Here is a 57,671-nt window from a genome sequence, read left to right on the forward strand (position 1 = left end):
TGAGTTTGATGATTTCTTTGAAAAAGGCTTGTATGTTGATATTGTCAGTGGAGAACCACTGTTTACAAGTCTTGATAAATATCAATCTGGATGTGGCTGGCCGGCCTTTACACAACCAATTGACAAAAAAGTGGTCAAAGAAAAACGAGATAAGTCTCTTTTTATGGAGCGTACAGAAGTTCGTTCTAGTAATGCTGACAGCCACTTGGGTCACGTTTTTACTGATGGACCTTTAGATAAAGGGGGCTTACGTTACTGTATCAATTCTGCAGCTTTGCGTTTTATCCCCTTTGACCAATTAGAATCAGAAGGATACGGAGATTATATAAAATATTTTTCATAATTCCGCTGATTAAATAAAAAAGTTACTGACAGAAACTCAAAACAACGAAAAGTATTTTGTCAGTAACTTTTTATAAGCAAAAGAAAAATTCTGATGTTTGACATCAGAATTTTTGTTATTTTATATTTTATTCAACTGAGAAGAGATATGGATAGACAGGTTGTTTTCCATCATGGATTTCAACTTCAATCTCAGGATATTTTTTCTCAAGTTCTTTCGCAATTTTTTCAGCGTTGGCTTTTTTGCCTTCTTCACCAATATAAATTGCTACAATCTCACTATCTTCATCAATCATTTGATCGAAGACAGCAAAGATAGCATCATTCATTTTTCTAGTTGACACAACAATTTTGTTATTCAACATTCCAAGTGTATCTTTTTTATGAATTTCAATGCCATCGACATTTGTATCACGGATTGCTGTTGTAACCGAACCAGATTGAACATCTGAAAGGGCACTGGTCATGGCCACTTTATTTTCTTCAATTGAACGTGTTGGGTCAAAACTCAACAATGCTGTAAATCCTTGAGGGACTGTTGCAGATTCAATCACTTCAACAGGAATTTCAGCAACTTCGGCAGCAGATTTTGCGGCCATGAAGATGTTTTTATTATTTGGTAAAATGATTACTTTTTCTGCATTAACAGCTTCAATGGCAGTCAAGATATCTTCGGTTGATGGATTCATTGTTTGACCACCTGAAACAACGTGATTAACACCCATTTCACGGAAAATATCAGCCAAACCTTCACCAGCAGCGATAGCAATCAAGCCCCAGTCTTTTTTAGAAGTAGAAGTTGAAACATTTGTTGATTTCGCTTCTTTTTCAGCCACGCCTTCGTTTTGGAGACGCATGTTATCGACTTTGACTTTTACAAGACGTCCGTATTTAAGGCCTTCTTGCATAACTAAACCAGGATCTTCTGTATGAACGTGGACTTTAACGACTTCCTCATCATCAACAACAAGAAGTGAATTCCCAATTCCTGCAAGATAAGTTTGGAAGTTATCATGGTCATAACTTTCACGGGAAGTTGGACCTTTGCCTAATTCAACCATGATTTCTGTACAGTAACCATATTTAATATCTGCTGTTGAAGCGTTGGCGACACTTTCGTGTTCAACATTGACCATTCGGTCCATTGCCCCAAGTTCGGCAACAGGTGTTTCTGGTACGAATTCACCATTAAGAGCCATCAAAAAGCCTTCGTAAATATAAACGAGACCTTGACCACCAGAGTCAACAACCCCAACTTCTTTAAGAACAGGAAGCATATCAGGAGTCATTGCTAATGCTTTTTTGGCTCCTTCAAGTGCTGCTTCCATAATTTCCACAGCATCATCAGTTTCGTCAGTTTTACGTTTTGCTAATTCAGCAGCACCACGAGAAACGGTTAAAATTGTACCTTCAACAGGTTTCATAACGGCTTTGTAGGCCACTTCTACCCCGTTTTGAAGAGCAGCTGCAAGATGAATTCCGTCAATTTCTTCATAATCTTTAACATATTGAGCAAATCCACGGAAAAGTTGGCTTAAAATAACACCAGAATTCCCGCGAGCCCCCATAAGAAGTCCTTTTGAAAGAATTTGAGCAACTTCACCAACAGTTTCAGCTGGTTTAGAAGCGACATCTTTGGCACCGTTAGTAATGGTCATGCCCATGTTTGTTCCCGTGTCTCCATCTGGAACAGGGAAAACATTAAGCGAGTTAACGTATTCGGCTTGTTCATTCAAGCGGCTTGCCGCTGCTTGAACCATTTCTTGAAATTTACTTGAATTGATATTTGACACTAATCCTCAACCACCTTCACATTTTGTACATAGACGTTTACGCTACTGGCTGTGATGCCAAGTTGATTTTCGAGATTGAAGCGAACACGTTCTTGAATATTTTTTGCAACTTCGCTGATTTTTACACCATAAGAAATGACAACATAAACATCAATAGAAGTTTCATTGTCAGCCGTTGTAACGACAACTCCTTTAGAGTAATTTTCTTGACGCAAAACGCTGCGTACATTATCTTTAACAGCAGATTTGCTGGTCATACCGACAACGCCAAAAATTTCAGTTGTAGAAGCACCTACAACTGTTGCAATGACTTCGGTAGCAATATCGACATTCCCATGTTGGTTGTTGATAATAACACTCATTTTCATAGCTGTACCGTCGTCAATATATTTACAAAACTTGTAAATAAATAAAAATTGACTGACAAACGGCACTTTCCTCCATATTATTTAAATATCATTACTCATTTTATCATACTTTTATAAAATAAAACAGCTCTTATGAACTGCTTTTTGAAATTTATCATTTGTCAGCGCTGACAGAATTTAGTAGTGACGATTTTATTTAATGATAAAGCTGTCAGTAAATAAAAAAACCCCATCAGATGACAGGATATTTTTGTGTTTTGCAAAAAACAAAAATTATACGCGTTCTACGCCTGCTGGCAATTTCTTCAAAGCTTTAGCTGAAGCCCAGACAGTTTTGAGTTCACCGTTTTCAAGAATTGTAACTTTTTGAAGATTTGGTTTAACTACACGTTTAGTTTGATTCATCGCGTGTGAACGGTTGTTACTTGAAACAGTCTTACGACCAGTAAAATAACATTCTTTAGACATGATATTTACCTCCAATTAGATTTTTATGTGCTTAAAAACAACATACTTGTTGATTATAACATTTTTCAAATAAAAAAATCAAGCTTTTGTCCATTTTTTGCTGTTTTTTTTCGGGCTTTCTGATAAAATGAGGTTATGGAAAATTTAATCGAAGAACTCACTGCTAAAAATAAAGAATACATTCATTCGGTAACGAAACAGTTGATTTTGGTTGGAAAATCAGATGAAGAAGTAAAAGAAATTTTGAATGATATTCTTCCACAGATTATTGAAGGTCAAAAATCAGGAATTATTGCTCGTAAGTTATTGGGTGCACCGACTGAATTTGTTTCTCAATATCAACCTAAAGTCGCTGACAGACCTGTCAGTGAAAAAAATGAAAATCCAGTTTTGATGTGGCTTGATAGTAGCTTACTCTTTTTAGGATTTATTTCTCTTTTAAATGGAGTAACCGCACTTATTACTTCTAAAGCACCAGTTTATGGATTGATTACAACAATTCTTTCAGCTGCAGTTGCTGGACTTGTGATGTACATGATGTATCGTTACTTTTACCGTCCTAAAGCTGACAACAGCCGTAGAAGTTGGAACTGGAAAGGTTTTGCAGCAACGACTCTTTCAGTACTCCTTTGGATTGCAGTAACGATTTTCTCTGGACTTCTACCACCTTCAATCAATTTACAACTTCCTGCAGTAGCCTTGGTTATTGTTGGGGCTGTGGCTTTCGGAGTACGTTGGCTCTTGAAACGTCAATTTAACATCCAATCAGCTTTGGTAGCTCAACCAAGAAGATAAGATATGCCAGTCTCTATTTATTTAGAGACTTTTCTTATTTAATAGGTAAAATCTTGTCATTATTGTTTAATAAAAGACCTAGAAATGCTTATTTATCAACCTTTTAAGCGCGAAATAGCCATAGAAGGTTGTGTATTGAGAAAGTTTTTGTGTTATAATGTATATTGATTAATTATGATTATGGAGGTCCTTTCATGAAAGGGATTATTTTAGCGGGAGGGTCTGGAACACGACTTTACCCACTGACACGTGCTGCGTCAAAACAACTGATGCCTATCTATGATAAACCAATGATTTATTATCCATTGTCAACTTTGATGTTGGCTGGAATTAAAGATATTTTGATTATTTCGACACCCACAGATACGCCACGTTTTAAAGAGCTCTTGCAAGATGGTTCAGAATTTGGTATCAATCTTCAATATGCTGTTCAACCTTCACCAGATGGATTGGCTCAAGCCTTTATTATTGGAGAAGACTTTATCGGTGACGATTCAGTTGCGCTGATTTTGGGAGATAACATTTATCACGGTCCTGGAATGTCTAAAATGCTTCAAAATGCAGCTGCAAAAGAAAAAGGTGCCACTGTTTTTGGATATCATGTTCCAGACCCAGAACGTTTTGGTGTTGTTGAGTTTGATAAAAATATGAATGCTGTTTCTATTGAAGAAAAACCAGAAGAACCTAAATCAAATTACGCGGTTACTGGTTTATATTTCTATGATAACGATGTCATTGAAATTGCCAAAAATATTGAACCTTCACCTCGTGGTGAACTTGAAATTACTGATGTGAATAAAGCTTATCTTGAACGGGGCGATTTGTCAGTTGAATTGATGGGACGTGGTTTTGCTTGGTTGGATACAGGAACACACGAATCTCTTCTTGAAGCTGCACAATATATTGAAACAGTTCAACGGATGCAAAATATGCAAGTGGCAAACTTGGAAGAAATTGCTTATCGCATGGGATATATCACAGAAGAGGATGTTTTTGAATTGGCACAGCCACTCAAGAAAAATGAGTATGGTCAATACTTACTTCGTTTGATTGGGAAAGACTAAAAAGTCATTATTAAAGTAAAGTTGTCAAAGTATAAGAGGACAATCAATGCTAAAAAATATTTGGGAATGGTTTTTATGGTTTACTGGTGTGACTGATGCAGGTTGGTCGGCGTGGTGGGGCGGATTTTTCAGCTGTCTGCCACTTTTTGGTGTTTTCGCTGTTGTTTGGCGAAGACTAAAATGCCATGCACCAGGCTGTCATCGGATTGGACTTCATCGTACGGCTGATGGACTTTATGTTCTTTGTCGAAAACATCATCCAGATGTACCTAATAACTTAACGCTCGAACACATTCAAAAATCACACATAAATGCAAAAGCAAAAAAGATGAGTGACGAATGAAGTTAGTATTGTTCTTTAACAAACTTTGAAAATAATGATTAGAAAGAAAAAAATGACTGATAAATTTTTTGAAAAAACATTGGCTGCACGTGAAATCAGCCAAATTCCAGGAATGTTAGAATTTGATATTCCGGTTCACGGTGATAACCGTGGTTGGTTTAAAGAAAATTTCCAAAAAGAAAAAATGATGCCCCTTGGCTTTCCGGAAAGTTTCTTTGCAGAAGAAAAATTACAAAATAATGTAAGTTTCTCTCGTAAAAATGTTTTGCGTGGACTTCATGCCGAACCTTGGGATAAGTATATTTCTGTTGCTGATGGTGGCTCTGTTTTGGGCGCATGGGTTGATTTACGTGAAGGCGAAAATTTTGGTCATGTTTACCAAACAGTCATTGATGCAAGTAAAGGAATTTTTGTTCCACGCGGCGTGGCTAACGGGTTTCAAGTTTTATCTGATACAGTTTCTTATAGCTATTTAGTTAATGATTACTGGGCACTTGAACTTAAACCTAAGTATGCTTTTGTGAATTATGCTGACCCAACTTTGGGAATCAAGTGGGAAGATGTTGAAAATGCTGAAGTTTCTGAAGCTGATAAAAATCACCCACTCTTGAAAGATGTAAAAGCTTTAAAGGCTGCTGAACTCTAATGTTTGCTTTACATTTACGAACTAAAAAACGTTTAGAATTTTGGCAAGTTGAAAAAAATACTGACAGGCCGAAATGGGCTGAGCAGGCATTTACTGACGGAGGCTTTTCTTGGAATGATAAATCGCTGTCAGTAAAAAATGTTGGTGGTTTGCTTAAAATGACTGTTCCTATTGGTGACTATTTAGTCTTCAATGGAAAATATTTAAAAGCTGTGCCAAAAGCAAAATTTGTCAGAGAATATCGAGTAGATTAATTTTCAAGATTTGCTAATATATTATCAAAAAGGAAATAACATGACTGAATTTAAAAATATCGTTGTGACAGGTGGAGCGGGATTTATTGGCTCAAACTTTGTACACTATGTTTATAACAATCATCCAGATGTGCATATCACAGTGTTGGATAAATTAACTTATGCAGGGAATGTCAACAACATTAATATGTTGTTTGACAGCGGACGTGTCGAACTTGTGGTGGGTGACATTGCAGACCCTGAAATTGTTGATCAAGTGGCTTCTAAAGCGGATGCAATTGTTCACTATGCGGCTGAATCTCATAATGATAATTCACTTAAGTCTCAAGATGAATTTATCCAAACTAACTTTATTGGAACTTATACTTTGATTCAAGCGGCTCGTAAATACGATTTACGTTTCCACCATGTTTCTACTGACGAAGTTTATGGTGATTTGCCTTATCGTGAAGATTTGCCAGGTCATGGCGAAGGTGAAGGTGAAAAATTTACTGACAAAACACCTTACAATCCATCAAGCCCTTACTCTTCAACAAAAGCGGCTTCTGATTTGATTGTTCGCGCTTGGGTGCGTTCATTTGGACTTAAAGCAACGATTTCAAATTGTTCAAATAACTATGGACCTTTCCAACACATCGAAAAATTTATTCCTCGTCAAATTACTAACATTCTTTCAGGAATTAAACCAAAACTTTATGGTGATGGTAAAAACGTGCGTGACTGGATTCATACAGAAGACCATTCATCAGGTGTTTGGGCAATTTTGACTAAAGGTCAGATGGGTGAAACTTACCTCATCGGTGCTGATGGCGAAAAAAATAACAAAGAAGTGCTTGAAGATATCTTGACTCGTATGGGCAAAGATAAGGACGATTATGACCGTGTAACTGACCGTGCTGGCCATGACCTTCGTTATGCGATTGACAATAGCAAATTGCGTACAGAACTTGGTTGGACTCCAAAACATACTGACTTTGAATCTGGTTTGCAAGCAACAATCGACTGGTATCGTGAAAACGAAAACTGGTGGAAAGCCGAAAAAGATGCTGTTGAAGCAAAATATGCTGAAACACAAAAAGTAATTAAAAATTGAAAAAAATAAGTTTATTCATTATATTAGCAATAGTGGGATTTGTACTGTTTTTCTTGAATCCGGTAATTGCGTTAATATTAGTGATTTTAGGATTACTTGTCTTACGCAAGTTTTGATATAAGTAGGAGTGCTTGTGGAGAGAAATAAAAGAAAACATTTATTGAAAAGATTCTTTGGCTATAAAGTACCCGCATGGTTTTTGATAATTCTTTTTTTGGGCTTTACTCTATTTTATTTTTTAGGTCGGAGCCATGCTCTACGGTCTGAGGATAAAAAAGTTTTTTCGATGGTGAAATATATCAAAGAAGTCAATGAACAAGTTTTTCTTAATGTTGGGATTCAAGAAGTCGAGACACAAACAAATAATACAAAAATTCCATGGACGAATATTGGGGTCCCATTAACTGAAAAAAAGGCATTGATTATCTTAAATTATGATGCGAAGTTGGGAATAAAAAACGCTGTAAAAATAGAGTCTACAGGAGTAAAAAGCTATCATATCGAAATACCTAAGTATGAAATAATTGGGATATCCTTAGACGCGAAAAAACCTTATGAGCTTTATGATTCTACGGGAGAATTATTGAGTTCATCAACTGCTGATATTGATACGGGGAAGCTCGTAACACAATCTTTAACAGATTCTAAACAAAAGAAGTATCTGAAGCAATATGGTTCTCAGATAGAGAACTCAGCCAAAAGTTATTATAAATCCTTGTTCAAGTCTATAGATTCAAAAATAAAATTAACTTTTACATTTGACCGTTAGATTGTAAAACTTTGGCAAAAATAAAATGATACTAGTAAAAGGAAGAAATAATGATTTTAATAACAGGTGGAAATGGTCAGCTTGGAACAGAGTTGCGTCATTTACTTGACGAACGTGGCATGGTTTACACCGCTACAGATGCCAAAGAACTTGATATCACTGATAAAGTTGCGGTTGATACATTCTTTGACAAAAACAAACCTGAACTTGTTTATCACTGCGCAGCTTATACAGCTGTTGATAAAGCCGAAGATGAAGGTCGCGAGCTTGATGAAAAAATCAATGTCGATGGGACTAAAAATGTAGCCGAAGCGGCAGCACGTGTCGGGGCGACACTCGTTTATATTTCAACAGACTATGTTTTTGGTGGGACTTTGCCAATTGGTCAAGAATGGCCAGTTGATGCACCAAAAGCGCCTGAATCTGAATATGGACGGACAAAACACCTTGGTGAAGAAGCTGTTGTTGCCTCTGGTGTAAAACATTATATCGTTCGTACTGCTTGGGTTTTTGGGTCTTATGGGCCAAACTTTGTCTTTACAATGCAAAATTTGGCGACTCGTTTTCCTGAATTGACCGTTGTTAATGACCAACATGGTCGTCCAACATGGACACGTACGCTTGCTGAATTTATGGTTTATTTAGTTAATGAAAAAGCTGACTTTGGTTTTTATCATTTAACAAATGATGCTGCACCTGGCGAAGACGTGACTTGGTTTGATTTTGCCAAAGAAATTTTGAAAGATACAGATGTGCTTGTTAAGCCTGTAGATTCTAGTAAATTCCCAGCAAAAGCCAAACGTCCATTTAATTCAACAATGAGTCTTGAAAAAGCAAAAGCGACAGGTTTTGTCATTCCTACATGGCAAGATGCTTTAGCAAGTATGCTTGAAAAAGGCGATTTACGTGAAAATAAAGATGGGCTAAAAGGCGAGATTAGTAAAAAATAATGACTTTGTCATTAAATATAAAGTAATTGAAAATTCTGTCAGCGACCTGCAAAAGCTCGTCAGTACTGACAGAATTCTCATTTTGAGAGGCTGAAATACTCACTAAATAAATTTTAGTGAGTAAAAGGAACAACATGAAAAAACACGTTTTTATCATTGGTAGCCGTGGCTTACCAGCGAAATATGGAGGGTTTGAGACATTTGTTGAAGAACTCGTCAAACATCAAAATAATAAAAATATAAAATATCATGTAGCTTGTCAAAGTGAGAATTCAGACATGGCACTACCTGGTGAACATTTTGATTATCTTGGAGCAGACTGTTTTGTTATTAAGGTACCCAAAATTGGACCAGCTCGCGTGATTGCTTATGATATTTTAGCTATTAATGCGGCGCTTAAATATTGTAAAAAAGAAAAAATTGAAGCACCGATTTTTTATATTCTTGGAAATACGGCAGGTGGTTTTATTGGATATTATGCCAATAAAATTCACAAACTTGGCGGGAAATTGTTCGTTAACCCTGACGGATTAGAGTGGAAAAGAACAAAATGGGCGGCCCCAGTGCGTTCTTATCTGAAATTTGCTGAGAAAAAAATGGTGCGTTATGCGGATTTGATTATTTCGGATAACACAGGAATTAAAGAATATCTCACTAGCGAATACGGGCAAGTTAAGTCTGAAGTAATTGCTTATGGGACAGAAAAATTCAAGTCAGATTTGACAGAATCGGAAACTCTGGTAAAATATAGAGTTAATGATTATTATCTGATTGTTGGGCGTTTTGTGCCAGAAAATAATTATGAAACTTTGATCAAAGCTTTCATGCAAAGCAAAACGACGCGTGACCTTGTGATTATTACAAATCATGAAGGAAATGCCTACTTTGAAGAATTACGTGAAAAAACACAATTTGATAAAGATTCCCGTATTAAATTTGTCGGAACGGTCTATGACCAAAATGAATTAAGATATATACGTGAACAAGCATTTGCTTATTTACACGGTCATGAAGTTGGGGGGACAAACCCTGGATTGCTTGAAGCCATGTGGTCAACAGCTGTCAATGTTGTTTTGGGAGTGAATTTTAACCGAACAACAGCGGGTGATTCTGTCATTTATTTTGATAAAGAAAATTTACTGACCACTCTGTCGGAAGTTGAAAATTTGACAGGAGATGAACGACAAAGATTACAAAACAAAGCTCATGAAATCATCGAAGAAAAATATACATGGGAACACATTTGTGACCAATACGAGGAACTTTTCTTTCCTAATTCTACCGATAAGACTGAGTCTGAAACGAAAATGGAGAACCTAGCCAGAGGCGGAGATGAGAGTTAATATATTAATGTCAACCTACAACGGCGAAAAGTTCGTCGCTGAGCAGATTGAAAGTATTCAAAAACAAACATATACTGATTGGAATTTAATAATTCGTGATGACGGTTCAAAAGATGGAACTTGCGAAATTATTGAAAACTTTATTAATAATGACAGCCGAATCAAACTGATTCGAGCGGAAAATGTTGGGGTCATTAAATCTTTTCATGAACTCGTAATAAATAATAATGATGCTGATTTCTATTTTTTTGCTGACCAAGATGATTATTGGTTGCCAGAAAAACTGACAATAATGTTAGAAGAAGCTAAGAAGCACGATAATACAATTCCAGTCATGTATTACACAGATTTGAAAGTGACGGATAAAGATTTAAATGTCACATCAGAATCAATGATTCGTAGTCAATCTGACCATGCCAATACAAGCCTTGTCCAAGAACTGACAGAAAATACGGTCACCGGTGGTGCGAGTATGATTAATCATGAACTTGCAAAGCTTTGGCAAACAACGAATGATATTATCATGCACGATTGGTATTTAGCAATTGTTGCCACTGCTTTAGGTGAGCTGGTTTACATTGATCAGCCGACACACCTTTATCGTCAGCATGATTCTAATGTTTTGGGAGCAAGGACGCTTTCAAAACGGATAAAAAAATGGTTACATCCTAACCAATGGTTTGAAAAATATTGGTGGCTTATTACAGCCAGTCAAAAACAAGCTCAAAAATTACTGACAGAAAACCTGTCAGTAATTTCAGAAACTGATAAAGCGCTGGTGTGCGCCTATGTTAATATTTTAAAACAACCAAAAGCAAAGCGCCGTCAAATTCTTAAACAGTATGATTTACGTAAAAATAAATATTATCATACAAGAATCTTTCGCACGCTTATCATCACAAAATTTGCATACAAAGGAAAAAATAAATGAATTTCTTCAGCCGTAGAAATCAAATTCTACTTAAAGAACTTGTGAAAACTGATTTTAAACTAAGATATCAAGGTTCTGTTATTGGATACTTGTGGTCAGTTTTGAAACCGATTTTACTTTTTGTAATTATGTATTTGGTTTTTGTACGTTTTATGAGATTTGGAGCGGATACTCCTCACTTTGCGGTCGCGCTTCTCTTGGGGATCACTGTTTGGAATTTCTTTGGTGAAGCGACAAATGTTGGGATGTTATCTATTGTTAGTAGAGTCGATTTGTTAAGAAAAGTTAACTTTTCGAAACCTGTCATTATCTTCTCAGTGGTTATAAACGCTTTGATTAATCTTATTATTTCTCTTATTGTTGTTTTGGGATTTGCAATTATCAATGGTGTTTCTTTTAGTTGGAATGTCATTTTTGTTATTCCATTACTGATTGAGTTGATTTTATTTACCACAGGTCTATCCTTTATTCTATCAACCCTATTCGTGTATTTTCGTGATTTAGGCCCAATTTGGGAAGTGATTATGCAAGCTGGTTTCTATGGAACTCCAATCATCTATCCAGTTACACAAATTTCTACGCATCATCTATTTGTTGCAAAAATTCTCATGCTTAATCCAATGGCTCAAATCATACAAGATTTACGTTATATCTTAACTTTTAGTAATAATACGAATCCAACGCTTTGGCAACTTTGGGATCATTCTTGGATTATTATCCTCCCATATCTTATACCAGTTTTCGTTTTCGTTTTTGGCTATTGGTTTTTCATGAAGCATGCAAATAAGTTTGCTGAAATTATTTAATAAGGAGTTAAAAAAATGTCTGAAATTGCAGTAAAAATAGATCATGTCAGTAAGTATTTTCGACTCCCAACTGAAAGTTCAACAAGTCTTCGCACAACGATAATCAATCGACTTCGTGGGGTTAAGGGTTATAAAGAACAACATGTATTAAAAGACATAAATTTTGAAGTAGAAAAAGGAGATTTCTTTGGTATTGTGGGACGGAATGGTTCTGGGAAATCAACGCTTTTAAAGATTATTTCACAAATTTACACACCAGAAAAAGGACAGGTGACTGTTAATGGAAAACTTGTCAGTTTTATTGAACTTGGTGTTGGTTTTAATCCAGAACTTACAGGCCGTGAAAATGTATTCCTTAATGGTGCTATGCTAGGTTTTTCCCCAGAAGAGATAGGGGAGATGTATGATGAAATTGTTGAGTTTGCCGAACTCAGTGAATTCATGAATCAAAAATTAAAAAATTATTCCAGTGGGATGCAAGTTCGACTGGCATTTTCAGTTGCCATCAAAGCCAAAGGTGATATCTTGGTCCTTGATGAGGTTCTGGCTGTTGGAGATGAAGCTTTCCAACGTAAATGTAATGAATTCTTTGTTGAAACTAAAAAAGATAAAGCAAAAACAGTTATTTTAGTAACACATGATATGAGTGCTGTTCAACGTTACTGTAATAAAGCCGTGTATATTTCTGATGGTTTTGCAGCTGAAAATACCGACGTACAACACGTAACAAATCTTTATTCTGCTGATAATTTAAAAGTGACACAGCATACTGAACATGACTCTTTAGCTGATAGAGTTTGGATAACGAGTGATTCTGAAACTTTATTAACAAAAGCAACAGATAAACTTTCTTTCACTGTACACTTTGAAGCGAATACCGAGGAAACTAAATTAGAAGAAAAACTCTATTTATCATATTTTCTTTACGATGCTACAAGAGGTGGAGCAGCTTATGAATCGCCAGCACAGGAAGTCAAAATTGGGGAAAGTCTATCCGCAGAAATACCTATGGCAAATTTTCATAATACAGAATTCCAACTTGGTGCAACACTACGTAAAGACCCATCAGATTGGGAAAATGATAATCCACTGTCACAAACAGAAGTGATAACCGCGACACAACCAGGAGATGATATTCGATTTATCTATCGTAATCCAGAAGATAAAGAAGCAGCTAGTCTACTGAAAACACTATAAAATAATAAAAGGAAAGGAGGTAAAGGGAGTGCCAAACAATTTTGAACGAGTGAAATATATCTTAACCAAAAATCCAAAGTTATTGATTAAAGTTCCAGGAAAAATTGGACGAAAGTTTCACAAACACTTTCATCCGATTGAAAGCTTGAAACTGCAAATAAATAAAAACAAACGCAAAAGAACTCGTCTATTAAATAACTATGAAAATCCTAAACGAGCACTTATTTATGTAGTCTATGAAAATCAGCCTCACTTACAATCTTATAAATTATTATTTTTAGAAGCACTTGCAAAGCTTTCTGATAAGGTTTTGATTGTTTTAAACAGTACTTTACCTGATAACGACATTAAAAATTTGGGAAAATACGGTCAGGTAATCAATAGAGAAAATATAGGCTATGATACGGCTGCATTTCGTCATGGCATCTTATTGTTAAAAAAAGAACTGAAGAACTTTGATGAACTACTTTTAGTAAACGACACAAATGTAGGTCCAATGACCGATTTATCCGCAGTTTTTAAAAAAATGTCAGCAAAAAAATTAGATTTTTGGGGAATATCGTATGGTGAAAAACAAGAAGATTTCACAGGCTTTAATCCCTATGGTGTAATTCTTGAACATCTTCAATCTTATTTTTTGGTAATTGAAAAAAACATGTTCCAAACTCCTGAATTTTTACAGTATTGGGAAAATTTATCTGACACAGATTCTCGGAATAAAGCAATTGGAAAACATGAAACAGTTTTCACTAGATATTTTTCAGATTTAGGCTTTATTCATGGTGCAGTTGCTGGAAATAATGAAGACTCTGCGATGTATATTCACCCGCTAACAATGCTTAAAGAGTTTGATGTTCCTCTTGTTAAGTATACAGCATTTTCAAATGATACAGATGACAAGTTTGCGTGGCAAGGATTAGAGCGAAAAACAGAAGTTCCTGATTTAATTAATTACATTAAGAATGAAACAAAGTTTCCAAATGAAATACTCGAAGAGGTAATTGACACCATTCAATGCACGCCTCATCCTGAACATATTTTAATAATAGATGGTGTTGAAAATCAAATTCCACAATGTACAAGATATCGAGTAACCAACAAAGCGGAGCAATTGCGAAGTTTTGGCTATGATGTTTGGACAGTGAATGCAAGCGACTTTCAAATGGGCTATGCGGAATACGCGAGTCAGATTATCATTTACCGTACTCCCTATAATGAACAATTTGAACAATTGATTAAGTTAGCGCATCAATATAATAAACCTATCTTCTATGACATTGATGATTTGGTCTACGACACAGTTTATACGAATCAACTTGAGTACACAAAAAACTTGAGTCCCCAAGAAAAAATGGCCTATGATCTAGGAGTAAGAAGCTATGGTAGATTGATGAATTTATGTGATGCTTTTATTACCTCAACAACTGATTTGAAAAAAGAGCTATCAAAATTAGGAAAACCGGTATACCTTAATCGAAATTTGGCAAGTCAAGAGCTCATTTCAATCAGTGAAAAAGCTGTAAAAAAGACTGTGAAAGATGATAAAAAAATAAAAATTGGATATTTTTCAGGCTCAATTACGCATAATGAAAACTTTGATTTGATTATGCCAGCGATTTTGCGTATTTTAAAAGAATTTCCGCAAACAGAGTTACATTTAGTTGGGCATCTGACAATACCTGATGAAATGAAAAATTACAAAAAACAACTTGTCATTCATGATTTTGTAGATTGGACTTCTTTGCCCTCTTTACTCGCAAGAATGGATATTAATCTTGCTCCATTAATCGATAGTGTTTTTAATAAAGCAAAATCTGAAATTAAATGGTTAGAAGCAGCTCTAGTTGGTGTTCCGACAATAGCGAGTGATATAGGAAGTTTTTCGGAATCTATAATGAATGACCAGACAGGAATTCTGGCAGCGGATGAGAGCTGGTATGAACAGTTAAAAGATTTAGTTAACAATAAAACTAAATTGAAAAATTTAGGTGATAATGCTAGAAGCAAAGTGATTACTGCCTATGAGACAATAAAACACAAGGATGAATTTATAGAGGTAATTAATGGCTAAGCTACAACGAATTAAAATTACTACCCTTTTTGTCAGTTTTTCATTATTTTTTGGCTTAATGGCTGCTATAATTATGCCAGTTGCATCTGTACCAGATGAAACTTATCATTTTAATATCAGTTTCAATAGTTTTTTGAGCAATGAAGCAATGGAAAAAAATTTGGCTAATACTCCATCTAAGCAGAAACTCTTAGAAGCAGAAGACTTATTTGCGATTCGTGACACCTCTCTTTCAGGTAAAGCAGATGATTTATTTAAACTTAGCTTTACACGTAAAGTGGAAGTTTTAGAGCATTCAGATTTTCGAATTAATTTTAGTAAAGAAAGTTTATTGCATCTTCCTCAAGCAATAGGAGTATTACTTGGATATTTGATTTATCCAAGTTATGGGGTAATGTTCTTTCTAGGAAGAATCTTCAACTTACTTTTTTATACAGCAATGATTTATATTGCAATAAAAAAAGCTGCATTTGGGAAGCTTCCAATGAGCGTTGTTGCTCTTTTTCCAATTAGCATCCAACAAGCAGCTTCACTCTCTTATGATACAACTCTTTTTGCGACAGTCTTTCTTGTGTTTTCATTAATGACCAATATTTGGGTTGGGAAATATAAAATTTCTTGGAGATGGGGAATTTACTTTCCTTTAATTTTATTAGGGATTTATCTAACAAAAAAATCTGCCTTAATATTGTTAGCTTTAATTTTGACCTTACCTACAACTTTCTTTGAAAATGAAAAAATTAGGACCCTGAGCCATCGTTTTTGGAATTTTTGGAATAAATATAAATGGTTGGTTTTGCTTGTATTAGTTTTAGGAAGTTTTGCAGTATTCCGTTTTCTTTTTCAATCTCATGGAGGCTTTCTGAGGTGGGCACACATCATGTTTAATACCTATTTTGCAACATGGATAAATACCAACTTAGATCCTATTGTTATATCAGGTATGGTGGGAGCCTTTAGCGCTTTCAGCTATCGATTACCAGAATGGCTGATCATTTTAACGTTTATAATTTTATCATGGCTGATGCTAAGTGATAAAAAAATTAAGTTGGATAATCGAGTAATATTTATTTCAAGCTGTATTTTTATTTTTAATATACTTCTTACTGGGACAATGATGTACCTGGGCTGGACGGGTGGGAAAGGAAATGTGAGTATTGGTGAGCAAGGCCGTTATTATACGCCGTTCTTAATTTTCTTACTCCCACTTTTCATGAAAATTTCTGAGAAAGTAAAAGTTGAAATAACTAGTTCATATCGAAAAATATTGGCTTTTGGGTTATGTTTTATGAATTTATCCCTATTTATTATATTAACGATAGTATTCTGGTTTTCAAAAGGTTAATTTATGAAAAATATATTATTTGTTTCTCCAACAGGTACGCTTGATAATGGAGCCGAAATTTCAATCTTTGAGTTACAAAAGGAGCTTAAATCACAGGGGTATAATATTATAAATGTTACCCAGAATTCGGGAGATAAACCCTATATTGAAGCATTCGAGAATGCTGGTATTAAAAATTATATGTTAAATGCGGTGAAATGGTGGTGGGAAGATGCACCAGGGCCTATACAAGGTACCGAACGGGAACTTTATCACTATTATCGTGAGCATCTTAACCGTATTCAAAAAATTGTTGAAGATGAAAAAGTTGATTTAATCGTTACAAATTCAGTAAACATGTTTCAAGGAGCATTAGTCGCAGCAATAAAAAATATTCCACATTTTTGGATTATTCATGAGTTTCCTGAGGGCGAATTTTCATATTATTTAGATAAACTAGATTTTATAAATGAATATTCAACTGAAATTTTTGTTGTTCAGGGACGCTTACTAGAAAAGCTACAGAAGTTAATACCGACTCGTGAAATTCATAGTTTTTATCCATTTACTCAAATTTCAGATGAAAAATTACGAGCAGGAGATAAGATTCGTCTTATTTCAGTGGGAAGATTAACAGAACGAAAGAATCAATTGGAATTAATTGAAGCATACCACAGATTGAATAATCCAGAAGTTGAATTATTGTTAATTGGAAATTTTGATAAAGATTATAAAGAAAAAGTTATTAGTTTTATTAAAAAAAATAAAATAAAAAATGTCACACTTGCTGGACCGAAAGATAAACCATGGTCAGTAGTCACAGACAAAGATATTTTTATCGGCCCATCAAAAATGGAAACCTTCGGTTTGGTTTATGTGGAGGCTTTATTACATGGGATTCCAAGCATCGTCTCAAGTAATCCGGGCCATCAGTCAGCTCATGATATTTTTGGGTTTGGGCAATTTTACGAGACTGGAAACGTGGATCAACTCACAAATTTAATTTCTGACCATTTACGAGATTTTGATATAGAAAAACAAAAGTCTTTATCTGTGCTTAAAGAACTTAGAGGTATTTATTCAGTTGAAAACGCTTATCAAGAAGTTATTAAGTTTTTAGAGTTAGATTTTGAATTAAATACAAAAAGTATTAGGCACTTAGAAAAAATACTGACCACTAATGATAATAATTCTGAGAGTTTGATAGCACGAGTGAAGCATAGAGTTAAAGATGCACTCATCAAAATGAGGATATTACGATGAATCTGACAATTTGTCTGGTAGCATATAGTAAAAAATTTACTGAGACAGTTAGTTATAAAAGATTAACTGATATGAAAGTTTCGATTAAAAAATCTCTAAATATCATTATCTTTGATAATGGACAGGTTGATTTTTCAAGTGAAAAAATTCCAAATGATTTTTCTTCCATTCTATATTATTATAATCCAGATAATACTGAACGTGGAACTCGAATAGCTTATCAATATGCGCTAATGGAAACAAAAGATGAGTGGTTTATGCTGCTGGATGATGATACAATGATTACTGAAGAATACATTGGTAAGGTAATTAAAGAATTAACTCATCCTACGATTGATGCAATTTGTCCACAAATTTTTGATCAAGAAATCCAAATATCACCCACATCTAGCGAAACAATCAAAAACTTAAAGCATCCAAAAAATTCTGGTATCTATAATGAAGATATTACGGGTATTTCTAGTGGCCTTGTTTTATCAAGATACTTTATGTTGAAAATAGGAGGATTTACTAAAGAATTCCCTCTTGATTATTTAGACCATTGGATTTTTTGGCAGCTCAGAAAACATCATCAAGTGATTAAAGTGATGGATGAAAAAATTTGTCATCAGCTATCAGTACAACGTTTGGAAGAATTGTCAAAATCAAGATTTGTTAAAATTTTTACAGCAGAATACTACTACTATAAAAGTTATCAACCTGAGCATCTCTACTCAATTAGAAAGAAATATGTTAGAATGATAGTTAAAGGTTGGCTTAAAAGGGATACTTTTCCTGGAAAAGCACTCACAAAAATAATACTAGGAAAGAAATAAAATGGTAGAACCGAAAATATTATTAATTATACCAGCTTATAATGAATCCGAGGGAATTGCGCAAGTTGTTCAAAAGGTCGAGCAATATCGCAGAAAATCAAAATATATAATTGATTATATTGTTATCAATGATGGTTCTACGGACAATGAAGAAGAGGTGCTTAGAAAAAATAAAATTAATCATATCGAATTAATTCAAAATCTAGGTATCGGAGGAGCAGTACAAACAGGTTATAAATACGCATTGGAAAAAGGATATGATGTTGCTATTCAGTATGATGGGGATGGACAACATGATATTGAAAGTCTTCCATGTTTAATTGAACCACTTTTGAATGGAGAGACCGATTTTACAGTGGGTTCGCGTTTCCTCGAGGATAGCAACTCAGAATTTCAATCATCAACTACGAGACAAATAGGAATTAGAATTTTATCAGCTTTAATATACATGACTTCAAAAATTAGAATAAAGGACGTTACGAGTGGATATCGAGCCGCTAATAAAAAAGTTATTTCACAATTCGTTGGCCGTTATCCAAGCCAATATCCGGAACCTGAAAGTTACATGCATTTGTTTGCAAAGAATATCCGTGTGAAAGAAGTTGGGGTACGGATGTTTGAAAGAGAAACAGGAACATCAAGTATCAATTTGTTCAAAGGAATGAGCTATATGATAAGTGTCTCTCTCGCTATTCTTTTTTCTGCAATTATGGGAGGGAAGAAATCATGATGCCATTACCATTAAGAATTTTAGCCATTATACTGGCCCTTCTTTTTTTCATCTATACCATCCGACTTATTCGTAAAAATCTTGCTGAAGTTCGTCACATGCTTAAATGGTTTATTCTTGCACTGGTAATATTATTTGGTGCAATTTTTTCAGAGTTTGCAGCAAAAATTGCTTACGCATTAGGTGTAAAAACGTTAACTTCTTTTGCATTGTTTGTTTTAGTTGGTATGCTTGTTGTTATTTCAATCCGTTACCAAATTTCTCTGATTGCAGCTGAAAAACAAATTAAAACGTTGATACAAGAAGTTTCGCTATTACGCAAAGATATGAAAGATGCTGATTTAGATAGTAAAGAAAGCCAAAAGCAAAAAGAAAATCACGTAACTAAAAATTTGGAGTAAAATAATCAAGTGAGTAAAATTTTAACAGTAACAATACCTTCGTATAATACAGAAATATATATTGATGAGTGTTTGCCATATCTAATTGATGAGCGAATTATTTCAGATATTGAAATTTTGATCGTTAGTGATGGGTCAAAAGATAACACTGTATCTGTTGCACAAAAATGGGCAGATAAGTATCCCGACTCTATTCGTGTAATTGATAAAGAAAACGGTGGTCATGGGTCAACTATTAATCGTGGTATTTTGGAAGCAACGGGTAAATATTTCAAGGTTGTTGATGGAGATGACTGGGTTGTTACTGAAAATTTTGTCAAACTTGTTGACTTTCTCAGAGAGGCCGAAGTTGATATCGTTAATAATCCTTATTTAGAGCATGACGAAGTGACTGGTGATGAAGCCCTCATGATGGAACTCAACATTCCAGTAAATGATATTAAACAGCATGACGAAATCATTGAACAGATTAAAATTCCACCGATGCATACTATCACTTATCGTACTTCAATTTTGAAAGAAAATAGTATACAAATTGATGAAAATATGTTTTATGTTGATGTTGAGTATATCTGTTATCCATTGCCATTTGTGAAAAAATCAGTTTATTTGGATTACCCAGTATATATCTACCGTACAAACTCAGGGACACAATCTATGGCAATTGGTAATATGGTGAAAAATAGAGACATGCACTTAAAAATGACAAAGCATGTTTGGGAATTTATAAAAAATCTTCCTGAGGATACCTCTGAGCCCGTAAAAAAAGTTTTGATTCAACGCTTTTCAGAATTAATTATTGCACAATATGTCATTAATTTATCCATTACACACAAAGTAGATAGAAAAAAAGAAACAAAAAATTTCACAGAGTATTTAATATCAGAACAAATTTTGGAAGTTCCAGAGATTCTAAAGCTGTCTAAGAGCTTGATAAAGTTTAATGGAAAGAACATTGTTTTAGCAGTAAAGATAAGAAATGTTTTACAAAACAATAAAATCTGGAGAAAAGTAGAACGTCATTTATTAAATAATATTAAGAAAATGAGGAAATAAATGGTTACTGTAAACATTTTACTTTCTACCTTCAATGGAGAAAGATATCTATCTGAGCAGATTGATAGTATTATTAATCAAACTTACTCTAACTGGAAGTTATTAATAAGAGATGATGGCTCGACAGATAATACGATATCTATAATTAATGATTATCTGGGTAAAGATAACCGGATAGAGTTTATAAATCCATTACAAGTTGAAAACGTAGGTGTACATAAGTCTTTTAAATACTTAGCATCATATCAGAAAGCGGACTATTATTTTTTTTGTGATCAGGATGACTATTGGATGCCACAAAAAATAGAGAAAATGATAGGGAATGTTGGCGAGTTTGATTCTAATATTCCTCAGCTGTGGTATTCGGACTTTTCCTCAACAGATGAGAATTTGAAAGTAATTCGACAAAAGCTTAGAAATCCTAATGGGAACTTTATAAATCCACCACTTAAAGATGCTCTGGTTTGTAATGTTGTAACAGGATGTACAGCAATGATTAATAATGCTTTAAAAGAATTATGGCTTACTGACAAAGAAATTGTAGGTTATCATGATACTTTTTGTGGATTGCTCGCAGTTACCTTTGGTAAAGTACATTTTTTAGATGAGGTACTAATTCTTTATCGGCAACATAGTAATAATGTAGCTGGAATAGTTTCAAAAAAGGTTAAAGGAGTTCTGACCACATTTTGGAATTTAAACCATACCAGTACGCAACGAGCAACAACCATTTTGAAAGAATATGATCAATTATTAACAGACTCCCAACGAAGAACTTTAAGTGATTTTGTGGGACTCTCTACAAATAATGTATTTTCTAGATTAAAAGCAGTGATAAATTATCAATACTTGTATTCTTTAGGGGATTGGAAGTATACGTTATTTATGAGAATATTATTGATAATTCGAATAGGGGAGTAAAATCAAAGTGAATATAAGTATCGTTATGACAACTTATAATGGTCAAGAGCATATAATTGAACAGATGGAGTCAATAAAAAATCAAACGCGAACTCCGGATGAAGTATTAATTTTTGACGATCAATCTTCTGATAATACTGTAAGTATCATACGGAATTATATTGAAGAAAATAATCTAGAAAATTGGGTTATAAAAATTAACACAGTAAACAAAGGTTGGGCTCAAAACTTTTTTGATGGAATGCGTGAAGCAACTGGTGATATTATTTTTTTATCTGACCAAGATGATATCTGGACAAAAAATAAAATTAGTGATATGTCAAAGGTGATGAATGATTTTCCAGAAATAGATGTATTATCAGGTAATTGGTTATCAAAATTAGAAGGAAAAGTAGGAATTTTATCTAGGTTATATTATTTTGTTGAAAAAATTAAAATGACAAATAATGGAAAACTAGTGAAACAAAAATTTCGGGACGATGAAGCATATGATAGACCGGGTTGGACCTATTGTTACCGCAACACCTTCTTTCATGGAATAGAAAAATATTATGATGGTTCTTCACATGATGGTTTTTTATGTAGGTATTCAGTTTTCAAAGGATCATTCTATAAGTTAAATGTTTTAACTGGTTATTTTAGACGACATGTGAAATCAACAACTAGTTATGATACTCAAATTAAATTAGATAATGTACAGAAGGAAATAAGCTTAAGTGACTCTAAAATAATAATTATTCAATCACTTGTTAACTTTCTTGAAAACACAGAGGGAGATCAAACTATAATTAATAGCTTGAAAACAAGAATGATTTATTTTGAAAAGAGAAAAGATTACATTCGAAAGAAAAGTATATATTTATTTATAAAAATTTCACTTAAGTATTATCGTTATTCAAATTTGGTATTTAAAATAAAAGATTTCATGTATTTAATTAGGAAGTAATGAGTGTTATGAAAGAAATATTAACAAAAGAAATGCGTCAAATACAACTTGAAATACTACGATTAATAGATAAAACTTGTAGGGAGAACAATATAGAATATTCTCTTGGAGGTGGATCGTTATTAGGGGCAATCAGGCACAAAGGATTTATTCCGTGGGATGATGATATAGATGTAATGTTACGTCGGGATGAATATGAGAGATTGATTGATGTTTTGAGAGTGGTTGATAATGATTCACAATATAAGTTATGGCATTATTCTAATCGTCCCACCTATCAGCCATATGCTAAGTTGTATGACAATCGAACTATTTTAGGGAAGAGCTTAGATCATATGTGGATGGGAATAGGGGTTCATGTTGATATTTTCCCAATGGATGTTCTTCCTTCGGACGAACTAGAGCGAATAAACTTTATGAAAAAAATGCAAAGCAAAGCTGAAGATTTGGTTTCAACAGGGTTTCCAGCATTTGTGAGTGGTTCAAAATGGCAATATGCTTTTGCTCGTTTTTTTCTGCGCGCCCCTCGTTTTTTGAGATATCATGGTAAAAATAAGGAGATTGCCTTAGAATATGATAATATGAGTCAAAAATATTGTCATAGTAAGGCGGATGAAATAGGCTTTTTGGCAAGTAGATATTTTGATAAAGAACATTTTCCTAAAGTATTATTTGACGAATTTGAAGATACCGTTTTTGAAAATTTAAATCCTAGAAAAATAAAAAATCATTCTCGGTATTTAGAACAAATATTTGGAGATTTTATGCAGCTCCCTCCTGAAAACAAAAGGGTAACACACGATTTTTATACGTGGTATTGGAAAGAAGATTAAAAATGAATATTGGATTAATATTTGCAGGTGGTACAGGCTCACGAATGAACTCCAAAGATAAGCCTAAACAGTTTTTGGAAGTTCATGGAAAACCAATTATCATACATACAATTGATTTATTTGAAGAAACAGAGGAAGTTGATGCAATAGTTGTTGTGATACTGTCAGATTATTTAGACTACATGAAAGACTTGGTTAAAAAGTTCAACTTAAAAAAGGTAAAAGCAGTAGTACCCGGTGGAGAAACAGGGCAACTCTCAATATTTAATGGTCTTGAAGCAGCAGAAAAAATAGCAGAAAATGAACAATCTGTTGTTTTGATACATGATGGAGTACGCCCATTAATTAACAGTAAAGTTATTCGTGATAATATTGAATGTGTTAAGAAAAATGGTTCAGCTATAACAACAGCACCAGCAAAAGAGACAATTGTACTTGTTAATGGTTCTCAGGAAGTTTCAGAAGTTGTGGATCGAACACGTTCTTTTACTGCCAAGGCACCCCAAAGTTTTAATCTTTCAGATATATTAAAAGTTGAACGTGATGCAATTTCGAAAGGCATTACTGATGCAATTGATTCAAGCACACTTATGGGAATGTATAATAAAACATTGCATATTGTAGAAGGCCCATACGAAAATATAAAAATTACAACACCAGATGATTTTTATATGTTCAAGGCGCTTTGTGATGCACGTGAAATAGGTCAGATTTATGGAGTATAATAATGATTACATTTGAAAATAAAATTGTTCAAGAAGATTTAAAAAAAATTGTAAGTTCTTCTTATATCAACTTTGAAAAATTACGTGGAAAAACTGTATTGATTACTGGTGTTTCTGGAATGCTGGCAACTTACTTAGCCTATGCTATTTATTATTTAGATGTTCATGAAAATTTTCAGACAAAAATTGTTGGAACTGCCCGAAATATGGAAAAAGCAAATGCTAAGTTTCAAAGCTTGTCAAAAGAATATTTTGAACTTATTCATCATGATGTTACTCAATCCTTTAATTATGAAAAAAATATCGATTATATTATTCATGCGGCAAGTAATGCTAGTCCGAAATTTATTTCAACCGATCCTGTAGGGATTATCAAAGCTAATACTTTGGGAACGATGAATTTGTTGGAGTTGGCAAGAACAAAAGGAATTCAAAATTTTCTTTTTTTATCAACTCGTGAAATTTATGGAAAATCAATTAAAAATCAATTAACAGAACAAGATTATGGAGGGTTTGATATTCTTTCTCCAAGAGCCTGTTATCCAGAAAGTAAAAGAATGGCAGAGACGTTATTAGAAAGCTATTCTGTACAATATAAGATTCCATATACTATAGCTCGAATTGCACATTCTTATGGTCCAGGCATGGAAATAAATAATGATGGACGTATCATGAGTGATTTGATTTCAAATGTTGTTAATAACGAAAATATCGTTCTTAAATCCGAAGGAACTGCTGAGCGAGCTTTTTGTTATATTTCAGATGCAGCTACAGCACTACTAACTATCTTGTTAAATGGTGACTCTGGACAAGCCTATAATGTGGCAAATGAAGATGAGCCCATTCAAATAAGAAATCTAGCACAGAAATTAGTAACATTGTCGCCTGAAAAAAATCTAAAAGTCAAGTTTGATATCCCTACTTCTCAGAATACAGCCTATAGTACTGACGGTAGGACAGTAATGGATATGTCCAAAATTGAAAAATTGGGTTGGAACAGAGTAGTTTCTCTTGATTCAGGTTTAAAAAAGACAATAGAAAGTTTTGAATAATGAAAACAGCAGTATTGATGGCAACATATAATGGGGAAAAATTGATTGAAAAGCAATTAGATTCTATAAAAAATCAAGTGCTTGCTCCTGATTATGTTATCATACGTGATGATGGTTCCACTGATGGAACGGTTCAATTTATTAAAGATTATATAGAAAATAATAACTTAGTTGGATGGAATATCATTAGAAATCAAAAAAACTTGGGATGGCGCTTAAATTTTCGCCAACTGTTGATTGATTCGCAAAATACTGATGCAGATGTCATTTTTTTATCAGATCAGGATGATGTTTGGGATCTAGAAAAAAATAAAAGACAGCTAGATGTGCTATCTAATCATCAAGAAATTGAAGTGTTAAGTGCTGATACTGAAATTAACGTGAGTGCTAGTGCAGTGACAGTTCCAACAAATTTTATCTTTAAGGATAATGAACAAGAACTTTCAAAATTTCCAATTGAATATTTTTATAAAGCTGGTTTTCGTCAAGGAATGACTTTGGCGATAAAAAAAGAATTTATCAGTAAATTTTTGAAATATTGGAAAGAAGATTATAATCTACTCCCTCATGATGCACTTATTGAGTGTTTAGCTGGGCTTTTAGGAGTGGGTTATAACCTGAATGAATGTGTTGCAGTTCATAACCGGCATGAAACCAATGCAAGCGGTAAGGCATTTGTAACTCTAAAATCATCAAGAAAACTTCATATTCAAGAACTCTATGCAAAGTATCAGGGATATTATGAGATAGTTTATAAAGTTTTGGAAGACAATAATTCTTCTTTGGCCAAATTAGAAAAAGAATATTATGAATTCACAAAAAGAAGAATAGAAAATGCACAATCTGGAAGTATTTGGAAGGTGATAGTACAGCAATTCAAAGATTGGAAAAATTATGAACATCGTTCAAGCCAAATCAGAGATATAATATTTGGATTTAAGAAAGAAAGAAAATGAGAGAAAATAAAAAAATTAATTTTGTTATGCCAGCAAATTATAACCATGCAGTTGGAGGATTTAAGATAGTTTACCAATACGCAAATTGGTTGGTAGAACAAGGGTTTGACGTTTCAATAAGTTACAGTTACTCTCCAAGTGAAGGTAAAACTTACTCTTTTCTAAAACGTATGATAGATTTGCACATCTATAAATTTTCTAAAAGAGAAACAAAAGTAACTTGGTTTTCTTTGAAACCAGAGATTAAATCTTATTATAATTGTATTGTACCTAAAGATTTTCCTGATTCGGATATTATATTTGCAACTGGCGCTAAAACTGCTCCTCTTGTCCATAAACTTCCTAAAGAAAAAGGGAAAAAATTTTATTTTATTCAAAATTATGAAGCTGAAGGTTTTGGAAATAAAAAAGAATTTATTCAAAATACTTATAATTTAGGGTTAACAAATATTGTTATCTCTAAAGAATTACGGCAAAAAGTACTAGAATCGGGAGCTCCAGAGCCAAAATATCTTCCTAATTTTTATAATCATGATGAATTTTTCCTCGAGAAACCTATAGAAAATCGAAAAAATGTTGTTTGTCTTTTAAATCATACACAAAAAACAAAACGTACAAAATTCGGGTTAGAAATTTTGAGAGAAGTAAAACAAAGTATTCCTGATCTTGAAGTTCATCTATTTGGTGCATATGATCCTACTGAAGAATTAGAAGATTGGATTCACTTTACTAAAAATGCTTCTTCAGAACAGCTTCGAAAGGAAATTTATGGTTCTTCCAAAATATATCTTCTTCCGAGCGTTTTAGAAGGATGGGTTTTAACGGGCATGGAAGCTATGGCCTCCGGAGCAGCGGTAGTAGCAAGTCGTATAGGGGGAATAGTAGATTATGCTAATGATAATAATAGCATTCTAATTGAGCCAGATAACAAAAAGGAATTTGTTAATGAGGTTACCAAATTACTTAAAAACGATGGACAACGTATTGCGGTAGCAACTAAAGGAAATGAGGATGTGAAGCAGTATGTGATAGACAAGTCTGGAGAGCAGCTAATAAAAATAATAAATAGTGAAATTTAGAGGATAATTTGATGAAGTTAATAAAAAATATGATGTATAATACAGTTTATCAAGTTTTGATACTAATTTTACCTTTGATAACAGCGCCTTATGTTTCAAGAACGTTGGGAACTACAGGGGTAGGTATCTATTCGTCTACAGCAGCGTGGTTGGGGTATTTTGTACTTGCTGGTGGGTTAGGTATTACATTGTATGGCAATCGTGAGATAGCTTACCATCAAAAAGATAAAGAAGCAAGAAGCCGTATATTTTATGAACTACTGAGCTTGAAATTTATAACTGTAGGTATTGCACTGATTGCATATTTAATTTTTATTTTCTTTCAGAATAAATGGGAACTTTATTTTTTACTTCAAGGAATCACTTTGGTAGCAGTTGCATTTGATGTCTCTTGGTTTTTCATGGGTCTTGAAAATTTCAAAGTGATAGTAGTTCGTAATACAATTATCAGATTACTCTTAACCATTGCTATCTTTGTTTTTGTTAAAACGCCAAATGATTTATGGCTTTATATTCTACTACTTGCTCTCTCAACGTTAATAGGTAATATGACTGTATGGCCATTTTTGCGAAAAGAGATAATGAGAATTCCAATTCATTCGCTCAATATTTTTCAACATCTACGTCCAGTGACAATGTTGTTGCTTCCGCAAGTATCTATTACAATCTATACATCACTTAATAAAAATTTACTCCAAATATTTTCAGGACTTGATAGCGTAGCATACTTTACGCAGACCTATATGATAATAATATTGGGGGCAACGCTTGTTTCAAGTTTTAACTCTGCATTTTTACCTCATTTATCAGGATTATTTTCATCCGGCGAGAGTGAAAAAGTAAAACCGCTTATTTTAAAATCGATAGATTTAGGAAATTGTATTTCTATCTTATGTATTTCTGGAATTATAGGTGTTAGTCAAACCTTTGCTGTATTTTATTTTGGCAAAACCTTTGCTCCGGTAGGTTCTTTGCTTGCTGTTGGTTCATTAACTATATTTTTCTTGGCACTAACAAATGCATTAAGTACACAGTATTTGTTGGCGGCAAAAAAAATGCATGAATATATGATGTCAACAGTTGTAGGACTTATTGTAAATGTACTCTTTAATCTTACTTTGATTCCTGTTTTAGGAACAATGGGTGCGATAATAGCAACAATATTAACAGAAGTCAGCGTAGCAACATATATTTTATGGAAGCTAAAGAATTTGTTTACACTTAAGGAAGTTTTCCACGGTCTTTGGAAGTATATTATTGGTGGAGCTTTAGTTTTTGTATTTTTAGATTTTGTTAATAATAATTTTCCAATTAGCATATTAAATTATTTAATTCAAACGATTGTCGCAGTATTAATTTATATAATAACCTTATATCTATTACGTGCACCAGCCAATTCGTTAGTTAGTCCTTATATTAAAAAAATAATGAAAAGATAAGTTGTCTCAAATAGTGAAAGCCATTATGATAAAAAAAATAAATACAAAATTATTGATTTTATTCTGTACTTTTATATTAGCGTTTTTAGTAACAGAAAATAAAGTCACTGCCAATACTTTGCCACCAGATCAAACAAGTGTTGAATTACAGGTTACCAACAACGGGATACCTGTAATTCATACTTCTTATAGCGCGATGAATATTGATCGTGCCTATCAAGAAATAAAAAGTGGGAACATTAGTTTGAAAGCTAGAAATTCTGCTGCATGGATTTTAGCTATTCAAAATACAAATAGTATAACTCGTGATGGTGTTATTACTTTGAGTAATGGTCAAAAAATTGGTCAAGGTATTACTCATACGGATGAGGAAATGAACTCAATAATTTCTGGGTTGATTAATGTCGATAATTTGTCATTGATTAGTGAAATAAACCAGTCTAATACAACGGTTCCATTCCTAAATCCAGAGCATGTTATTTATAAGTTCACCAATAGTAAGGGGTTGGCTAAAGCAAATATTGAACAAGGTTATACATTGATTCTTGATAATAATAATAATTTCATTAAACTTACAAAAATACAAAATTCTTCAGAAAAAGTAGCGATAGACCTTGTAAATATAGATAACAAAATAAAGTTTGCGGCAGATAATAAGCTAAGTACTCTAGCCACAAACTTTGGGCAATATGTTGTAGGTACTAATCAAAAATTTAGTTTCAATCTCTCTATCAATAAAGATATGTGGCAACAATCAGGAAATATCAATCTGGTTTTACCTCCAAAATCAAATCTTTCTTTTGATTCAATAGAAGTTTTAAAAAATATTGATGCAACAGCAATAGTAACGAATCCTACTTTAAATGATACTTTAGTGTTTAATTCTTCTGAACCAGTGATAGCAGCAAATATTGCATTAAATCCAACACAGAGTGATATACTATTGCGGGTTACAGTACATGTGAACCTTGAGGGAAATAATGTAAGTACAAATAAGCCAATTCATACATCGCTGCAAGCGATTTCTGTAAATAAGGATGGTAGTTCAAGTATAGCTTCAACTCCTAATTTAATCATAGCGGGTATAAATTTTGCAATGACTAAAAAAAATAGTATGGAGTTTGCCCAAGGTGGAAAATTTATATTAGGTAAATCAACTGGCAGTACTTATGAGGTTTATGGGAAAAATAATAAATGGAATAAGTTTGATGATTTATCAAATGTACAAACTTCAGATTCTTTAATTTTAGAAGGTGGGGATCGCTATGTGTTAGGAAGTGAGAAACCTCAAAAAATTCCTTTAGATGTTTCTAAATTTAACTTCAGTGAAAAAAATAGTAGAAAAATCAACAAAAGTTTAATTCAAATTCTGGGTTTGGCACAAGGAAATGATTATTTTCTTTACAGAGTTGACAATCATAGTTCATCAGATCTTGATAAGATTTTTAAATTTTCTATTTTTAGTCGAAGTTATTTTTCACATAATAACTCTTTAATGACTGACAATTCTCTAAACAATCCTACCGAACCTTTAGTTGGAATTGTAGGACAGATTCCTGATTATGTTGCAGGAGCGAATGAGTATAATAATATATCTTTAGATAGTAGTAAGGATGATCTAAATAAGAATAAGCTTTCTATTTTTGGTGGAATTGGGGTTATTGTAGTCTTAGTCCTATTGACTTCTATTTTGATTGTAAAGCAAAGATGGTTGTGAGAAGTAAAAGATGAAGAAAAGAACGGAAAAAAAAATAACCTCTCCTTCAATTGGTGAGAGAAAAAATAATTTACACAAAATTTATCTTATTGTTAGTGTTGTACTTGGAATGATTCTTGCAATTGGAATGCCTTTATTTAACGAACCAGATGGTCAATATCACTATGTAGTGAGCTCGTATATGTCTGGTTTATCGAACGATATATCTGTATATAACGAAAAAGAAATTGGTACAGGGATAGATCAGCAGGTTGTTTCATACCAACAAGGCAATTATTTTAATACTTATTATCTAACCAAGATTGAAGAAATGCCAATGAGTAAGCAACCGCGTGCGGGCATTATCCCAAATATAAAATCCTATAATTTTTGGGGGCACATCATCCCAGCACTCGGAATATGGATTGGACATAAAATTTATCCTTCTATTGGTGTTATGGTAGTGACAGCAAGGATCATTTCGGTATTTATTAGTTCTATATTAATGTTTTTAATTATTAAATTTTCTAAAAAGGGGAAATTGGTCTTTGCTACTCTGGCATTATCTCCAGTTGTGCTAAACTCATTTGCAAGTTTGTCTTATGATTCACTTAGCTTTATATTAGTAGCGTGGTTTATGGCTATTGTGATCAATAGTTTAGTTGAGCAACGGATGAGGTGGTGGCGTTGGGGAGAGCTAGCACTAGCATCAGGTGCCATTTATTTTGGAGCTAAAACTAACTTTAAAGTGTTACTCCTTTTAATACCTTTATTAGTAGTAATATATATTTTTCCAAAATCTTATAAGAGAATTTCATTAGGATTTAATAATATTTGGAAAAATAAAAAGTGGAGATTGTTATTCTCAGTGGGATTGTTAGCTATAATTGCAAGTGTAGCGGCTTATCTATTGATTTTACATAGTGGGCTTCTTTATAGCGCATACAGATTTATAATTAATTATGTTGTTAATTTGAGAGATTATTTGTCGGTGAGCTCTGTATTTTATAATTTATTAGGCTCTCCATATCCTAATATTAACTATACTCCTGCATGGGTAAGTATGATTTGGTTTATAGTATTGTTTGTTGCCTTACTTAGTGAAGATAAATTTATAAGAGGTAAGCTTATCCCAGTGATAAGTGGAATAATTTTTTTATTAGGTATAGTAGCAGTTTATTATTCTTTCATGACGTATACTCCAACAGGATCACCAGTTAGTAATGCCACATTAGTAGGGCAGATGCAAGGTTTGCAAGGAAGATACTTTACCCCTACTTTATTTTTATTATTATTTGTGACTTGTCATGAAAAGTTTAAAATCAAAATTAATGGACAAAAAGGGGTGTTATTATTTGTGATGAGTACCGCAATCATCACAAATGTTTTATTGCTATTTTCTACATTATTTGGTATATATTATTTATAATTCAAAGAAGAATATCATATATCAAATTTGATAAAATATATAATAAAATATAGAAATTAGGAGAAAAAATGAAATTTAACAAAAAAAATTATGATTATCTTATTGTTGGAGCCGGTCCTTATGGGTCGATATTTGCCCATGAAGCTGCAAAGCATGGTAAAAAATCATTAATTATTGAACGTCGTTCTCACATTGGTGGAAATATGTATACTCATAAGGAACATGGAATCAATGTTCATGATTATGGTGCACACATTTTCCACACTGATAATAAAATGGTTTGGGATTACGTCAATCAATTTACAGAGTTTAATAATTATATTAATCAAGTGGTTGCGAATTATAAAGGGGAACTTTATAATCTTCCTTTTAATATGAATACTTTTTATCAAATGTGGGGAGTAAAAACTCCAGAAGAAGCAGCTGCCAAGATTGAGGAACAAAAATCAAAAGCAGGAGTGTCAGGAATTCCTAAAAACCTTGAAGAACAAGCAATTAGTTTGATTGGGACTGATATTTATCATAAACTTATTAAAGGATACACAGAGAAGCAGTGGGGGCGTAAAGCTACCGAATTACCCTCATTCATCATCCGTCGTCTTCCAGTTCGCTACACTTTCGATAATAATTACTTCAATCATCGTTATCAAGGCGTTCCAGTTGATGGCTATACCGCTATTTTTGATAAAATGCTTGATTCTGACCTTATTGATGTTCAAACAGGAGTGGATTTTTTCAGTGATAAAGAAGTATTTTTAGAGGAATTTCCAAAAATTGTTTATACGGGAATGATTGATCAGTTTTTTGATTATTCTTTTGGAGAACTTGAATATCGCTCTGTACGATTCGAAACAAAAACTGTAAAATCTGACAATATTCAAGGAAATGCTGTCATCAATTATACTGATGCCGAAACCCCTTATACTCGTGTGATGGAATGGCGACATTTTGATAAAAAAGCTGACGAGGGATATACAATCGTAACAAAAGAGTTTCCTCAAAATTGGGATCGCACAAAAGAAGCCTATTATCCAGTTAATGATGAAAAAAATTCTAAGCTTTTCAGAAAATATAAAGAAGAGACAAAAAAACACCCAAATGTTATTTTTGGTGGGCGTTTAGGCAATTATCAATATTATGATATGGATCAGGTATTTGGAGTAGCTTTAAAATCAGTTGAGAAAGAATTTAAAGATTTAGATGAAAATTGAATCTTAAACAATGAATAAAAAAAACTCGGTGGAGTATTCCCACCGAGTTTTTTTTATTCATTGTTTAAGTATATTTCTATTTTGGGATAATTTTCGTTTCAAGTGCCTCCATGCGAAGAAATTTTCCAACTGTACCAGCGGTTTCACCGTTAGATTCCCAATTTTGCCACCCAATTCCTTGAACATGAGCACGATAAGTAATGTTAAAGTATTTTGCAATCTCTCCACTTAATTTCAATTTGACTGCTTCATCACGTAATTGCTGATTTGTTGTACCAGAGATATCAAAATTATTTACCCAGTTTTGCCACCCAATTCCTTGGACTTGGCTTTGATAACTTATTCCACCAGAAATATCAGAAGGAATATCTGTAACCTCAGCTTTAATAGCTTCTATTCTCAGCGATTTTCCAGTTGTACCAGCCATTGCTCCATTTTTCACAGGCGGTTGCCAACCAATATTTTGTATGTGAGTACTATATTTAATTGTTGGAGTGGTCAGATAAGGAAAGGAAGTAGACCCTGAAGATGATGGAGCAGGGTTTCCCTTTTTAACAAGTTGAATTTGTACTGCTTCTATTCGATAGCTCATTGCTGTTGTTCCAGAAACTTGCCAATTTTTCGTCCAAGCCATCCATCCAATATTTTGGGCATGCGTTCGATAGTATACATCAAATTCTTGTGAAATAGGTCCAGTTAGTTGTAAACGAATAGCTTCCATTCGTTTGAATTGCCCTACAGTTCCAGCAATTTGACCATCAGTTGCAGTCAGGTTTTGCCAACCTGTTCCTTCAATAAACGCTTGGTATTGTATATGACTTCCGTTCATTTTTGGAGGGAGGTTTATTAGAGAAGCTTTTATGGATTCTGATCTAAGATTTTGTCCGGTTGTCCCAGAGGTTTCGCCATTATATGAGAGGCTTTCCCAGCCAATTCCTTGAACTTGTGTTTGGTAGGAGATAGAAGGGCTAGTATTTGGAATCCATTTTGCATAAAGTGTCATATTTGAGTTAACGATACTTGAAAAATTATACGATTGAGTAAGTAGTGAATTGCTGTACCAACCTGAGAAGTTATATCCTGCTTTAGTTGGATTAGCAGGTTGTATAATTTTATTACCAGCGATTATATTCTGACTGTTAATATTATTTCCGCCATTTGTATTAAATTTTATAGTATATGTTATAGGCTTAGAACTGTCTACGAAAAAATTACTATAATCAATTGAAGTATCAACAGCATTTTTTTTGAGATTAGATGTTCCTTGATAATACATTTGGCTTGTGTATTGCCAAGCTCCATATTGTGTGTTTTTCAAATCGCTAGAAGATGGCTTACCATAAAGATATTGAGCAGCCCAGAGATTTTTGGGTCCTCCTAGGGTGTTATAATTCATTTGACAAGTAGCTGTATTTGTGCCGATCCATGAAGCAGAGGTATAAAATTTTGTATTATTATAGCCATTTGTTTTGAGGCGGTTAGCAAATTGGACTCCAGCGGTTGCCCAGTCAACGGTTAATGGGTTGGGGCCAATGACCTTTCCTGAGCCATCTGTATAGGGTTGCTCACAGTCCATGATCATCACGGTATTGCTAGATAGTCCAAAAGATTTAGCAACATTTGCAAAGTAGGCTGCTTCTTGTATGGCTAAGGAATTTGCTGCACTCTGAGAATTTGCGCCTGTTAATCGGGCATAGTGGTAGACTGCAATACTCAAACCAGCGTTTTGTGCCATTTTTATTTGTGTCTTTGCAGCAGGATTTGTGTAAGTGGTTCCCTCCGTTAGTTTGACAACAATGGTTTTGACACCAGAAGATTTGAGTGAATTGAAGTCAGCTTGAGTCATCCAATCCTGATAGCTAGCAATATCAACGGCATCTTTACGCGGTAAGGAAAGGTCATCAGATTTGAGATCAGAAGGAACACTCGCCGCTGGGACGGCAGCAAATGAGCGGGCTTTGATATTAGGAGTCTCAGAATTGGTAGAATTTGGTGCATTGCCACTTTCTTTGGCGACTTGTAGATTTTGTTCTTGTTTAATGTAATAACCCATCGGGAGATTATCAGAGCTAATATTTTCTTCGGCTAATACTGGTTTAGTGAGTAGTAATCCCGAAAAGAGAACTACGGTAATAATAAGATTTTTCTTAAGTTTCATTTCTAGTATTGTAGCTTTCTATTGAATTTGTAATAGCTGTCCATATATTTATTGCACAGCTATCTAATTTGGCGTTTATTAAGATTTACAAGAAATAATTAAGCACTTAATATAAATGTTTTGTTTTTGTTTAAAATGTAACTTCAAACAGTTTTCTTTACTATATATAATATATGTTACCATACTTCAGGAAAAATCATGAAATAATAAGGTAATGATTGACTGAATTTAGGGCTTTTTCCTATTCAAACTATCTCCTACTGTTGAAATGCTTGGGGAATAGTGGTAGAATAGTAAAAATAAAAAATTGGCGATGGCCATAGAAATATAGCTATATACTTTATATAGCGCGATAATGGAGGAATATTTTCGATGTCAAACTGGGAAACTAAGTTTTTGAAAAAAGGATTTACTTTTGATGATGTATTGCTGATTCCAGCGGAGTCTCATGTTTTACCTAATGAGGTGAGTATGAAGACAAAGTTGGCTAAAAATTTGACTTTGAATATTCCGATTATCTCTGCCGCTATGGATACCGTAACTGACTCAAAAATGGCTATTTCAATGGCCCGTCAAGGTGGACTTGGTGTGGTTCACAAAAATATGTCTGTTGAGGAACAAGCTGAAGAAATCCATAAGGTAAAACGTTCAGAATCTGGTGTTATTACAGACCCATTTTTCTTGACTCCAAATCATAAAATTGAAGAAGCTGAAAACTTGATGGCGACTTACCGTATTTCTGGTGTACCAATTGTTGATACGCTTGAAAATCGTAAATTGGTAGGGATTATTACTAACCGTGATTTGCGTTTTATTACGGATTATAATCAACAAATCAAAAATATGATGACTTCTGAAAATCTAATCACAGCTCCAGTTGGAACAACTTTAGATACAGCGGCTCGTATTTTGCAAGAGCATAAAATCGAAAAATTACCTTTGGTTGATGAAGAGGGTAAATTGGCTGGTTTGATTACAATTAAAGATATTGAACGTGTGATTGAATTCCCGAATGCGGCTAAAGATGAGCAAGGACGTTTGCTTGTTGCTGGAGCAGTTGGTGTATCTTCTGATACCTTTGACCGTGCGGAAGCTTTGTTTGCTGCAGGGGCTGATGCAATTGTTATTGATACGGCTCATGGACATTCAGCTGGTGTTTTACGTAAAATCCGTGAAATCCGTAATCATTTTCCAGACCGTACTTTGATTGCTGGTAATATTGCTACTGGTGAAGGTGCTCGTGCTTTGTTTGAAGCTGGTGTTGATGTGGTTAAGGTTGGGATTGGTCCTGGTTCTATCTGTACAACTCGTGTGGTTGCTGGGGTAGGTGTTCCTCAAATTACAGCAATCTATGATGCAGCTAATGTGGCGCGTGAATTTGGAAAAACAATTATCGCTGATGGTGGGATTAAATATTCTGGTGATATTGTTAAGGCACTTGCTGCTGGTGGAGATGCAGTGATGCTTGGTTCAATGCTCGCAGGGACTGATGAATCTCCTGGTGAATTTGAAATCTTCCAAGGTCGTAAGTTTAAAACTTACCGTGGAATGGGTAGCTTGGCAGCAATGAAAAAAGGGTCTAAAGACCGTTATTTCCAAGGGGCTGTTAATGAAGCAAATAAACTTGTTCCAGAAGGAATCGAAGGACGTGTGGCTTATAAAGGAACAGCGACAGATATCGTTTTCCAAATGCTTGGAGGTTTGAAAGCAGGGATGGGATACACTGGAGCGGCTGATATTACAGCTTTGCATGATTCAGCACAATTTATCGAAATGTCTGGTGCTGGTTTGAAAGAATCACATCCACATGATGTGCAAATTACTAAAGAAGCACCTAACTATTCTGTGCAATAAAAAGTTACTGACAAAAAAATATAAGAGAGAATTACTTATCTGAGCTTTCTGTCAGTAAATCCTTTATATGATAATTAAAACATCACTATTTTTCAGTGGTGTTTTTAGTTTTACTAATATAATTTTATAAAATAAAAATAATAAGGTAGAATTGAAATAAAGTAAAGCCCAAATAGAATTCAATGATTTGATATAATAGTGTCATGGATTTATCGAAATGAAAATGAAAAGAGAGAAGTAAAATGGCCGAATTACCTGAGATTGCGAAACTAACAAATCAAATGGAGGAGACACTCAAAGGCAAAGAAATTGGTGAATTAGTATTACTTCAGGAAAAATGTACGAATGTTTCACTTGAAGAATTATGTCAGAGAATAATTGGAGGAAAGATACAAACAGTCAAAAACAAGGGGAAATGGATGATCACATCTCTTGATAATGGCGAAAGTTTGCTCTTATCTCTGGGAATGGGAGCTGATGTGCTTTATTTTGAAAATGAAGTGGATTTACCTGAAAAGTATCAGATAAAAGTGAATTTTACTGACGAAACTGGTTATACTATCCGATTTTGGTGGTTTGGAAAATTTTTGATTTGTAAAACAAAAGATTTGAGTCAGGAGTCTGCGACTAAAGACATTGCGATTGACCCTTGGGATAATGCTTTCACTCTTGATTATTTTAAAAAGTTGCTTGCTGGAAAGCGAACTCAGGTCAAGTCTTTTTTACTTAATCAGAAAAATATTTCTGGCATTGGAAATATGTATATTCATGATATTTTGTTTAAAGCGGGGCTGCACCCTCAAAAGAAAATTTCAGATTTGAAAAATAGCGAAATAGAGAGTCTTTACAAAAGTATTTTAGAAATCTTGAATTTTTCAAAATCAAAAGGTTCTTTTGCTTATGAATCAGATTTTTTTGGGCAGAAGGGCGGCTATAATGATTTTATCATTGGCTATAAAGAGGACGAGAATTGTCCAATTTGTGGAAATGAAATTGTTACAGTGAAAACAGGAAGTACTAAAAGTTATCTTTGTTTGACGTGTCAGCCTTTATGAAAATATGATTTGGAGCCGTATTTTCGGCTTTTTTCAATGAAAAAATTTACTGACAGACTGGTCAGTAAACTAGTTACTGACGGGTCGTTCTGTCAGTAAATTTAAATCGAAAAAAGGCTAAAAATGCTGATGAAATGTGGTATAATAGGCAATATGATTGAAAATGAAAATACGATGGAAGATTTGTACTGTATTGGTTGTGGTGCAAAAATTCAAACTGAGGATAAGAATGCACTTGGCTTTTTGCCTGCGGGTGCTTTGAAGAAAAAAATAGCTGAACGCGACCAAATGGAAGCTGTTCAGGCTGGAGATGAAGGAAGCGAAGCTTTTGTCAAAAATGAGGATTTATACTGTCAGCGTTGTTTCCGCTTGCGTCATTATAATGAAATTGCACCGACAAGTTTGACTGATGCAGATTTTTTGCGTTTACTTAAAGAAATTGGTCAACATAATGCTTTGATTGTTAATGTGGTTGATATTTTTGATTTTAATGGGTCTTTGATTCCTAACCTTCATAAATTGACGGGTGGAAATGATTTATTAATGGTCGCAAACAAACGTGATGTCTTGCCAAAATCTTTAAAAGTTGGGAAAATGACGGCTTGGTTGAGAGAACAAGCGGCTTCTCGTGGTTTGAAACCTAAGGATATCCTCGTCACTTCAGCGCAAAACAAGGATGATGTGGCTGAATTGATGGAAGCCATCGAGCATTATCGTCGTGGGCGTGATGTCTATGTGGTTGGGGTGACCAATGTTGGTAAATCAACTTTGATTAATGCGATTATTAAATCAGCTTCAGGTTCTGAGGATGTGATTACAACTTCACGTTTCCCTGGGACAACCCTTGATAAGATTGAAATCCCGCTTGATGAAGACTCGGCACTGATTGACACACCGGGGATTATTCATCGAGGGCAAATGGCTCATTATTTGGAACCAGAGGATTTGAAATATGTATCACCACGTAAAGAAATTAAGCCGAAAACCTATCAACTCAATCCTGAACAAACTTTGTTCTTTGGTGGTTTGGCACGTTTTGACTTTATAAGTGGTGAGCGTCAAGGAATGACGGCTTATTTTGACAATGAAATCAATGTTCATCGGACGAAACTTGAAGGTGCGACTGAATTTTATGAAAAGCATAAAGGTGAGTTTTTGGCTCCTGCTTTGGTTGGTGCCAAATTGGTTCGTCGCGAGTTTAAAATTACTGACAAGTCAGATATTGTCTTTTCTGGTCTTGGTTGGGTCCGTGTACCACAAAAAGCGGTCGTTGCAGCTTGGGTGCCAGAGGGTGTTGATGTGGTTGTGCGTAAGGCTTTGATTGGGTAAAAAATTATCTGTCTAAGAAGAAAAGGTTGGAAGTCTGATGAAAATTGCAGTAATTCAAGCCAGTACTCAAATTGCCCGAAATGAAGTTTTATTCGAGGAAACAAAGCGAGCTGTAAAGCATATGAATGCAGAAGTTCTTAATTTTGGTGTAAGTGAAAATGAAGAAAATTTTTCTTATGTTCAAATTGCGCTTTGTGTGGGGATACTGCTTAATTCAGGTGCGGTTGATTTCGTTGTGACTGGCTGTTCGTCGGGAAATGGGATGAACATTGCAGCCAACGCTTTACCTAATGTGATTTCTGGCTATTTACCAACTCCTACAGATGCTTACCTTTTTGGACGAATCAATCAGGGAAATTGTGCTTCTTTGCCACTTGGGCTGAATTTTGGTTGGGCTGGCGAGCTGAATTTGAGATTTACTTTAGAAAAACTTTTTGAAGAACCTTTAAATGCTGGCTATCCCAAAGAAGCTGCCGAACGTAAAAAAGCGGATGCTCTGAAATTAAAAGAAATTAAGAAATTAGCGCAAACAGACATGATAAAAGTGCTGATAGGTCTGTCAGCAGAATTTATTCGACCGATTTTAGAGAAAAGTGATTTGATGGATTATACTTTCAAAAATGGAACAAATCTTGAATTGATAGAATTTCTAAAAAGTCATAAAAATGACTGACAGAATTTCTGTCAGTAAAATTTTGGAGAATCAAAATGGAAGATAGAAGTCAGGATATTGGTTTTACGCGTGGTAATCAATGGTTTCGATACCGGGCAGCTGGAATTATTATTAAAGATGGTGCTGTATTAATGGTTGGTAATGACCATAATGACTACTATTATTCGGTTGGTGGTGCTGTGCAATTGGGCGAAACAGCAGAAGAAGCTTGTCTGAGGGAGATTCGGGAAGAAACGGGATTAAATCTCGAAATTGAACGTTTAGCTTTTATCCATGAAAATTTTTTTGTGGGGCATGAAAATGATTTCTTGAATGATGTGACTTGTCACGAATTGAGTTTTTATTTTCTGATGAAACCACTGACAGAAAATCCGTCAGTAAATTCAAAGAGTCTTGGGACAGACGGTAGCAAAGAATTTTTGAAATGGATTCCGATTGCTGATTACAGAAATTACAAGGCTTTTCCAAGCTTCTTTGCTGACGAGCTTGCAAATCTGTCAGTGAATTCTCAAGTCAAAAGAATTGTGACAAATGAATAAATACAAAAATAGAGTTTAGTTTTATAATACTTTTAGTCTAAACTCAGCTGACAAAAATAAAAAAGGAAAATTTTACTAAAAATTTGATAGATTTAGAAGAAAAACAAGAAAGAGTTCTCCTTGCAGGAGTGGAAACAGCTGAAAATTTTCAGGCTTTTGAGTCATCAATGGTTGAACTGGCTGAATTGACAAAAACGGCTGGCGGATTGGTCATTGACCAATTTACTCAAAAAAGAGAACGTCCAGATAGTCGGACAATGATTGGTTCTGGAAAATTGGAACAAATGCGTTGGGCGATTGAAGTGGGCGAAATTGATACGGTTATTTTTAATGACCGTCTATCCCCAAGACAAAATGTCAATTTGGAAGAAGCTTTGGGCGTCAAAGTCATTGATAGAATGCAATTGATTTTGGATATTTTTGCCATGCGGGCTCGCTCACATGAAGGAATGCTTCAAGTGGAAGAAGCCCAGCTCAATTATCTTTTGCCGCGTTTGGTCGGGCAAGGAATTATGCTCAGCCGTCAAGGTGGGGGAATTGGTTCTAAAGGACCAGGTGAAACCAAGCTTGAAACAGATCGACGTTATATTCGCACTCGAATTGAAAATATTGATAAAGCCCTCAAAAAAGTTGAAAAAACAAGGGAAAATATTCGCCAAAAACGCTCGAAATCAGGAATTTTTCGGATTGGTTTAATTGGTTACACTAATGCCGGAAAATCCAGCATTATGAATGCTTTAGTTGGTCTTGATAAAGAACAATATGAGCAAAATGAACTTTTTGCGACATTGGACGCCACAACAAAAGCCGTTCAATTGGTTGAAGATTTTACGGTGTCACTGACAGATACTGTCGGTTTTATCCAAAATCTGCCAACAGAGCTGATTAAAGCTTTTAAATCAACCTTAGAAGAATCTGCCAATGTTGATTTACTGATTCATGTCATTGATGCCAGTAATCCTCATCATGAAATTCATGAACAAACGGTCTTGAAAATCATGGAAGATTTGAAGCTGACAAATATTCCTGTGCTGAATGTTTATAATAAAATGGATATTGCCCCAAGTGACTTCTTGCCAACTTTGTCGCCAAGTTTACAACTCTCAATTAAATCTGAGAATGGCGTTCAATGGTTAAAGACAGCAATTTTAGAGAAATTGCATGAGCTTTTTGAAGCTTTTGAGTTAGAACTCCCTTATGAAAAAGCTTATCAGTTGCCTGAATTAAGAAAGAGTGCCTTGGTTCAATCGGTGGTTGAGGGCGAAAATGCTTATCAGATTAAGGGATTGATTGCGCCTGAGTTGAGTTGGAAATTGAATGAGTTTTAGAAATGACCAATATGAATAATTTGCTAAAGATTTGGTTGTCAGACTTAAAATATTTATTAATTTTTCAAAATCAAAAATAAAACAGAGAATCTAAGGCATGACGCTTGAATTCTCTGCTATGGTTTTCTTTATTTGGCAACAGAAGTATTTGTTGAGGGGCCGCCTGTTTGTTGAGGTGCGCCATTAGCTTCGTCTTTTTGGACTTGGGCAAGTTGAGCGGAACTCATGTCAGATCGGTCAACTGTGGGACCTTTGCCGACACCATTGCCAGTTTTTGGTCCGCCGTAGTCACCTGCTGCTGTCTTTGTTTTTGCAATAGTAGCTGTGGCAGTAGTTGCCGTTGTTGTTGGACTAGTGTTTGTGCTAGGGGTTGCGGCATTTACTGCTGCTGCGCCTCCAGCTCCTAAAAGTGTTAGTGCTGTAGCGCCAGCTGCGATAGTTGCTGTAATAGACATAATCGTTACCTCATTCTCAATCTTATTTCATCAAAGGAACGTCTTCGTTTGATGATAATATCAGTTTACTTTGTTTCTCTTAATGAGAAATGAAGTAAAACACATCTTGCGCTTAAAGTGATTAAAAATAGAAAAATTAGTTAAAAAATAGAAATGGAAAAAAATAAATAATGGAATTAAACGGAAAACAAAAACGATACTTACGAGCTTTGGCAGTCAATATTAAACCAATTGTTCAAATTGGGAAAAGTGGCTTGTCTAATGAAATTTTGACCAGCATTCGTACGGCTTGTGATGCACGTGAGTTGATTAAAGTCAGCATTTTGCAAAACTCAGATGAAGTCGCAACTGATGTAGCAGAAGCAATAGAAGAAATGGGACTTGATGTGGTCCAAATCATTGGTCGAAATCTCATTGTTTTCAAAGTTTCTGACCGTAAAGAAAATCGCAAGATTTCGGTTGAAGTAAAAAATATTGTGAAATAAATTTTAAAAAATAAAAAACTATTAATGGTTACATTCAAAAAATAATCAAAGAGTAAAAAATAATAGGTGAACGAATGGCAATAGATTTATTGACTCCTTTTACAAAGGTAGAATTAAAAACTAAAGAAGACGAGAAACGACGTGCAATCGGGCTTTTTTGGGGGAATTTTAATCCTGTTCATGTTGGTCATTTGACAATTGCTGACCAAGTGCGCCAAGAACTTAATTTGGAAAAAGTTGTCTTTTTGCCAGAACATAATACTGATGGACACGTTGCGGCCATGCTGACCGCAGCTATTGAAGATTGTCCTGGTTTAGAAGTAGATGCTTGTCGTCTGAAAGCTAAAGATGGCGCTGATATCTATCAAACGGTGCTTGAGCTTCATGAAGAAAATCCAGATTGTGATTTTTATTTTATTATCGGTGGAGACATGATTTCTGGTTTAGCTCATTGGGCGCATATTGATGAGTTATTAGAATTAGTTCAATTCGTTGGGATTCGCAGACCCCGCTATCGGGCAGGCACTTCTTATCCGATTATGTGGGTGGACGTTCCAATGATGGATATTTCCGGAAATTTGATTCGGGAACAATTGCATCGTGGAATTAAACCACATTTTCTTTTGGCACCGAAGGTTTTAGATTATATCTTGAAAGAAGGCTTATATGTTTGACTTTTATCCAGAAGTGAATTTATCAAGAGAAGATTTGCTAGCGAAAATTGCTGGCGCAGTCAAAGAATCACGTTTTAAACATATGCTAGGTGTGGAAAAAGCAGCGATTGCTTTAGCCGAAAAATATGGGGTTGACCCACATAAAGCAAGTTTGGCTGGACTTTTGCATGATTATTGCAAAGAGGTAGACGATGAGATTTTTCTGGCTTTAATTGACAAATATAATTTGGATGCTGATTTGAAAAATTGGGATAATAATATTTGGCATGGGAAAGTCGGCATTTATAAAATGCGTGAAGATTTTGGGCTTGAAGACGAAGAAATTCTGCGTGCTATTGAGATTCACACGGTCGGAGATAAAGAAATGTCTGGTCTTGCTAAGGTATTGTATGTGGCAGATTACATTGAAGAAGGTCGAACATTCCCAGGAGTCATTGAAGCCCGGGCAGTCGCTGCTCAAGATTTAAATCAGGCGGTTGCTTTTGAAACGATGCGTTTGGTTGAGTATTTGGCAGAACGTCGTTTGACAATTTATCCCCAAACTTTTGAAGCTTATAATGCTTTTATTGCTTATTTGTCTTGATAAATAGTTACTGATAGGCTTGTCAGTAAAAATAGAGGAAAAGTTCATGATTAGAAAAGTTGAGATGAGAGATGTTTCAGACATCACAAGACTTGCTGGCGTACTTGGTTATCCAATTTCTGAATCAATTGTAAAGAATAATATGAGTCGTATTTTGAACGATGAAAAACAGGAATTTCTTGTTTTTGATAATGGAAATCAAGTGGTGGGCTTTATTGAAGCTGAAACTTATGATGCGGTTTATAGCAAGGAAATCATGTTCAATGTTCTAGGATTGGTCGTTGATGCTCAAGAGCAAGGACACGGGATTGGTGCACAATTGCTTAGTGCTTTAGAAGAAAATGCCAAAGCGAGAGGGATTAATGTTATCCGACTTAACTCAGGAGTGCAAAGGCATGAGGCTCATCAATTTTATGAACACCAAGGATATACGAGTAATCATTCTCAGAAGCGTTTTTTAAAAGTTCTCGAAAAATAAAGGATATAACAAGCAACTTTTGGTTGCTGTGACATTTTATGTTAAAATAAGTGGGTCTAGTTTTTACAGCTGATAAGATTTGATTGTAAATGACTCAGAAAAATGAATAAAAATCTTAAAAAAGATTTTAATAATAAAGAGAGACAAATAGTCTCGGAGGAAAGAATTGGATTCAAAAAAATTACTTGAAGTGGTTGTAAAAGCAGCCGATGATAAAAAAGCACTTGATATTGTAGCCTTGGATATGTCTGATGTGACATTTGTCGCAGATTATTTTGTGATTATGGAAGCAATGAATAGTCGTCAGTTAGATGCCATTGCTGATAATATTGCACAAGCGGCTGAACTTGCCGGTGCAAAAGCAGCAGGTCACATCGAAGGTGACGCAAAAACAGGCTGGGTTTTGATTGACCTTGGGGACATCGTGGTCAGTGTCTTTGGACATGATGAACGTGGACACTTTAATTTAGAAAAACTCTGGTCAGATGCACCAATGGTTGATATTTCTGGATTTATAGCTGAATAATTAATGGCTTTGTCGGTTTTACTGACAGAGCTCTTATTTATTTTTTATCCACTGACAGTCAGGCAAAAAGGACTGTCTCTAATTCAAGAAAGGGCTGAAATGGCATTTTACGAAGATTTTTCAAGAGTCTATGATCAGGTCATGGACCAAGAACTTTATGAGCAATGGCTTGATTTTACAAAAAGACATCTACCAAAAGAAACAAAATCAGTTTTTGAGTTAGCTTGCGGCTCTGGGGCTTTATCAGTACGCTTGGCTCAAGAAGGCTATGAAGTGACTGGTCTTGATATTTCTGAAGAAATGTTAACTTTAGCCAGTAAAAAAGCGCGTCAGGCAGGTTATAAACTTGAGTTTACTGCTGGAGATATGCGCGAACTTTCTGGACTTGGAAAATTTGATGCGGTAACTTGTTATTCTGATTCACTTTGTTATTTGGAAAATTTGAATGAAGTACAAGCTACTTTTGATGGTGTTTTTGAAATACTCAATGAGGGTGGGACTTTTATTTTTGATGTTCATTCAACTCATCAAGTAGACGAAGTTTTTCCTAACTACTCTTACCATGAAAATGCGGAAGATTTCGCTTTCTTGTGGGATTCTTTTGAAGGGGAAGTGCCTCATTCAATCGTCCATGAGTTGAGCTTTTTCATTCAAGGAGAGGATGGACGCTTTACAAGAAAAGACGAAGTTCATGAAGAACGGACTTATCCGATAGATGATTATCTCGCACATCTAGCAACGGCAGGATTTAAAGAAGCAATAGTTTGTGCAGATTTTACTGATGAAGCACCTAGCAAAGAGAGCGCACGTTGGTTTTTTGTTTGTAAAAAGTAAAGTAAATCCATATCTGTCAGCTACTGACAGATTTTTTTAGAGGTATAAAATGACGAAAATTACAGGTATTATTGCTGAATTTAATCCTTTTCATAAGGGACATGAGTATCTTTTGAATCAAATTGATGGTCTAAAAATCGTCGCTATGTCAGGAAATTGGATGCAGCGAGGCGAGCTAGCTATTTTTGATAAATGGACAAGAGCAGAGATGGCCTTGTCTTGTGGCGCAGATTTAGTCGTTGAATTGCCAGTTACGGTTTCTGTGCAAGCTGCCGATTTTTTTGCAAGTGGGGCTGTAGATATCTTGAAAAATCTTGGCATTACTGACCTTGCTTTTGGTTCAGAATCAGCAATTGATTATAATGCGATTGCTGATATTTATGAAACAAAAGAGACGGAAATGGAAAGTTTTATCAAAGCATTGCCTGACCAACTCTCTTATCCCGAAAAAACACAAATGATGTGGCAACATTTTACAGGAATTAAATTTGATGGGAACACGCCTAATCATGTCCTAGCACTTGCTTATGCAAAAGCTGCTGCGGGGAAAAATATTAATTTGCAAGCGATTAAACGTGTTGGAAAATTCCATTCGACCAAACTGTCAGAGGGGTTTGCCAGCGCGACGGCACTCCGTCAGCAGTTATTTTCACTGACAGACGAGGTCGGTCAGTCATTGTTTTCACTGACAGACCTGTCAGCAATAAAAAATCATGTCCCATCAGTGATTTTAGAAACTTATGCAAGTCCAAAAACCAATTGGGCAGCTTATTTTCCACTTTTGCAATATAAAATCAGGCTTGATGACCACTTGGAAAATATTTTCCAAGTCAATCAAGAACTTTCTGTTCGCTTAAAAAATGCGGTCAAATCTGCTAAAAATTTTGATGAATTAGTAGAACTCGTATATACTAAACGTTATACAAAAGCGCGTGTTCGTAGGCTCTTAACATATATTTTGTTAAATATTCCAAAGGAGTTTAATTTACCAAAAGAGATTCATATTCTTGGTTTTTCAAAAGCTGGACAAGAAATTTTAGCTCAAAATAGAGGAAAAATCATCAGTAAAATTGGTCAAAAACCTTGGGATGAGCTGACACAGAAAGCTGATGAAATCTATCAATTAGGAAATGTTGATTTTAAAGAACAAAATTTTGGGCGAAAACCAATTATTAAAAGAGAAAAATAAAAAAGACTTGCTCAAATTGCAAGCGTAAAAACGGGATTTTTTCGATTTCTCATAGACGAGCCTTTACAAATTGTGATATAATATGATAGAAAAAATCATGCAGATCACTAATCTGCCAATAATTTAAATAAAATTTCAAGGAGACTATTCCAATGGGACGTAAATGGGCCAATATTGTTGCTAAAAAAACCGCTAAAGATGGGGCAACTTCTAAAGTATATGCAAAATTCGGTGTCGAAATCTATGCTGCTGCCAAACAAGGTGAACCAGATCCAGAATCAAATTCATCATTAAAATTCGTTATTGAACGCGCTAAACAAGCACAAGTTCCAAAACACGTCATTGATAAAGCGATTGATAAAGCTAAAGGTGGCGGAGATGAAACATTCGTTCAAGGACGTTATGAAGGATTTGGACCAAACGGTTCAATGGTGATTGCCGAAACTTTGACTTCAAATGTTAACCGCACGATTGCTAATGTTCGTACTACTTTCCATAAAAATGGTGGGAATATTGGAGCAGCCGGTGCGGTCAGCTACATGTTTGACAATACTGGAGTCATTGTTTTTGAAGGAACAGACCCTGACCATATTTTTGAAATCTTGCTTGATGCTGAGGTTGACGTTCGTGATGTGACAGAAGAAGAAGGAAATATCGTTGTTTACACTGAACCAACTGACCTTCACAAAGGAATTGCAGCCCTTAAAGCAGCTGGAATTACTGAATTCTCAACAACAGAACTAGAAATGATTGCTCAATCAGAAGTAGAACTTTCACCAGAAGATTTGGAAATTTTTGAAGGACTTGTCGATGCTCTCGAAGACGACGATGATGTTCAAAAAGTTTATCACAACGTGGCAAATCTCTAATTTTAATAAAAAAATCTGTTATAAAGGCAGGTTTTTTTATTTATAAATTTGATATAATAAAAGCATGTCTAGCCCAAAAATTGATTATAAAAAAAGTGATAAAAACTATTATTTACCAAAAGGAATTTCTTTAATTGAGCTGCCTGCTCTGAATTATATGATGATAGATGGTAAAGGAGCACCAACAACTCCAGCTTTTCAAGAAGCCATTGCCCTTTTATATGCGACAGCTTATATGATTTCAATGTCTTATCGAAATTCAAATTTTACAATTGAAAATTTTCAGCCTTTTGTGGTTCCTCCACTTGAAGGATTGTGGACCAGTAAAAATGAACCTATTGATGGAAAAATAGATAAAAATGACTTTATTTGGCGCTTGATGCTTAGAATGCCTGATTTTGTCAATGACCAAGTGATTGAAAAAGCGAAAAAATTGGTTGAAGTTAAAAAAGGCTTGGATTTATCAGGACTTGAATTTGGAAAAGTTGAAGATGGCTTATGTTTACAAGCACTTCATGTCGGATCCTTTGACCAAGAGGGAGAAACTTTTGAGAAGCTTTTTGCTTATGCTGAAAAACATGATTTAAAAGCTATCCACAAAGAGTTTCATCATCGAGAAATTTATATCAGTGATTTTAGAAAGACAGCAGCAGAAAAATTGAAAACAACAGTCCGAATTTTTGTGGAGAAGGGACAAGAAAAATGAAAAAAACAGATTGGTCACAGCCCTTACGCAACCGATTAGCAGAAGACTATTTCCCTAAAATGATTGAATTTATCAATCAGACTTATCAAGAGGGGAAAATTTATCCACCAGAAAATCAAATTTTTCGGGCAATTGAACTGACTCCTTTGGCACAAACAAAGGTTATTATTGTTGGACAAGACCCTTATCCTCAGCCGGGGAAAGCTCAAGGCTTGGCTTTCTCTTATCCAGCGACTTTCAAAGTGAATCGTCCAGATTCGATTGTTAATATCCAAAAAGAATTGCGTGAGGAAGGTTTTTCTAAAGAAGATAGTGATTTGACGGCTTGGGCCGAGCAAGGCGTATTGCTTTTAAATGCGGTCTTGACCGTACCAGAGTTTGATTCAAATGCCCATGCTGGGAAAATTTGGGAACCATTGACAGACGAAATTATCAAAATTGCCTCAGATGATGAGCGACCAAAAGTTTTCATTCTTTGGGGAGGTTTTGCTAGAAAGAAAGCCAAACTAATTGATGGAAGTAAGCATCTCATACTAGAAGCGGCTCATCCGTCACCTTTATCAGCAAGTCGTGGTTTTTTTGGCTCGCATCCTTTTTCAAAAACCAATGATTTTCTGGTTCAAACAGGTCAAAGTCCGATTGATTGGAGCAAATAAAAAGCGGTCAGTAATCTGACAGCTTTTTTTATTTATCTAAAAGTAAAGAACGATTTTTCCGTGAGTGTGACGGCTCATCTGTAAATTGACTGCTTCTAAATAGTCATTGATGGGGAATTTAGCAGCGATTGGGACAGTTAATTGATGGCTACCAATGGCAGTCAAAACCATCTCCATATCAGAAGGAATCGCTTCGCCACCTGTAGCCGTTGGAACACCAGCCGGAGGCTCTGGGTACATGATGACAGTGGACATTTTGTCAGCTTTGACTCCTAATTCAAGAGCGGTATTTAAACTTTCAAAACTATGTAAGTCAATGGCGGCAGTGATTCCTTTGCCTTTTAGACGGTCAGTCAAACCTTCGCCATAAGCGACTTGTTCAGCTCCAAGCTCCTTTAAAAAGTTGGCAGTTGAGTCAGAAGCCGTCCCGATAACTTTTGCTCCCCATAATTGAGCAAGTTGAACAGCGAAAATGCCGACCCCTCCTGCTGCTCCACCGATTAAGAGCGTATCTCCATTTTTAACATGTGCTTTTCGTAAGGCGACGGCAGCTGTAAGACCGGCGACAGCGAGGGTAGAGGCAACATCATTTTCTATAAAATCAGGGGTGTGATAGAGCCCAGGTTCTTTGTTTGAAGCAATGAGTTGCTCGGTGGCCGCCCCTTTCATCGTCGTTCCAAAAACACGGTCGCCAACTTTAAAGTCGGTCACTTCTGCACCGATTTGGTCAATTTGCCCAGCAAAATCATAAGCAAAAGTTTGTGGAAGTTTGACTCCAAAATTTGGTGCGACTTCAGGATGACCCATAATTGCCCAATCCATTGGATTGAGTCCGACATGACTGACTTTAATAGAAACTTCATTGGCTTTGGGTTCTAAGCTTGGTAGGTCAACGAGTTCAAGAACTTCTGGTTGTCCAAATCTTTTATATTGTAGTGCTTTAACCATTATTTTCTCCTTTGAAATGGATTATTGATAGTAAACTTGTGCAAATTCTTTAGCAAAATCATTTATTTTGACTTTGCCATGATGATAGGTTGAGGATTTGATTTCTTGGTAGAGTTTGTCAGGGCTTTGTTGAAATTGATTCATTTGACCAAATCCATCTGCCACAACTTTTGGAAGACCTGCTTTGACAAAGTTTTCTACCAAATCTTCCACAGAAATAGTGACATATTGGGCAGAAATGTTATTAGTTTCTAAGGCATTGACCCAATCAGTACCTATCGCCCAATCAGAAACGACATATTTTATTTTACTGACAGCTTTGTCCGTCAGTAAATCATTGATACGATTGTAAACAGCATCAGCAATATCACTTGGATGAACCCAAGCCCGCATTGTTTCAGGACTGATGGCTTCAAAAATTTTTCCTTGAGCCTTAAGTAGCGCAATTTCTGTCAGTAAATTGGTATAAAAACCAACGGGACGAATGTGTTTAACGGTAACACCAGTGAGTTCATCAAGCCCATCTTCCATGGCATGATATTCGTAGAGAATCCCAGCTTCTGGGCTTTGGGCACCGACTGAGCTAAGGTTAATGACTTTTTTGACATCAGTCTTTTTGATGGCCTGACTGTAAATTTTTGCCAAATCAGACATTGATGTTGCTGACGAAAAAGCGATACCCGTAATCATGAGATAAACCAAATCAGAACCAGTGAAAGTTCGGCTGAGAAAGTCGAGGTCAGTATTTAATCCAACCGCAGCTTTCGCACCGAGCTTTTCAATAGCCGCAGCTCCTTCGGGACGTGAAGTAATGACAGTGACTTCATGTCCGTCAGCGATTAATCTGGGGATAAAATGTCGATTGATGTTTCCTAATGAACCTAAAAGTGTAATTTTCATACTTGTTCTCTTTTCTATTTTTTAAAGGGCGTTGGCGTCTTTTGCGTCATTGATAGAAGGATAGAGGAAGTTGAAGTCAAAATCTTCTTTCAAACGATGATTTGAAGAAACCGACTCCCATTTGTTGTAGTCATTGTCAGTTGGACGTTCTTGAGCAATATTTTCAATGGATAAAATATCAGCGATAGAAGTTTCAGAATCATCAACGATGTTGTAAAGGTCATGCTTCAAGTCTTTAGTGTGAACGATTTGGAGGAGCGCGCGGTCAATATCTGTATGATGAACCAGCGAATTTAGCTTATCAGGATGACGTTCTGTCAGATAAGGGGCAAGTTCGTTCAGATGAGGGTCCTTATCCCCATAGACTAAGCCAAAGCGAGTAATGACAAGTTCGGTAGCTGTCCCAGCTAATAAGCTGTGAAGTCCTTTTTCGGCAGCAATTTTACTTGCTGGATAAGTCGCTTTTCCAGTCGGTTCATCGTTTTCTGTGGCCGGGCGATTAAGCGTATTTCCGAGATAAACATTAGTTGTACTTGCAAAAATAAAACGTTGGACTTTGGCTTCAAGTGCTGCCTTGGCAAGACTAAGTGTCGCATCAAGATTGACTGATTTTTGTGTTTGGTCAGAAACACCACGAAAAGCTGCTGCAGTATGAATGATGACATCAATGCCAGCTACTGCTTTTTTCAAATCATTTAGATTTGTTAAGTCACCAACGATGATTTCGGCTCCTTGTTCCTTTAGCGAAGCGGCTCGGCTTTCATCACGGACCAAAAGGCGAATATTTTCTTTTTGATTGAGAAAATATTGAGCCAGACGACTGCCAACTTTTCCGGTTGCACCAGTGATTAAGATTTTCATTTGATTACCTGACGACTTTCTTTAAGTGCTGACTTGACTGATGAAATCGTATTTTATAGCTTTCTCTTGACAGTTTCAGTCTTAATTTTATATAATGTCAGTAACTGACATTTGAGAATAGTATAATCTTTCGGAAAGTAATTGTCAAGAAAAATGTCATAAACTGACATTTCGGGGGATTTTTGGATATGTTTAGGAAGAAAAAATGAAAAAATCAAGTCAAGAAAAATTATATGAAGCAGCGCTTGAGCTGATTACAGCACAAGGTTATGACAATACCACCGTTTTACAAATCGCAACTAAAGCCGGCCTAACTGAGCGAACTTTCTTTCGCAAATTTAAAAATAAAGCGGATATTTTCTTTGCCGGAGGCGAGCAATACAGCGAAATGTTACTGAATAAAATGCGAGAATCAAAAGAAACAAATCCTTTATTTATCGTACTTGATGGTTATTTCTATGCTGCAGACTTCTTTGATGAACATCGAGAAAGAACAGTCAAAAGACAAAAAATAATTGCCAGCCACCCTGATTTGGAAGAGCGTGAACTCCTTAAACAAAGTAAAATTGAAGGACTCTTGGTCGAATACTTACTGACAGATTATGAGGAAAGAACAGCAAGACTTGCGGTTCGTTTGGCTCGTGCAATATACAGTGTAGCATGGGAAGAATGGTTAGAAAATGAGACGGAAAGTTTACGTCAACTATTAGAAAAGGCTATTGGCTCTTATAATGATTTGAAAAATTACTGACGGAAATACTAGCATATCCGTAAATGTGCTAAAGCGCAAACGGCTATCCTATGACAGAAGTCTTGTCAGTAAAATAAAAACTACTGACAGAGTTGTCAGCAGTTTTTTTGTTTTATTCTAGTCCTTTTTTCCAAGGGTCGAGCCAATTGACAAAAAGCGCAATGAAAAGAAGTAAGCCGGAGATAAGCGCAAGCAAGTGCATACCATTAAATAAGGTGTGACGCAAAGGGGCAACAAGGGCAGTTGGAATATTTTTTAAAGCTTGAGCATCAGAAATTTGATTAAGAAGTGTCGTTGTAAGTTTTGGATTATGTGCAGTTGAGTCAGTAAATGTACGGTTGAGAGCGATTGATAAGCCAGATAAGACAAGTGTTGTTCCCATTGTTCTTAGTAAAGCATTAACGGCAGTCGCTGCACCAATCAAATGCTTAGCGACACTTTCTTGAACTGCAACCTGTAAGGTAATGTTGACAATCCCAAAGGCGGTACCAAGAATTGCTGTCGCGACAAAGAGCATAAGAATTGAGGCATGTTCAGGCAAACTAAATAAGAAAAGCGCACCTAAAACCATAATAGCAAAACCGATATAAATCGTTCTTTTTTCGCCGACTTTTTGAATGAGATGATTGACATTTCTCGTTCCGATAACTAGCATGATTGCTGATGGAATCAAAACCATTCCACCGACTAAAGCCGTTGCGCCCATGACCCCTTGTCCCCAAGTGGGCAGATAGTTTGTATAAAAACCAAAGAAACCATATTGCATGAAAAACATGATATTTTTGGCAATGAAAGATGGATTTTTGAAAAGTTCAAGCGGAACAATGGGGTCAACCGCTCTTTTTTCAGCAAAATAAAATCCAGTGAAAAAGAGCAAACTGATAACCAACAGAGCAATCAATAATGGAAGATTAATGACGGCATTCCCCATCATTTGAAAAAGAAGCATAATGGCAATGACGGCAATGGATAGAGAAGCAGAACCAGCAAAATCAATTGATTTTTTAGTATGGTCAGTTTTAAGATCGAAATTTTTCCAAACAATAAAAGCCATGTAAATCCCAATCGGAATATTGATGAAAAAGACCCAGCGCCAGTCAAGTAAGGTTACAATCAAACCTCCGACAATTGGTCCTGCAATAGTTGAAAATGAATAAGCAGCGACAGTATTTCCAATCACGCGTCTCCGCTCATCAGCCTGATACATCATTCCATAGATGACAAAAGGAAGTTGAATCATCACACCAGCACCAAGTCCCATGAGGGCGCGGGCGACAATGACCATCAACATATTAATAGCTAATCCTTCGCCGAGAGAACCTATAGTAAATAAAAGTGTGCCGAGCACAAACATTTGTTTATAACCAAAACGTTCGGCCAGTTTTGTCCAAATGGGAGAAGAAACCGCCATGAGGAGCATATAAATAGTTACAACCCAACTCATCAACTTGATGCCGTGTAATTCTGCCATCATTGCTGGCAGAGCAGTAGCCACAATTGAGCCTTCCAAACCTGCCATGACATTGGAAAGCATAAAGGCTCGAATGGAGCGTTTTTCTTGTATTTTATTCAATTTTTCTCTTTTCTATATTAAAATAAGGATTCAAAATGCGGTGGTTGACACTTTGAAATCAACATGCTATATTATAGCAAGTTAGAGTTACTCTAAGTCAAGAGAAAAAATTGACTTTTTATTAATTAATGAATAAAAAATGTAAAATGACCCAAAAGATGGGTTTTATAAGTTCAAAGGAGAACAAATGGTCACTATTGCGACAGTCGCAGGAAGAACAGGGATTTCAGCCTACAATTTACGATTTTATGAAAAAGAAGGTTTGATTTCAGTTCCGCGCACCAAAGCTGGAATTCGAGACTTTGATGAAGCAGCAGAATCAAGAATTAATGCTATTCGCCATTATCGCTGTGCCGGTTTGAGTTTAGCACAGATTAAAGAAGTTTTTGCCAATACAGACAAACATGAGATGATTATCGAGGTTTTAAAAGCTCGTAAAAAAGAAATGGAAAAAGAATTAGCCGAACTGGAAAAATCAATGGCTTATTTGGATAAAAAAATAAATATTCATCAAGAACGCATGAATGAAGAAGCTGCAGCTAAAGCTAGTCTAGTTTGACAAGGCTATATCCATTTGATATAATAGAAAGGTCGTGTGAAAGACCACGAACTCTCGAGCTGGAAATGGGGTGAAAATCTATGTCAAAAACACTTGTACGCAAAAATGAATCACTTGACGACGCACTCCGTCGCTTCAAACGTTCAGTAACAAAAGCTGGAACTCTTCAAGAGCTCCGCAAACGTGAACACTACGAAAAACCTTCTGTAAAACGTAAACGTAAATCAGAAGCAGCTCGTAAACGTAAAAAATACTAATTAGAATTTTTAATCACTGACTCTTGTCAGTGATTTTTTTATTTATTAGCTTTTACTAACAAAGCTGTCAGCAAATTTTGTTAAAATGGAGATTAAAGGGGGATAAAATGACTAAGATTAAACATATTTTTTCTGATTTAGATGGCACTTTGCTTGATGACCAAGGTAAAATTTCCCAAAAGACTCAAGAGGTGATTGAAAACTCTAATCTTCCATTTTCTCTGGTTTCAGCAAGAGCGCCCCAAGCGATGGAAGAACTGATTGATCAGTTGAATTTAAAAAGCGCACAAGTTGCTTTTAATGGTGGGCTTATTTTTGCTAAAAATGAAGTCATTAAAGCAAGTCCATTGGTTCATGCTAGCACTCAAAAATTGATTAAGACAATCAAAAAAGATTATCCTGAAATAAATCTATCCCTGTACAGTTTAAGCGATTGGTACGTTGAAAAGATTGATGCAGACATCAAACAAGAAATGCAATTTACTCCACAAGTTCCCAAGTTAGTAGATTTAGAAGCATTGGTAACTGAGCGGCCAAGACTAGAAATATTTAAAATTCTTTTGATTACACCAAACGAAATAAAGCTAGAAGAAATCAAAAGACATTTAGAAAAGTTGAATTTTCCAGATATAATAATCCAAAAAACTTGGGAAACATATCTGGAAATTACACATCTTGAAGCTCAAAAAGCTAAAGCAGTTCAATTTATCGCTCAAAGAGAACGGTTAGAACAAAGAGAACTTGCAGCTTTTGGTGATAATGAAAATGATTTGTCAATGTTAAAAGCAGTCGGTCTACCAATTGTCATGGCAAATGCTTCTGATGATTTGAAAAAAATAGGAAAAGTGATTACAAAAAGTAATACAGAAGATGGTGTAGCTTATGGAATTCAAAAATATATTACTGACAGCTCACTCTAAGTTGCTTAGCAAAGCTCAAAAAATCTGTCAGTAAAAATAAAATCAAGAATCTTGTAAAAGTAACCCTTTACAAGCTAAAAGTAAAATTCTCAAAGCCAAAATATCCGAATTTGTGATATAATTAACCTATCGATTTGAATTGAATCAGCATGGTGCTTTTTCAATCTCAACAAAATTATCTTATAAGGAGAATTTTTCCAAATGGCAAAATTGACTGTAAAAGACGTTGAACTTAAAGGCAAAAAAGTCCTCGTACGTGTTGACTTTAATGTTCCAATTAAAGATGGCGTAATCACAAATGATAACCGTATCACTGCTGCGCTTCCAACAATTAAATACATCCTTGAACAAGGTGGACGTGCAGTCCTCTTCTCTCACTTGGGACGTGTTAAAGAAGAAGCTGATAAAGCTGGTAAATCACTTGCACCAGTAGCTAAAGCTCTCTCTGAAAAACTTGGTCAAGACGTTGTTTTCCCAGGAGCTACTCGTGGAGCAGAACTTGAAGCAGCAATCAACGAACTTAAAGATGGAGAAATCCTTCTCGTTGAAAACACTCGTTTTGAAGATATCGACGGTAAAAAAGAATCTAAAAACGATCCAGAACTTGGTAAATACTGGGCTTCACTCGGTGACGGAATCTTCGTTAACGATGCATTTGGTACAGCTCACCGTGCTCACGCATCAAACGTTGGTATCTCAGCAAACGTTGAAAAAGCCGTTGCTGGTTTCCTTCTTGAAAACGAAATTGCTTATATCCAAGAAGCAGTTGAAGCTCCAGAACGTCCATTCGTAGCAATCCTTGGTGGTTCTAAAGTTTCAGATAAAATCGGTGTTATCGAAAACCTCCTTTCAAAAGCTGATAAAGTTATCATCGGTGGTGGGATGGCTTACACATTCTTGAAAGCACAAGGTTACGAAATCGGAACTTCACTCGTTGAAGATGACAAACTTGACCTTGCTAAAGAATTGCTTGAAAAAGCAGCAGGAAAATTGATTTTGCCACTTGACCACAAAGTTGCTAACGCATTTGCTGGTTACACAGAAGTTAAAGAAACTGCTGACCAAAATATTCCTGCAGGCTTCATGGGACTTGACGTAGCAAGCAAAACAATTGCTGACTACAACACACAACTTGAAGGTGCTAAAACAGTTGTTTGGAATGGTCCAGTTGGTGTATTTGAAAACCCAGACTTCCAAGCAGGTACTGTTGGATTGATGGAAGCTATCGTTAAACAACCAGGTGTTAAATCAATCATCGGTGGTGGTGACTCAGCAGCAGCAGCAATCAACCTTGGTTATGCAGATAAATTCTCATGGATTTCAACTGGTGGTGGAGCTTCAATGGAACTCCTCGAAGGTAAAGTACTTCCAGGACTTGCAGCTTTGACTGAAAAATAATCTA

At 35.2% G+C, this 57,671-nt stretch carries 61 protein-coding genes (1 of these 61 only partly in view); 52 read left to right on the forward strand and 9 right to left on the reverse strand.

All coding sequences use genetic code 11. The features are described 5' to 3' along the window. Window positions 1–343, forward strand: the 3' portion of a protein-coding gene (gene msrB, locus RSC39_RS00905; protein ID WP_014571906.1) for a peptide-methionine (R)-S-oxide reductase MsrB. It extends 86 nt beyond the left edge of the window; only the last 343 of its 429 coding nucleotides appear in the window; its start codon lies beyond the left edge, outside the window; the stop codon is at window positions 341–343. 127 nt (window positions 344–470) lie between these two features. On the opposite strand, the gene RSC39_RS00910 is transcribed toward msrB, so the two are convergent. The 3 genes from RSC39_RS00910 to rpmB form a co-directional block, all read right to left on the reverse strand. Next, entirely contained in the window at window positions 471–2,135 is a 1,665-nt protein-coding gene (locus RSC39_RS00910; protein ID WP_332534413.1) for a DAK2 domain-containing protein, read from the reverse strand. After that, complete coding sequence (locus RSC39_RS00915) at window positions 2,135–2,497, reverse strand: Asp23/Gls24 family envelope stress response protein (protein WP_041167504.1); 363 nt, start codon at window positions 2,495–2,497, stop codon at window positions 2,135–2,137. The genes RSC39_RS00910 and RSC39_RS00915 overlap by 1 nt, the downstream gene beginning before the upstream one ends. 279 nt (window positions 2,498–2,776) lie before the next feature. Beyond that, window positions 2,777–2,971: a 50S ribosomal protein L28 gene (gene rpmB / locus RSC39_RS00920; protein WP_003129776.1), complete on the reverse strand. Its 195-nt coding sequence runs from the start codon at window positions 2,969–2,971 to the stop codon at window positions 2,777–2,779. 135 nt (window positions 2,972–3,106) lie between these two features. Between rpmB and RSC39_RS00925 the strand changes: the two genes are divergently transcribed. The 30 genes from RSC39_RS00925 (at window position 3,107) to glf (ending at window position 33,109) form a co-directional block, all read left to right on the forward strand. Next, the gene (locus RSC39_RS00925) at window positions 3,107–3,766 is read left to right on the forward strand and encodes a DUF1129 domain-containing protein (protein WP_332534415.1); all 660 of its coding nucleotides are present in this window, start codon (window positions 3,107–3,109) and stop codon (window positions 3,764–3,766) included. A gap of 194 nt (window positions 3,767–3,960) precedes the next feature. Beyond that, window positions 3,961–4,830, forward strand: a complete 870-nt coding sequence (gene rfbA / locus RSC39_RS00930; RefSeq protein ID WP_332534417.1) for a glucose-1-phosphate thymidylyltransferase RfbA — start codon at window positions 3,961–3,963, stop codon at window positions 4,828–4,830. Between the two features lie 46 nt (window positions 4,831–4,876). Beyond that, the gene (locus tag RSC39_RS00935) at window positions 4,877–5,173 is read left to right on the forward strand and encodes a hypothetical protein (protein ID WP_063282014.1); all 297 of its coding nucleotides are present in this window, start codon (window positions 4,877–4,879) and stop codon (window positions 5,171–5,173) included. Between the two features lie 52 nt (window positions 5,174–5,225). Further along, window positions 5,226–5,819, forward strand: a complete 594-nt coding sequence (locus tag RSC39_RS00940) for a dTDP-4-dehydrorhamnose 3,5-epimerase family protein (RefSeq protein ID WP_332534420.1) — start codon at window positions 5,226–5,228, stop codon at window positions 5,817–5,819. Next, complete coding sequence (locus RSC39_RS00945) at window positions 5,819–6,073, forward strand: hypothetical protein (protein ID WP_332534422.1); 255 nt, start codon at window positions 5,819–5,821, stop codon at window positions 6,071–6,073. Before RSC39_RS00940 ends, RSC39_RS00945 begins: the two co-directional genes overlap by 1 nt. 40 nt (window positions 6,074–6,113) lie before the next feature. Beyond that, on the forward strand, window positions 6,114–7,166 hold the full coding sequence (rfbB, locus tag RSC39_RS00950) for a dTDP-glucose 4,6-dehydratase (RefSeq protein ID WP_332534424.1): 1,053 nt from the start codon (window positions 6,114–6,116) through the stop codon (window positions 7,164–7,166). 286 nt (window positions 7,167–7,452) lie between these two features. Then, window positions 7,453–7,935 carry a DUF4230 domain-containing protein gene (locus tag RSC39_RS00955; protein WP_231105835.1) on the forward strand — a complete coding sequence of 161 codons (483 nt, stop codon included), beginning with the start codon at window positions 7,453–7,455 and terminating at the stop codon, window positions 7,933–7,935. Between the two features lie 50 nt (window positions 7,936–7,985). Next, window positions 7,986–8,885 (forward strand): dTDP-4-dehydrorhamnose reductase, encoded by a 900-nt coding sequence (gene rfbD / locus RSC39_RS00960; RefSeq protein ID WP_332534428.1) that lies wholly within the window; start codon window positions 7,986–7,988, stop codon window positions 8,883–8,885. A gap of 134 nt (window positions 8,886–9,019) precedes the next feature. Then, window positions 9,020–10,228, forward strand: coding sequence for a glycosyltransferase family 1 protein (locus tag RSC39_RS00965; protein ID WP_332534430.1), 1,209 nt, complete (start codon window positions 9,020–9,022; stop codon window positions 10,226–10,228). Then, window positions 10,218–11,159, forward strand: a complete 942-nt coding sequence (locus RSC39_RS00970) for a glycosyltransferase family 2 protein (protein ID WP_332534431.1) — start codon at window positions 10,218–10,220, stop codon at window positions 11,157–11,159. The genes RSC39_RS00965 and RSC39_RS00970 overlap by 11 nt, the downstream gene beginning before the upstream one ends. Further along, complete coding sequence (locus tag RSC39_RS00975) at window positions 11,156–11,965, forward strand: ABC transporter permease (protein WP_063282006.1); 810 nt, start codon at window positions 11,156–11,158, stop codon at window positions 11,963–11,965. Before RSC39_RS00970 ends, RSC39_RS00975 begins: the two co-directional genes overlap by 4 nt. Window positions 11,966–11,980: 15 nt before the next feature. Continuing rightward, on the forward strand, window positions 11,981–13,162 hold the full coding sequence (locus RSC39_RS00980; protein ID WP_332534434.1) for an ABC transporter ATP-binding protein: 1,182 nt from the start codon (window positions 11,981–11,983) through the stop codon (window positions 13,160–13,162). Window positions 13,163–13,190: 28 nt separating this feature from the next. Next, window positions 13,191–15,233 (forward strand): rhamnan synthesis F family protein, encoded by a 2,043-nt coding sequence (locus tag RSC39_RS00985; RefSeq protein WP_332534436.1) that lies wholly within the window; start codon window positions 13,191–13,193, stop codon window positions 15,231–15,233. After that, window positions 15,226–16,578 carry a DUF2142 domain-containing protein gene (locus tag RSC39_RS00990; protein ID WP_063282003.1) on the forward strand — a complete coding sequence of 451 codons (1,353 nt, stop codon included), beginning with the start codon at window positions 15,226–15,228 and terminating at the stop codon, window positions 16,576–16,578. The genes RSC39_RS00985 and RSC39_RS00990 overlap by 8 nt, the downstream gene beginning before the upstream one ends. Window positions 16,579–16,581: 3 nt before the next feature. Further along, the gene (locus RSC39_RS00995; protein ID WP_063282002.1) at window positions 16,582–17,820 is read left to right on the forward strand and encodes a glycosyltransferase family 4 protein; all 1,239 of its coding nucleotides are present in this window, start codon (window positions 16,582–16,584) and stop codon (window positions 17,818–17,820) included. Continuing rightward, window positions 17,817–18,635, forward strand: a complete 819-nt coding sequence (locus RSC39_RS01000) for a glycosyltransferase (protein WP_332534439.1) — start codon at window positions 17,817–17,819, stop codon at window positions 18,633–18,635. The genes RSC39_RS00995 and RSC39_RS01000 overlap by 4 nt, the downstream gene beginning before the upstream one ends. 1 nt (window position 18,636) lies before the next feature. Next, window positions 18,637–19,365 carry a glycosyltransferase family 2 protein gene (locus RSC39_RS01005; protein WP_332534441.1) on the forward strand — a complete coding sequence of 243 codons (729 nt, stop codon included), beginning with the start codon at window positions 18,637–18,639 and terminating at the stop codon, window positions 19,363–19,365. After that, window positions 19,365–19,766 carry a DUF2304 domain-containing protein gene (locus RSC39_RS01010; RefSeq protein ID WP_063282063.1) on the forward strand — a complete coding sequence of 134 codons (402 nt, stop codon included), beginning with the start codon at window positions 19,365–19,367 and terminating at the stop codon, window positions 19,764–19,766. The genes RSC39_RS01005 and RSC39_RS01010 overlap by 1 nt, the downstream gene beginning before the upstream one ends. 9 nt (window positions 19,767–19,775) lie before the next feature. Further along, window positions 19,776–20,822: a glycosyltransferase family A protein gene (locus RSC39_RS01015; protein WP_063281999.1), complete on the forward strand. Its 1,047-nt coding sequence runs from the start codon at window positions 19,776–19,778 to the stop codon at window positions 20,820–20,822. Further along, window positions 20,823–21,743 carry a glycosyltransferase family 2 protein gene (locus RSC39_RS01020; RefSeq protein ID WP_332534444.1) on the forward strand — a complete coding sequence of 307 codons (921 nt, stop codon included), beginning with the start codon at window positions 20,823–20,825 and terminating at the stop codon, window positions 21,741–21,743. Window positions 21,744–21,768: 25 nt separating this feature from the next. Further along, window positions 21,769–22,689 (forward strand): glycosyltransferase, encoded by a 921-nt coding sequence (locus RSC39_RS01025; protein WP_332534446.1) that lies wholly within the window; start codon window positions 21,769–21,771, stop codon window positions 22,687–22,689. A gap of 8 nt (window positions 22,690–22,697) precedes the next feature. Further along, on the forward strand, window positions 22,698–23,522 hold the full coding sequence (locus RSC39_RS01030; RefSeq protein WP_332534448.1) for a LicD family protein: 825 nt from the start codon (window positions 22,698–22,700) through the stop codon (window positions 23,520–23,522). Window positions 23,523–23,524: 2 nt separating this feature from the next. Then, window positions 23,525–24,247, forward strand: coding sequence for an IspD/TarI family cytidylyltransferase (locus RSC39_RS01035; protein ID WP_063281996.1), 723 nt, complete (start codon window positions 23,525–23,527; stop codon window positions 24,245–24,247). Continuing rightward, window positions 24,247–25,299, forward strand: a complete 1,053-nt coding sequence (locus RSC39_RS01040; RefSeq protein ID WP_196756668.1) for an NAD-dependent epimerase/dehydratase family protein — start codon at window positions 24,247–24,249, stop codon at window positions 25,297–25,299. The genes RSC39_RS01035 and RSC39_RS01040 overlap by 1 nt, the downstream gene beginning before the upstream one ends. After that, complete coding sequence (locus RSC39_RS01045; RefSeq protein WP_063281994.1) at window positions 25,299–26,255, forward strand: glycosyltransferase; 957 nt, start codon at window positions 25,299–25,301, stop codon at window positions 26,253–26,255. Before RSC39_RS01040 ends, RSC39_RS01045 begins: the two co-directional genes overlap by 1 nt. Further along, window positions 26,252–27,334 (forward strand): glycosyltransferase family 4 protein, encoded by a 1,083-nt coding sequence (locus tag RSC39_RS01050; RefSeq protein WP_063281993.1) that lies wholly within the window; start codon window positions 26,252–26,254, stop codon window positions 27,332–27,334. Before RSC39_RS01045 ends, RSC39_RS01050 begins: the two co-directional genes overlap by 4 nt. 11 nt (window positions 27,335–27,345) lie before the next feature. After that, entirely contained in the window at window positions 27,346–28,773 is a 1,428-nt protein-coding gene (locus RSC39_RS01055; RefSeq protein WP_063281992.1) for an oligosaccharide flippase family protein, read from the forward strand. 25 nt (window positions 28,774–28,798) lie between these two features. Then, a complete protein-coding gene (locus tag RSC39_RS01060; protein ID WP_332534453.1) occupies window positions 28,799–30,490 on the forward strand; it encodes a hypothetical protein in 1,692 nt (563 codons plus the stop codon). Between the two features lie 10 nt (window positions 30,491–30,500). Then, window positions 30,501–31,898, forward strand: a complete 1,398-nt coding sequence (locus RSC39_RS01065) for a DUF2142 domain-containing protein (protein ID WP_332534455.1) — start codon at window positions 30,501–30,503, stop codon at window positions 31,896–31,898. Window positions 31,899–31,966: 68 nt separating this feature from the next. After that, window positions 31,967–33,109, forward strand: coding sequence for a UDP-galactopyranose mutase (gene glf, locus RSC39_RS01070; protein ID WP_332534457.1), 1,143 nt, complete (start codon window positions 31,967–31,969; stop codon window positions 33,107–33,109). Between the two features lie 76 nt (window positions 33,110–33,185). Here glf and RSC39_RS01075 read toward each other — a convergent pair whose 3' ends face one another. Then, window positions 33,186–35,267 carry a GH25 family lysozyme gene (locus tag RSC39_RS01075; RefSeq protein ID WP_063281988.1) on the reverse strand — a complete coding sequence of 694 codons (2,082 nt, stop codon included), beginning with the start codon at window positions 35,265–35,267 and terminating at the stop codon, window positions 33,186–33,188. A 372-nt stretch (window positions 35,268–35,639) separates the two neighbouring features. Here RSC39_RS01075 and guaB point away from each other — a divergent pair, with 372 nt between their 5' ends. From guaB to hflX, 6 genes are all read left to right on the forward strand, one after another. After that, a complete protein-coding gene (guaB, locus tag RSC39_RS01080; protein ID WP_063281987.1) occupies window positions 35,640–37,121 on the forward strand; it encodes an IMP dehydrogenase in 1,482 nt (493 codons plus the stop codon). A 242-nt stretch (window positions 37,122–37,363) separates the two neighbouring features. Further along, the gene (locus tag RSC39_RS01085; protein WP_332534463.1) at window positions 37,364–38,176 is read left to right on the forward strand and encodes a DNA-formamidopyrimidine glycosylase family protein; all 813 of its coding nucleotides are present in this window, start codon (window positions 37,364–37,366) and stop codon (window positions 38,174–38,176) included. 153 nt (window positions 38,177–38,329) lie between these two features. Continuing rightward, a complete protein-coding gene (gene yqeH / locus RSC39_RS01090; protein WP_332534465.1) occupies window positions 38,330–39,505 on the forward strand; it encodes a ribosome biogenesis GTPase YqeH in 1,176 nt (391 codons plus the stop codon). Window positions 39,506–39,542: 37 nt separating this feature from the next. Then, complete coding sequence (locus tag RSC39_RS01095; RefSeq protein ID WP_332534467.1) at window positions 39,543–40,178, forward strand: RpiB/LacA/LacB family sugar-phosphate isomerase; 636 nt, start codon at window positions 39,543–39,545, stop codon at window positions 40,176–40,178. Between the two features lie 35 nt (window positions 40,179–40,213). Further along, window positions 40,214–40,717 carry an NUDIX hydrolase gene (locus RSC39_RS01100; RefSeq protein ID WP_332534469.1) on the forward strand — a complete coding sequence of 168 codons (504 nt, stop codon included), beginning with the start codon at window positions 40,214–40,216 and terminating at the stop codon, window positions 40,715–40,717. An 83-nt stretch (window positions 40,718–40,800) separates the two neighbouring features. Then, window positions 40,801–42,045, forward strand: a complete 1,245-nt coding sequence (gene hflX, locus RSC39_RS01105) for a GTPase HflX (RefSeq protein ID WP_332534471.1) — start codon at window positions 40,801–40,803, stop codon at window positions 42,043–42,045. A 128-nt stretch (window positions 42,046–42,173) separates the two neighbouring features. Here hflX and RSC39_RS01110 read toward each other — a convergent pair whose 3' ends face one another. Further along, window positions 42,174–42,500: a hypothetical protein gene (locus tag RSC39_RS01110; RefSeq protein ID WP_011834317.1), complete on the reverse strand. Its 327-nt coding sequence runs from the start codon at window positions 42,498–42,500 to the stop codon at window positions 42,174–42,176. Window positions 42,501–42,670: 170 nt separating this feature from the next. Between RSC39_RS01110 and yhbY the strand changes: the two genes are divergently transcribed. From yhbY to RSC39_RS01160, 10 genes are all read left to right on the forward strand, one after another. Next, window positions 42,671–42,985: a ribosome assembly RNA-binding protein YhbY gene (gene yhbY, locus RSC39_RS01115; protein WP_011675261.1), complete on the forward strand. Its 315-nt coding sequence runs from the start codon at window positions 42,671–42,673 to the stop codon at window positions 42,983–42,985. Window positions 42,986–43,059: 74 nt separating this feature from the next. Next, a complete protein-coding gene (locus RSC39_RS01120) occupies window positions 43,060–43,659 on the forward strand; it encodes a nicotinate-nucleotide adenylyltransferase (protein ID WP_011834318.1) in 600 nt (199 codons plus the stop codon). Further along, window positions 43,652–44,242, forward strand: coding sequence for a bis(5'-nucleosyl)-tetraphosphatase (symmetrical) YqeK (gene yqeK, locus RSC39_RS01125; protein WP_332534474.1), 591 nt, complete (start codon window positions 43,652–43,654; stop codon window positions 44,240–44,242). Before RSC39_RS01120 ends, yqeK begins: the two co-directional genes overlap by 8 nt. A 46-nt stretch (window positions 44,243–44,288) precedes the next feature. Further along, a complete protein-coding gene (locus tag RSC39_RS01130) occupies window positions 44,289–44,720 on the forward strand; it encodes a GNAT family N-acetyltransferase (RefSeq protein WP_332534476.1) in 432 nt (143 codons plus the stop codon). 166 nt (window positions 44,721–44,886) lie between these two features. Beyond that, window positions 44,887–45,246, forward strand: coding sequence for a ribosome silencing factor (gene rsfS / locus RSC39_RS01135; RefSeq protein WP_063281978.1), 360 nt, complete (start codon window positions 44,887–44,889; stop codon window positions 45,244–45,246). A gap of 99 nt (window positions 45,247–45,345) precedes the next feature. After that, the gene (locus tag RSC39_RS01140) at window positions 45,346–46,080 is read left to right on the forward strand and encodes a class I SAM-dependent methyltransferase (protein WP_332534479.1); all 735 of its coding nucleotides are present in this window, start codon (window positions 45,346–45,348) and stop codon (window positions 46,078–46,080) included. Between the two features lie 49 nt (window positions 46,081–46,129). Beyond that, on the forward strand, window positions 46,130–47,269 hold the full coding sequence (locus RSC39_RS01145; RefSeq protein ID WP_332534481.1) for a nucleotidyltransferase: 1,140 nt from the start codon (window positions 46,130–46,132) through the stop codon (window positions 47,267–47,269). A 152-nt stretch (window positions 47,270–47,421) separates the two neighbouring features. Continuing rightward, window positions 47,422–48,138, forward strand: a complete 717-nt coding sequence (locus RSC39_RS01150; protein WP_011834324.1) for a YebC/PmpR family DNA-binding transcriptional regulator — start codon at window positions 47,422–47,424, stop codon at window positions 48,136–48,138. Between the two features lie 64 nt (window positions 48,139–48,202). After that, a complete protein-coding gene (locus RSC39_RS01155; RefSeq protein ID WP_332534483.1) occupies window positions 48,203–48,844 on the forward strand; it encodes a GyrI-like domain-containing protein in 642 nt (213 codons plus the stop codon). Beyond that, the gene (locus RSC39_RS01160; protein ID WP_332534485.1) at window positions 48,841–49,500 is read left to right on the forward strand and encodes a uracil-DNA glycosylase; all 660 of its coding nucleotides are present in this window, start codon (window positions 48,841–48,843) and stop codon (window positions 49,498–49,500) included. The genes RSC39_RS01155 and RSC39_RS01160 overlap by 4 nt, the downstream gene beginning before the upstream one ends. Window positions 49,501–49,536: 36 nt before the next feature. Here the strand turns inward: RSC39_RS01160 and RSC39_RS01165 are convergent, their stop codons facing one another. From RSC39_RS01165 to RSC39_RS01175, 3 genes are read right to left on the reverse strand one after another with little or no spacing between them, the layout of a single operon-like run. Next, window positions 49,537–50,448, reverse strand: coding sequence for an NADP-dependent oxidoreductase (locus tag RSC39_RS01165; protein ID WP_332534487.1), 912 nt, complete (start codon window positions 50,446–50,448; stop codon window positions 49,537–49,539). Window positions 50,449–50,469: 21 nt separating this feature from the next. Next, window positions 50,470–51,348, reverse strand: a complete 879-nt coding sequence (locus RSC39_RS01170; RefSeq protein WP_332534489.1) for an NAD(P)H-binding protein — start codon at window positions 51,346–51,348, stop codon at window positions 50,470–50,472. Window positions 51,349–51,369: 21 nt separating this feature from the next. Further along, the gene (locus tag RSC39_RS01175; protein ID WP_332534491.1) at window positions 51,370–52,209 is read right to left on the reverse strand and encodes an NAD(P)-dependent oxidoreductase; all 840 of its coding nucleotides are present in this window, start codon (window positions 52,207–52,209) and stop codon (window positions 51,370–51,372) included. A gap of 205 nt (window positions 52,210–52,414) precedes the next feature. Between RSC39_RS01175 and RSC39_RS01180 the strand changes: the two genes are divergently transcribed. Continuing rightward, a complete protein-coding gene (locus tag RSC39_RS01180; RefSeq protein ID WP_021036625.1) occupies window positions 52,415–52,960 on the forward strand; it encodes a TetR/AcrR family transcriptional regulator in 546 nt (181 codons plus the stop codon). A gap of 112 nt (window positions 52,961–53,072) precedes the next feature. Here the strand turns inward: RSC39_RS01180 and RSC39_RS01185 are convergent, their stop codons facing one another. Further along, window positions 53,073–54,533, reverse strand: a complete 1,461-nt coding sequence (locus RSC39_RS01185) for an MDR family MFS transporter (RefSeq protein ID WP_075070336.1) — start codon at window positions 54,531–54,533, stop codon at window positions 53,073–53,075. 187 nt (window positions 54,534–54,720) lie between these two features. Here RSC39_RS01185 and RSC39_RS01190 point away from each other — a divergent pair, with 187 nt between their 5' ends. The 4 genes from RSC39_RS01190 (at window position 54,721) to RSC39_RS01205 (ending at window position 57,667) form a co-directional block, all read left to right on the forward strand. Then, on the forward strand, window positions 54,721–55,092 hold the full coding sequence (locus tag RSC39_RS01190; RefSeq protein WP_011834331.1) for a MerR family transcriptional regulator: 372 nt from the start codon (window positions 54,721–54,723) through the stop codon (window positions 55,090–55,092). Window positions 55,093–55,172: 80 nt separating this feature from the next. Then, on the forward strand, window positions 55,173–55,349 hold the full coding sequence (gene rpsU / locus RSC39_RS01195) for a 30S ribosomal protein S21 (protein ID WP_003129844.1): 177 nt from the start codon (window positions 55,173–55,175) through the stop codon (window positions 55,347–55,349). A gap of 107 nt (window positions 55,350–55,456) precedes the next feature. Next, window positions 55,457–56,269 carry an HAD family hydrolase gene (locus RSC39_RS01200; protein WP_332534496.1) on the forward strand — a complete coding sequence of 271 codons (813 nt, stop codon included), beginning with the start codon at window positions 55,457–55,459 and terminating at the stop codon, window positions 56,267–56,269. Window positions 56,270–56,470: 201 nt separating this feature from the next. Continuing rightward, the gene (locus tag RSC39_RS01205) at window positions 56,471–57,667 is read left to right on the forward strand and encodes a phosphoglycerate kinase (protein WP_332534498.1); all 1,197 of its coding nucleotides are present in this window, start codon (window positions 56,471–56,473) and stop codon (window positions 57,665–57,667) included. Window positions 57,668–57,671 lie beyond the last annotated feature (4 nt).

This window comes from Lactococcus sp. (assembly GCF_036648155.1).
Taxonomy (GTDB): Bacteria; Bacillota; Bacilli; order Lactobacillales; family Streptococcaceae; genus Lactococcus; species Lactococcus cremoris.

What these genes read in the sequence shown, in the direction of transcription:
- RSC39_RS01175 (WP_332534491.1), bottom strand. Translation starts at nt 52,209, where the DNA reads ATGAAAATCTTAATCACTGGTGCAACCGGAAAAGTTGGCAGTCGTCTG.
- RSC39_RS01005 (WP_332534441.1), top strand. Translation starts at nt 18,637, where the DNA reads ATGGTAGAACCGAAAATATTATTAATTATACCAGCTTATAATGAATCC.
- RSC39_RS01100 (WP_332534469.1), top strand. Translation starts at nt 40,214, where the DNA reads ATGGAAGATAGAAGTCAGGATATTGGTTTTACGCGTGGTAATCAATGG.
- RSC39_RS01075 (WP_063281988.1), bottom strand. Translation starts at nt 35,267, where the DNA reads ATGAAACTTAAGAAAAATCTTATTATTACCGTAGTTCTCTTTTCGGGA.
- rpmB (WP_003129776.1), bottom strand. Translation starts at nt 2,971, where the DNA reads ATGTCTAAAGAATGTTATTTTACTGGTCGTAAGACTGTTTCAAGTAAC.
- yhbY (WP_011675261.1), top strand. Translation starts at nt 42,671, where the DNA reads ATGGAATTAAACGGAAAACAAAAACGATACTTACGAGCTTTGGCAGTC.
- RSC39_RS01085 (WP_332534463.1), top strand. Translation starts at nt 37,364, where the DNA reads ATGGCCGAATTACCTGAGATTGCGAAACTAACAAATCAAATGGAGGAG.
- guaB (WP_063281987.1), top strand. Translation starts at nt 35,640, where the DNA reads ATGTCAAACTGGGAAACTAAGTTTTTGAAAAAAGGATTTACTTTTGAT.
- RSC39_RS00990 (WP_063282003.1), top strand. Translation starts at nt 15,226, where the DNA reads ATGGCTAAGCTACAACGAATTAAAATTACTACCCTTTTTGTCAGTTTT.
- RSC39_RS01165 (WP_332534487.1), bottom strand. Translation starts at nt 50,448, where the DNA reads ATGGTTAAAGCACTACAATATAAAAGATTTGGACAACCAGAAGTTCTT.
- RSC39_RS01035 (WP_063281996.1), top strand. Translation starts at nt 23,525, where the DNA reads ATGAATATTGGATTAATATTTGCAGGTGGTACAGGCTCACGAATGAAC.
- RSC39_RS00965 (WP_332534430.1), top strand. Translation starts at nt 9,020, where the DNA reads ATGAAAAAACACGTTTTTATCATTGGTAGCCGTGGCTTACCAGCGAAA.
- RSC39_RS00970 (WP_332534431.1), top strand. Translation starts at nt 10,218, where the DNA reads ATGAGAGTTAATATATTAATGTCAACCTACAACGGCGAAAAGTTCGTC.
- RSC39_RS00940 (WP_332534420.1), top strand. Translation starts at nt 5,226, where the DNA reads ATGACTGATAAATTTTTTGAAAAAACATTGGCTGCACGTGAAATCAGC.
- glf (WP_332534457.1), top strand. Translation starts at nt 31,967, where the DNA reads ATGAAATTTAACAAAAAAAATTATGATTATCTTATTGTTGGAGCCGGT.
- RSC39_RS01050 (WP_063281993.1), top strand. Translation starts at nt 26,252, where the DNA reads ATGAGAGAAAATAAAAAAATTAATTTTGTTATGCCAGCAAATTATAAC.
- RSC39_RS01160 (WP_332534485.1), top strand. Translation starts at nt 48,841, where the DNA reads ATGAAAAAAACAGATTGGTCACAGCCCTTACGCAACCGATTAGCAGAA.
- RSC39_RS01025 (WP_332534446.1), top strand. Translation starts at nt 21,769, where the DNA reads ATGACAACTTATAATGGTCAAGAGCATATAATTGAACAGATGGAGTCA.
- RSC39_RS00955 (WP_231105835.1), top strand. Translation starts at nt 7,453, where the DNA reads ATGGTGAAATATATCAAAGAAGTCAATGAACAAGTTTTTCTTAATGTT.
- RSC39_RS01060 (WP_332534453.1), top strand. Translation starts at nt 28,799, where the DNA reads ATGATAAAAAAAATAAATACAAAATTATTGATTTTATTCTGTACTTTT.
- RSC39_RS01145 (WP_332534481.1), top strand. Translation starts at nt 46,130, where the DNA reads ATGACGAAAATTACAGGTATTATTGCTGAATTTAATCCTTTTCATAAG.
- rpsU (WP_003129844.1), top strand. Translation starts at nt 55,173, where the DNA reads ATGTCAAAAACACTTGTACGCAAAAATGAATCACTTGACGACGCACTC.
- RSC39_RS01190 (WP_011834331.1), top strand. Translation starts at nt 54,721, where the DNA reads ATGGTCACTATTGCGACAGTCGCAGGAAGAACAGGGATTTCAGCCTAC.
- RSC39_RS01095 (WP_332534467.1), top strand. Translation starts at nt 39,543, where the DNA reads ATGAAAATTGCAGTAATTCAAGCCAGTACTCAAATTGCCCGAAATGAA.
- yqeH (WP_332534465.1), top strand. Translation starts at nt 38,330, where the DNA reads ATGATTGAAAATGAAAATACGATGGAAGATTTGTACTGTATTGGTTGT.
- RSC39_RS01110 (WP_011834317.1), bottom strand. Translation starts at nt 42,500, where the DNA reads ATGTCTATTACAGCAACTATCGCAGCTGGCGCTACAGCACTAACACTT.
- RSC39_RS01180 (WP_021036625.1), top strand. Translation starts at nt 52,415, where the DNA reads ATGAAAAAATCAAGTCAAGAAAAATTATATGAAGCAGCGCTTGAGCTG.
- RSC39_RS00915 (WP_041167504.1), bottom strand. Translation starts at nt 2,497, where the DNA reads ATGAGTGTTATTATCAACAACCAACATGGGAATGTCGATATTGCTACC.
- rfbB (WP_332534424.1), top strand. Translation starts at nt 6,114, where the DNA reads ATGACTGAATTTAAAAATATCGTTGTGACAGGTGGAGCGGGATTTATT.
- yqeK (WP_332534474.1), top strand. Translation starts at nt 43,652, where the DNA reads ATGTTTGACTTTTATCCAGAAGTGAATTTATCAAGAGAAGATTTGCTA.
- RSC39_RS00995 (WP_063282002.1), top strand. Translation starts at nt 16,582, where the DNA reads ATGAAAAATATATTATTTGTTTCTCCAACAGGTACGCTTGATAATGGA.
- RSC39_RS01020 (WP_332534444.1), top strand. Translation starts at nt 20,823, where the DNA reads ATGGTTACTGTAAACATTTTACTTTCTACCTTCAATGGAGAAAGATAT.
- RSC39_RS01205 (WP_332534498.1), top strand. Translation starts at nt 56,471, where the DNA reads ATGGCAAAATTGACTGTAAAAGACGTTGAACTTAAAGGCAAAAAAGTC.
- RSC39_RS01120 (WP_011834318.1), top strand. Translation starts at nt 43,060, where the DNA reads ATGGCAATAGATTTATTGACTCCTTTTACAAAGGTAGAATTAAAAACT.
- RSC39_RS01155 (WP_332534483.1), top strand. Translation starts at nt 48,203, where the DNA reads ATGTCTAGCCCAAAAATTGATTATAAAAAAAGTGATAAAAACTATTAT.
- RSC39_RS01030 (WP_332534448.1), top strand. Translation starts at nt 22,698, where the DNA reads ATGAAAGAAATATTAACAAAAGAAATGCGTCAAATACAACTTGAAATA.
- RSC39_RS00935 (WP_063282014.1), top strand. Translation starts at nt 4,877, where the DNA reads ATGCTAAAAAATATTTGGGAATGGTTTTTATGGTTTACTGGTGTGACT.
- RSC39_RS00980 (WP_332534434.1), top strand. Translation starts at nt 11,981, where the DNA reads ATGTCTGAAATTGCAGTAAAAATAGATCATGTCAGTAAGTATTTTCGA.
- RSC39_RS00925 (WP_332534415.1), top strand. Translation starts at nt 3,107, where the DNA reads ATGGAAAATTTAATCGAAGAACTCACTGCTAAAAATAAAGAATACATT.
- rfbA (WP_332534417.1), top strand. Translation starts at nt 3,961, where the DNA reads ATGAAAGGGATTATTTTAGCGGGAGGGTCTGGAACACGACTTTACCCA.
- rfbD (WP_332534428.1), top strand. Translation starts at nt 7,986, where the DNA reads ATGATTTTAATAACAGGTGGAAATGGTCAGCTTGGAACAGAGTTGCGT.
- RSC39_RS00945 (WP_332534422.1), top strand. Translation starts at nt 5,819, where the DNA reads ATGTTTGCTTTACATTTACGAACTAAAAAACGTTTAGAATTTTGGCAA.
- RSC39_RS01170 (WP_332534489.1), bottom strand. Translation starts at nt 51,348, where the DNA reads ATGAAAATTACACTTTTAGGTTCATTAGGAAACATCAATCGACATTTT.
- RSC39_RS01065 (WP_332534455.1), top strand. Translation starts at nt 30,501, where the DNA reads ATGAAGAAAAGAACGGAAAAAAAAATAACCTCTCCTTCAATTGGTGAG.
- RSC39_RS01045 (WP_063281994.1), top strand. Translation starts at nt 25,299, where the DNA reads ATGAAAACAGCAGTATTGATGGCAACATATAATGGGGAAAAATTGATT.
- RSC39_RS01000 (WP_332534439.1), top strand. Translation starts at nt 17,817, where the DNA reads ATGAATCTGACAATTTGTCTGGTAGCATATAGTAAAAAATTTACTGAG.
- RSC39_RS01055 (WP_063281992.1), top strand. Translation starts at nt 27,346, where the DNA reads ATGAAGTTAATAAAAAATATGATGTATAATACAGTTTATCAAGTTTTG.
- RSC39_RS01140 (WP_332534479.1), top strand. Translation starts at nt 45,346, where the DNA reads ATGGCATTTTACGAAGATTTTTCAAGAGTCTATGATCAGGTCATGGAC.
- RSC39_RS01200 (WP_332534496.1), top strand. Translation starts at nt 55,457, where the DNA reads ATGACTAAGATTAAACATATTTTTTCTGATTTAGATGGCACTTTGCTT.
- RSC39_RS01150 (WP_011834324.1), top strand. Translation starts at nt 47,422, where the DNA reads ATGGGACGTAAATGGGCCAATATTGTTGCTAAAAAAACCGCTAAAGAT.
- RSC39_RS01130 (WP_332534476.1), top strand. Translation starts at nt 44,289, where the DNA reads ATGATTAGAAAAGTTGAGATGAGAGATGTTTCAGACATCACAAGACTT.
- RSC39_RS00975 (WP_063282006.1), top strand. Translation starts at nt 11,156, where the DNA reads ATGAATTTCTTCAGCCGTAGAAATCAAATTCTACTTAAAGAACTTGTG.
- RSC39_RS01010 (WP_063282063.1), top strand. Translation starts at nt 19,365, where the DNA reads ATGCCATTACCATTAAGAATTTTAGCCATTATACTGGCCCTTCTTTTT.